Origin of the sequence: Mycolicibacter arupensis, from assembly GCF_002086515.1 — a bacterium.
Lineage (GTDB): Bacteria > Actinomycetota > Actinomycetes > Mycobacteriales > Mycobacteriaceae > Mycobacterium > Mycobacterium arupense.
Window position 1 is genome coordinate 57,344 of sequence record NZ_MVHH01000004.1, and the last position, 57,671, is coordinate 115,014.

Annotated in this window: 54 protein-coding genes (1 of these 54 cut by a window edge); 18 read left to right on the plus strand and 36 right to left on the minus strand. The window is 67.7% G+C overall.

Going from position 1 to position 57,671, the window contains the following annotated elements:
* The 5 genes in view from tal to BST15_RS03480 are tightly spaced (at most 59 nt apart) and all read left to right on the plus strand, a layout consistent with a single transcriptional unit that may run on beyond the window.
* A protein-coding gene (gene tal / locus BST15_RS03460) for a transaldolase (protein WP_046188059.1) crosses the window boundary here: on the plus strand, positions 1-794 show its 3' portion. The gene continues 319 nt to the left of window position 1, outside the view; only the last 794 of its 1,113 coding nucleotides appear in the window; its start codon lies beyond the left edge, outside the window; the stop codon is at positions 792-794.
* A 4-nt stretch (positions 795-798) separates the two neighbouring features.
* Positions 799-2,355, plus strand: coding sequence for a glucose-6-phosphate dehydrogenase (gene zwf, locus BST15_RS03465; RefSeq protein ID WP_046188058.1), 1,557 nt, complete (start codon positions 799-801; stop codon positions 2,353-2,355).
* 59 nt (positions 2,356-2,414) lie between these two features.
* Entirely contained in the window at positions 2,415-3,326 is a 912-nt protein-coding gene (gene opcA, locus BST15_RS03470; RefSeq protein ID WP_046188057.1) for a glucose-6-phosphate dehydrogenase assembly protein OpcA, read from the plus strand.
* A complete protein-coding gene (pgl, locus tag BST15_RS03475; RefSeq protein ID WP_046188056.1) occupies positions 3,323-4,066 on the plus strand; it encodes a 6-phosphogluconolactonase in 744 nt (247 codons plus the stop codon). Before opcA ends, pgl begins: the two co-directional genes overlap by 4 nt.
* Positions 4,066-4,464 (plus strand): ATPase, encoded by a 399-nt coding sequence (locus BST15_RS03480; RefSeq protein ID WP_046188055.1) that lies wholly within the window; start codon positions 4,066-4,068, stop codon positions 4,462-4,464. Before pgl ends, BST15_RS03480 begins: the two co-directional genes overlap by 1 nt.
* 59 nt (positions 4,465-4,523) lie before the next feature.
* Here BST15_RS03480 and secG read toward each other — a convergent pair whose 3' ends face one another.
* The 5 genes from secG to BST15_RS03505 all read right to left on the minus strand — a co-directional run bounded on the left by secG (position 4,524) and on the right by BST15_RS03505 (position 9,708).
* A complete protein-coding gene (secG, locus tag BST15_RS03485) occupies positions 4,524-4,757 on the minus strand; it encodes a preprotein translocase subunit SecG (protein ID WP_046188054.1) in 234 nt (77 codons plus the stop codon).
* 43 nt (positions 4,758-4,800) lie between these two features.
* Entirely contained in the window at positions 4,801-5,586 is a 786-nt protein-coding gene (tpiA, locus tag BST15_RS03490) for a triose-phosphate isomerase (RefSeq protein WP_046188053.1), read from the minus strand.
* Positions 5,583-6,821: a phosphoglycerate kinase gene (locus BST15_RS03495; protein WP_046188052.1), complete on the minus strand. Its 1,239-nt coding sequence runs from the start codon at positions 6,819-6,821 to the stop codon at positions 5,583-5,585. The genes tpiA and BST15_RS03495 overlap by 4 nt, the downstream gene beginning before the upstream one ends.
* Before the next feature lie 7 nt (positions 6,822-6,828).
* The gene (gene gap / locus BST15_RS03500; protein WP_046188051.1) at positions 6,829-7,851 is read right to left on the minus strand and encodes a type I glyceraldehyde-3-phosphate dehydrogenase; all 1,023 of its coding nucleotides are present in this window, start codon (positions 7,849-7,851) and stop codon (positions 6,829-6,831) included.
* A 105-nt stretch (positions 7,852-7,956) separates the two neighbouring features.
* The gene (locus tag BST15_RS03505) at positions 7,957-9,708 is read right to left on the minus strand and encodes a DUF3556 domain-containing protein (RefSeq protein WP_046188050.1); all 1,752 of its coding nucleotides are present in this window, start codon (positions 9,706-9,708) and stop codon (positions 7,957-7,959) included.
* Between the two features lie 139 nt (positions 9,709-9,847).
* Here BST15_RS03505 and BST15_RS03510 point away from each other — a divergent pair, with 139 nt between their 5' ends.
* Positions 9,848-10,177: a CDGP domain-containing protein gene (locus BST15_RS03510; RefSeq protein ID WP_052734900.1), complete on the plus strand. Its 330-nt coding sequence runs from the start codon at positions 9,848-9,850 to the stop codon at positions 10,175-10,177.
* Between the two features lie 63 nt (positions 10,178-10,240).
* Here the strand turns inward: BST15_RS03510 and whiA are convergent, their stop codons facing one another.
* The 8 genes from whiA to BST15_RS03550 form a co-directional block, all read right to left on the minus strand.
* Entirely contained in the window at positions 10,241-11,218 is a 978-nt protein-coding gene (gene whiA, locus BST15_RS03515) for a DNA-binding protein WhiA (protein ID WP_109370695.1), read from the minus strand.
* A complete protein-coding gene (locus tag BST15_RS03520) occupies positions 11,215-12,279 on the minus strand; it encodes a gluconeogenesis factor YvcK family protein (protein ID WP_109370693.1) in 1,065 nt (354 codons plus the stop codon). Before BST15_RS03520 ends, whiA begins: the two co-directional genes overlap by 4 nt.
* A 73-nt stretch (positions 12,280-12,352) precedes the next feature.
* The gene (rapZ, locus tag BST15_RS03525) at positions 12,353-13,288 is read right to left on the minus strand and encodes an RNase adapter RapZ (protein ID WP_046188047.1); all 936 of its coding nucleotides are present in this window, start codon (positions 13,286-13,288) and stop codon (positions 12,353-12,355) included.
* Positions 13,285-15,243: an excinuclease ABC subunit UvrC gene (gene uvrC / locus BST15_RS03530; RefSeq protein WP_046188046.1), complete on the minus strand. Its 1,959-nt coding sequence runs from the start codon at positions 15,241-15,243 to the stop codon at positions 13,285-13,287. Before uvrC ends, rapZ begins: the two co-directional genes overlap by 4 nt.
* Positions 15,244-15,306: 63 nt before the next feature.
* Positions 15,307-15,795 (minus strand): PH domain-containing protein, encoded by a 489-nt coding sequence (locus BST15_RS03535; RefSeq protein WP_109370692.1) that lies wholly within the window; start codon positions 15,793-15,795, stop codon positions 15,307-15,309.
* Positions 15,792-16,274, minus strand: a complete 483-nt coding sequence (gene ribH, locus BST15_RS03540; RefSeq protein WP_046188044.1) for a 6,7-dimethyl-8-ribityllumazine synthase — start codon at positions 16,272-16,274, stop codon at positions 15,792-15,794. The genes BST15_RS03535 and ribH overlap by 4 nt, the downstream gene beginning before the upstream one ends.
* Entirely contained in the window at positions 16,275-17,546 is a 1,272-nt protein-coding gene (locus BST15_RS03545) for a bifunctional 3,4-dihydroxy-2-butanone-4-phosphate synthase/GTP cyclohydrolase II (protein WP_046188043.1), read from the minus strand.
* A 95-nt stretch (positions 17,547-17,641) separates the two neighbouring features.
* Positions 17,642-18,259, minus strand: a complete 618-nt coding sequence (locus BST15_RS03550; RefSeq protein ID WP_046188042.1) for a riboflavin synthase — start codon at positions 18,257-18,259, stop codon at positions 17,642-17,644.
* 161 nt (positions 18,260-18,420) lie between these two features.
* On the opposite strand from BST15_RS03550, the gene BST15_RS03555 reads away from it, so the two are divergent.
* Entirely contained in the window at positions 18,421-19,110 is a 690-nt protein-coding gene (locus tag BST15_RS03555; RefSeq protein WP_046188041.1) for an LppX_LprAFG lipoprotein, read from the plus strand.
* A complete protein-coding gene (locus BST15_RS03560; protein WP_046188040.1) occupies positions 19,110-20,663 on the plus strand; it encodes an MFS transporter in 1,554 nt (517 codons plus the stop codon). The genes BST15_RS03555 and BST15_RS03560 overlap by 1 nt, the downstream gene beginning before the upstream one ends.
* A gap of 13 nt (positions 20,664-20,676) precedes the next feature.
* Here the strand turns inward: BST15_RS03560 and ribD are convergent, their stop codons facing one another.
* The 4 genes from ribD to fmt are packed head-to-tail and all read right to left on the minus strand — an operon-like array spanning position 20,677 to position 24,722.
* A complete protein-coding gene (gene ribD, locus BST15_RS03565; protein WP_409366516.1) occupies positions 20,677-21,708 on the minus strand; it encodes a bifunctional diaminohydroxyphosphoribosylaminopyrimidine deaminase/5-amino-6-(5-phosphoribosylamino)uracil reductase RibD in 1,032 nt (343 codons plus the stop codon).
* A complete protein-coding gene (gene rpe / locus BST15_RS03570) occupies positions 21,705-22,382 on the minus strand; it encodes a ribulose-phosphate 3-epimerase (RefSeq protein WP_046188039.1) in 678 nt (225 codons plus the stop codon). Before rpe ends, ribD begins: the two co-directional genes overlap by 4 nt.
* A gap of 4 nt (positions 22,383-22,386) precedes the next feature.
* On the minus strand, positions 22,387-23,784 hold the full coding sequence (locus BST15_RS03575; protein ID WP_046188038.1) for an RsmB/NOP family class I SAM-dependent RNA methyltransferase: 1,398 nt from the start codon (positions 23,782-23,784) through the stop codon (positions 22,387-22,389).
* Positions 23,781-24,722, minus strand: a complete 942-nt coding sequence (gene fmt, locus BST15_RS03580; RefSeq protein WP_046188037.1) for a methionyl-tRNA formyltransferase — start codon at positions 24,720-24,722, stop codon at positions 23,781-23,783. The genes BST15_RS03575 and fmt overlap by 4 nt, the downstream gene beginning before the upstream one ends.
* 209 nt (positions 24,723-24,931) lie before the next feature.
* Here fmt and BST15_RS03585 point away from each other — a divergent pair, with 209 nt between their 5' ends.
* Both BST15_RS03585 and BST15_RS03590 read left to right on the plus strand, forming a co-directional pair.
* Positions 24,932-25,768, plus strand: coding sequence for a class I SAM-dependent methyltransferase (locus BST15_RS03585; RefSeq protein WP_046188036.1), 837 nt, complete (start codon positions 24,932-24,934; stop codon positions 25,766-25,768).
* A 136-nt stretch (positions 25,769-25,904) separates the two neighbouring features.
* A complete protein-coding gene (locus BST15_RS03590; protein ID WP_046188035.1) occupies positions 25,905-26,390 on the plus strand; it encodes a MarR family winged helix-turn-helix transcriptional regulator in 486 nt (161 codons plus the stop codon).
* Positions 26,391-26,419: 29 nt separating this feature from the next.
* Here BST15_RS03590 and BST15_RS03595 read toward each other — a convergent pair whose 3' ends face one another.
* From BST15_RS03595 to BST15_RS03605, 3 genes are all read right to left on the minus strand, one after another.
* Positions 26,420-27,874 (minus strand): bifunctional aminoglycoside phosphotransferase/ATP-binding protein, encoded by a 1,455-nt coding sequence (locus BST15_RS03595; RefSeq protein WP_052751367.1) that lies wholly within the window; start codon positions 27,872-27,874, stop codon positions 26,420-26,422.
* A 71-nt stretch (positions 27,875-27,945) separates the two neighbouring features.
* A complete protein-coding gene (locus BST15_RS03600) occupies positions 27,946-28,830 on the minus strand; it encodes a universal stress protein (protein ID WP_046188034.1) in 885 nt (294 codons plus the stop codon).
* A gap of 143 nt (positions 28,831-28,973) precedes the next feature.
* Positions 28,974-31,016 (minus strand): erythromycin esterase family protein, encoded by a 2,043-nt coding sequence (locus BST15_RS03605; RefSeq protein WP_046188033.1) that lies wholly within the window; start codon positions 31,014-31,016, stop codon positions 28,974-28,976.
* Between the two features lie 602 nt (positions 31,017-31,618).
* Here BST15_RS03605 and BST15_RS03610 point away from each other — a divergent pair.
* The 3 genes from BST15_RS03610 (at position 31,619) to BST15_RS03620 (ending at position 34,395) form a co-directional block, all read left to right on the plus strand.
* A complete protein-coding gene (locus tag BST15_RS03610) occupies positions 31,619-32,407 on the plus strand; it encodes a DUF732 domain-containing protein (protein ID WP_234708198.1) in 789 nt (262 codons plus the stop codon).
* Between the two features lie 129 nt (positions 32,408-32,536).
* Positions 32,537-33,520, plus strand: coding sequence for an Acg family FMN-binding oxidoreductase (locus BST15_RS03615; RefSeq protein ID WP_046188032.1), 984 nt, complete (start codon positions 32,537-32,539; stop codon positions 33,518-33,520).
* 8 nt (positions 33,521-33,528) lie between these two features.
* Positions 33,529-34,395, plus strand: coding sequence for a universal stress protein (locus BST15_RS03620; RefSeq protein WP_046188031.1), 867 nt, complete (start codon positions 33,529-33,531; stop codon positions 34,393-34,395).
* Positions 34,396-34,416: 21 nt separating this feature from the next.
* Here the strand turns inward: BST15_RS03620 and BST15_RS03625 are convergent, their stop codons facing one another.
* Positions 34,417-36,360 (minus strand): primosomal protein N', encoded by a 1,944-nt coding sequence (locus BST15_RS03625; RefSeq protein ID WP_046188075.1) that lies wholly within the window; start codon positions 36,358-36,360, stop codon positions 34,417-34,419.
* A gap of 175 nt (positions 36,361-36,535) precedes the next feature.
* Here BST15_RS03625 and BST15_RS03630 point away from each other — a divergent pair, with 175 nt between their 5' ends.
* Positions 36,536-37,894, plus strand: coding sequence for an alpha/beta fold hydrolase (locus BST15_RS03630; RefSeq protein WP_046188030.1), 1,359 nt, complete (start codon positions 36,536-36,538; stop codon positions 37,892-37,894).
* Positions 37,895-37,908: 14 nt separating this feature from the next.
* Here the strand turns inward: BST15_RS03630 and BST15_RS03635 are convergent, their stop codons facing one another.
* On the minus strand, positions 37,909-38,631 hold the full coding sequence (locus BST15_RS03635) for a lysoplasmalogenase (RefSeq protein ID WP_046188074.1): 723 nt from the start codon (positions 38,629-38,631) through the stop codon (positions 37,909-37,911).
* On the opposite strand from BST15_RS03635, the gene BST15_RS03640 reads away from it, so the two are divergent.
* The 3 genes from BST15_RS03640 to BST15_RS03650 all read left to right on the plus strand — a co-directional run bounded on the left by BST15_RS03640 (position 38,630) and on the right by BST15_RS03650 (position 41,516).
* On the plus strand, positions 38,630-39,556 hold the full coding sequence (locus tag BST15_RS03640; protein WP_046188029.1) for an alpha/beta hydrolase: 927 nt from the start codon (positions 38,630-38,632) through the stop codon (positions 39,554-39,556). The two genes, BST15_RS03635 and BST15_RS03640, sit on opposite strands and share 2 nt — an antisense overlap.
* Positions 39,557-39,560: 4 nt before the next feature.
* Entirely contained in the window at positions 39,561-39,947 is a 387-nt protein-coding gene (locus tag BST15_RS03645) for a VOC family protein (protein ID WP_046188073.1), read from the plus strand.
* Positions 39,948-40,022: 75 nt separating this feature from the next.
* On the plus strand, positions 40,023-41,516 hold the full coding sequence (locus tag BST15_RS03650; RefSeq protein ID WP_046188072.1) for a flavin-containing monooxygenase: 1,494 nt from the start codon (positions 40,023-40,025) through the stop codon (positions 41,514-41,516).
* Between the two features lie 83 nt (positions 41,517-41,599).
* Here BST15_RS03650 and metK read toward each other — a convergent pair whose 3' ends face one another.
* From metK to mihF, 7 genes are all read right to left on the minus strand, one after another.
* Entirely contained in the window at positions 41,600-42,811 is a 1,212-nt protein-coding gene (gene metK, locus BST15_RS03655; RefSeq protein WP_046188028.1) for a methionine adenosyltransferase, read from the minus strand.
* 197 nt (positions 42,812-43,008) lie between these two features.
* Positions 43,009-43,623 (minus strand): TetR/AcrR family transcriptional regulator, encoded by a 615-nt coding sequence (locus BST15_RS03660; RefSeq protein WP_046188027.1) that lies wholly within the window; start codon positions 43,621-43,623, stop codon positions 43,009-43,011.
* Positions 43,620-44,978: a hydroxysqualene dehydroxylase HpnE gene (gene hpnE / locus BST15_RS03665; protein WP_046188026.1), complete on the minus strand. Its 1,359-nt coding sequence runs from the start codon at positions 44,976-44,978 to the stop codon at positions 43,620-43,622. Before hpnE ends, BST15_RS03660 begins: the two co-directional genes overlap by 4 nt.
* A 93-nt stretch (positions 44,979-45,071) precedes the next feature.
* On the minus strand, positions 45,072-46,319 hold the full coding sequence (coaBC, locus tag BST15_RS03670) for a bifunctional phosphopantothenoylcysteine decarboxylase/phosphopantothenate--cysteine ligase CoaBC (RefSeq protein ID WP_046188025.1): 1,248 nt from the start codon (positions 46,317-46,319) through the stop codon (positions 45,072-45,074).
* Between the two features lie 27 nt (positions 46,320-46,346).
* On the minus strand, positions 46,347-46,667 hold the full coding sequence (gene rpoZ, locus BST15_RS03675) for a DNA-directed RNA polymerase subunit omega (RefSeq protein ID WP_046188024.1): 321 nt from the start codon (positions 46,665-46,667) through the stop codon (positions 46,347-46,349).
* 68 nt (positions 46,668-46,735) lie between these two features.
* Entirely contained in the window at positions 46,736-47,338 is a 603-nt protein-coding gene (gene gmk / locus BST15_RS03680; protein ID WP_046188023.1) for a guanylate kinase, read from the minus strand.
* Between the two features lie 7 nt (positions 47,339-47,345).
* Positions 47,346-47,663 carry an integration host factor, actinobacterial type gene (gene mihF / locus BST15_RS03685; RefSeq protein ID WP_003932123.1) on the minus strand — a complete coding sequence of 106 codons (318 nt, stop codon included), beginning with the start codon at positions 47,661-47,663 and terminating at the stop codon, positions 47,346-47,348.
* A gap of 721 nt (positions 47,664-48,384) precedes the next feature.
* On the opposite strand from mihF, the gene BST15_RS03690 reads away from it, so the two are divergent.
* Entirely contained in the window at positions 48,385-48,918 is a 534-nt protein-coding gene (locus BST15_RS03690; RefSeq protein ID WP_131701172.1) for a hypothetical protein, read from the plus strand.
* Between the two features lie 87 nt (positions 48,919-49,005).
* On the opposite strand, the gene pyrF is transcribed toward BST15_RS03690, so the two are convergent.
* The 7 genes from pyrF to pyrR are packed head-to-tail and all read right to left on the minus strand — an operon-like array spanning position 49,006 to position 57,645.
* Positions 49,006-49,833 (minus strand): orotidine-5'-phosphate decarboxylase, encoded by an 828-nt coding sequence (gene pyrF / locus BST15_RS03695; protein WP_046188070.1) that lies wholly within the window; start codon positions 49,831-49,833, stop codon positions 49,006-49,008.
* A 2-nt stretch (positions 49,834-49,835) separates the two neighbouring features.
* On the minus strand, positions 49,836-53,177 hold the full coding sequence (gene carB, locus BST15_RS03700) for a carbamoyl-phosphate synthase large subunit (RefSeq protein WP_046188022.1): 3,342 nt from the start codon (positions 53,175-53,177) through the stop codon (positions 49,836-49,838).
* Positions 53,177-54,298, minus strand: coding sequence for a glutamine-hydrolyzing carbamoyl-phosphate synthase small subunit (gene carA, locus BST15_RS03705; protein WP_046188021.1), 1,122 nt, complete (start codon positions 54,296-54,298; stop codon positions 53,177-53,179). The genes carB and carA overlap by 1 nt, the downstream gene beginning before the upstream one ends.
* Entirely contained in the window at positions 54,295-54,813 is a 519-nt protein-coding gene (locus BST15_RS03710) for a PH-like domain-containing protein (protein WP_046188020.1), read from the minus strand. Before BST15_RS03710 ends, carA begins: the two co-directional genes overlap by 4 nt.
* On the minus strand, positions 54,810-56,102 hold the full coding sequence (locus BST15_RS03715; RefSeq protein WP_046188019.1) for a dihydroorotase: 1,293 nt from the start codon (positions 56,100-56,102) through the stop codon (positions 54,810-54,812). Before BST15_RS03715 ends, BST15_RS03710 begins: the two co-directional genes overlap by 4 nt.
* Positions 56,099-57,076 (minus strand): aspartate carbamoyltransferase catalytic subunit, encoded by a 978-nt coding sequence (locus tag BST15_RS03720; protein WP_046188018.1) that lies wholly within the window; start codon positions 57,074-57,076, stop codon positions 56,099-56,101. Before BST15_RS03720 ends, BST15_RS03715 begins: the two co-directional genes overlap by 4 nt.
* Positions 57,073-57,645 carry a bifunctional pyr operon transcriptional regulator/uracil phosphoribosyltransferase PyrR gene (gene pyrR / locus BST15_RS03725; RefSeq protein WP_046188017.1) on the minus strand — a complete coding sequence of 191 codons (573 nt, stop codon included), beginning with the start codon at positions 57,643-57,645 and terminating at the stop codon, positions 57,073-57,075. The genes BST15_RS03720 and pyrR overlap by 4 nt, the downstream gene beginning before the upstream one ends.
* Positions 57,646-57,671: the final 26 nt, after the last annotated feature.

Sequence of the window (57,671 nt, forward strand, 5' to 3'; positions counted from 1 at the left end):
GGGTCTCGATCGAGGTGGATCCGCGCCTTGCCCACGACACCGACAAGACCGTCGCCCAGGCCGTCGAGCTGTGGAAGATCGTCGACCGACCCAACCTGTTCATCAAGATTCCGGCCACCAAGGCGGGGCTGCCCGCGATCAGCGCGGTTCTGGCTGAGGGGATTTCGGTCAACGTCACCCTGATCTTCTCGGTCGAACGGCACCGCGAGGTGATGGACGCCTACCTGGCTGGCCTGGAAGCGGCCAGGACCGCCGGGCATGACCTGTCCACGATTCACTCGGTGGCCTCATTCTTCGTGTCCCGGGTGGACACCGAGATCGACGCCCGGCTGGAGAAGATCGGCTCGGCCGAGGCGCTGGCCCTGCGCGGCAAGGCCGGCCTCGCCAACGCCCGGTTGGCCTACGCCGCCTACGAAGAGGTCTTCACCGGTGAACGCTTCGCCGCGCTGGCCGCCGACGGCGCCCGGGTACAGCGCCCACTGTGGGCGTCCACCGGGGTCAAGAACCCGGACTATCCCGACACCCTGTATGTCACCGAACTGGTTGCGGCGCATACCGTCAACACCATGCCGGAGCCGACGCTGGATGCGGTGGCCGACCACGGTGAGGTCACCGGCGACACCATCACCGGGACCGCGGCGGCCTCTGAGCAGGTGTTCGAGAAACTCGAGGCGGTGGGGATCGATGTCACCGACGTCTTCATCGTGTTGGAATCCGAAGGCGTAGAGAAGTTCGAAGCGTCCTGGGGTGAGCTGCTGGAGGCCACCGCGGCGCAGCTCGACGGGGCCAAGTGATCTGATGGGCGGCGCCGGGGCAGCGCGCAACGCCGCAACGGAATGGCGCAATCCGTTGCGCGACAAGCGGGACAAACGCCTGCCCCGTATCGCTGGTCCCTGCGGCGTGGTGATCTTCGGGGTCACCGGAGACCTGGCCAGGCGCAAGCTGATGCCGGCGATCTACGACTTAGCAAACCGTGGGCTGCTGCCGCCCACGTTTGCCCTGGTCGGGTTCGCCCGCCGGGACTGGGCCGACGAAGACTTTGCCGACGTGGTCTACCAGGCCGTCAAGGAACATGCCCGGACCCCGTTTCGCCAGGTGGTGTGGGATCGGCTGGCGGCCGGATTCCGTTTTGTGACAGGCACCTTCGATGACGACGAGGCCTTCGCCCGGCTGGCCAAGACCCTCGAAGATCTCGACACCGAACGCGGTACCGGCGGCAATCATGCCTTTTACCTGTCGATTCCGCCCGGGGCCTTCCCGGTGGTGTGCGAGAAGCTGCACTCGACGGGGCTGGCCCGGCCGCGCGACGGCCGTTGGAGCCGGGTGGTGATCGAGAAGCCGTTCGGCCATGACCTGACCAGTGCTGTCGAGCTCAACTCCGTGGTCAACAGCGTTTTTCCGGAGGAGTCGGTGTTCCGGATCGACCACTACCTGGGCAAAGAGACCGTGCAGAACATCCTGGCCCTGCGCTTTGCCAATCAGCTGTTCGATCCGATCTGGAACGCCCACTACGTCGACCACGTACAGATCACCATGGCCGAGGACATCGGCCTGGGCGGGCGAGCCGGATATTACGACGGCATCGGGGCGGCCCGGGATGTGATCCAGAACCACCTGCTGCAGCTGCTGGCGCTCACCGCCATGGAGGAGCCGGTGAGCTTCTCCCCCGCCGAATTGCAGGCCGAGAAGATCAAGGTGCTCTCGGCCACCCGACTGGCCCAGCCGTTGGATGAGACCACCTCCCGCGGCCAATACGCCGCCGGATGGCAGGGTGGCCAGCACGTCGTGGGCCTGCTCGACGAGGACGGGTTCGCCCACGATTCGCGGACCGAGACGTTTGCGGCGATCACCTTGGAAGTCGACACCCGACGCTGGGCGGGTGTGCCGTTCTACCTGCGGACCGGCAAGCGCCTGGGGCGGCGGGTCACCGAAATCGCGCTGGTGTTCAAGCGGGCGCCGCACCTGCCGTTCGACGCCACCATGACCGACGAGCTGGGCAAGAACGCACTCGTCATCCGGGTCCAGCCCGACGAGGGAATCACGCTGCGGTTCGGATCCAAGGTGCCCGGTCACCTGATGGAGGTCCGCGACGTCAACATGGACTTCTCCTATGGATCGGCGTTCTCCGAGGATTCCCCGGAGGCCTACGAACGCTTGATCCTGGATGTGCTGCTGGGTGAGCCGTCACTGTTCCCGGTCAATGCCGAGGTCGAATTATCTTGGGAGATACTCGATCCGGTGCTCGAGAACTGGGCCGAGCACGGCCAGCCCGAGCCGTACGTGGCCGGGAGCTGGGGCCCGAAGTCGTCGTTCGAGATGCTCACGCGATCCGGTCGGGAATGGCGGAGGCCCTAGATGATCCGCGCCGCCGACGATGCAGAGCGAAGGATGAGCGATGAGGAGGAGCGGCGCTCATGATCATCGAGCTTCCCGACACCACTACCACCGCTATCAACAAGAAGCTCGACGCGATTCGCGAGCAGGTGGGTGCGGCGACGACGGGCCGGGTCCTGACCCTGATCATCGCGATCGGAAATGACGCGCTGCTCGACGAGTCCGTCGCCGCGGCCAATATCGCCAGCCAAGAACACCCGAGCCGGGTGATCGTGGTGGTCACCGGCGATACCGAGGCGCCACAGGCCCGCCTGGACGCCGAGCTGCGAATGTTCGGCGACGCCGGCGCCAGCGAGATCGTGGTGCTGCGGCTGCACGGCCCGCTGGCCGAACACGCCGACGCCGTCGTGGTGCCCTTCCTGCTTCCCGATATCCCGGTGGTCGCGTGGTGGCCCGACACCGCGCCGGCATCGCCGGCCACGGACCCGCTCGGAGCATTGGCGTTGCGGCGGATCACCGACGCCACCAACGCCCCCGATCCCCGGGCAGCGATCACCAGCCGCCGAAACGGCTACACCGCCGGCGACACCGACCTGTCGTGGAGCCGGGTCACCTACTGGCGGGCGTTGCTCGCCTCGGCACTGGATCAGCCGCCATTCGAGCCGATCCGTTCGGCGGTGGTGTCGGGCCTCGCGACCGAACCCGCCCTGGACATGCTGGCGGGCTGGCTGGCCAGCCGCATCGACGGTCCGGTCCGCCGCACGGTCGGCGACCTCAAGATCGAGCTGACTCGCGACAGCGAGACCGTGTCGTTGAGCCGCCCGCAAGAGGGTGTGACCGCCACCTTGCGCCGCACCGGCAAGCCCGAAGCCCTGGTCCCGCTACCCCGCCGGGTCACCGCCGAATGCCTGGCCGAAGACCTGCGCAGACTCGATCCCGACCTCATCTACGGCGCAGCGCTGGCCGGCCTCGAAGAAGTGGAGTACCTGTGATCGTTGCGCCCTACCCCGACGTGGACGCCCTGGTCGCCGCCGCCGGTGACCGGCTGGCGGACGCCGTCGAGTCGGCCATCGCGGCCCGAGGCCGTGCCCTGCTGGTGCTGACCGGCGGCGGAACCGGCATCGGGCTGCTGCGCAGACTCGGCGAACATGCCGCACGGATCGACTGGGAACGCGTACACGTCTACTTCGGCGACGACCGCTTCGTGCCTGGCGACGACGCTGAACGCAACGAGAAGCAGGCCCGAGAGGCGCTGTTGGACCACGTCGGTATCCCGGCGGGCAACATTTACGCGATGGCCGCCAGCGACGGCGCATTCGGCGATGATCTGGACGTGGCGGCGCTGGCCTACGAGCAGCTCCTGGCCGATCATGCCGAACCCGGTGAGCGCACGCCCGACTTCGACGTGCACCTGCTGGGCATGGGCGGCGAGGGCCATGTCAACTCGCTGTTCCCGGACACCCCGGCGGTCATCGAATCCGCACGGCTGGTGCTCCCGGTCCACGACTCGCCGAAGCCGCCCCCGCGCCGCATCACCCTGACACTGCCGGCGATTCAGCGCTCCCGCGAGGTGTGGCTGGTGGTGGCCGGGGAAGCCAAGGCCGAGGCGGTAGCGGCCGCGGTCGGAGGTGCCGACCCGGTGGCGGTGCCCGCCGCCGGAGCGATCGGGCGTGAGCAGACGGTCTGGTTGCTCGACGAAGCGGCGGCATCGCTGCTGCCCGCCACGTCATAATGAGCGCTATGGCAGACAGAAGCTCGGGATCCGGCACGGAACGTAAGCGACTCAAGACGCTGGCTCAGGCGGCCCTGAACGCCGACGTGACGGTCGGGCAGCTCGAAGATGTCCTTGATGGTCTGGGCGGCACCATGAACGAGCTCAACAGTTCACTGTCTCATCTCAACGCGACGATCGAACGCCTGGGCGGCGGCCTGGACCACCTTGAGGAGACCATGTCCAGCTTGGATGATCTCGCTCGTCGCCTGGTCACGCTGATCGAGCCGGTGGAGGCGATCGTCAGCCGGATCGACTACCTGGTCGAAGTCGGCGAGACGGCGATGGCGCCCCTGACGGCGACCGAGAACGCCGTGCGCGGCGTATTCAATGCCATGCGAAATCGGGTGGTGCGCTGACGTCTGGACGCTCGGACAGATCCGTCGGGCCGCGGCGCGCTGGCTGCCGCCCCCCGGACTCAGGCGTATTTGATGAGCAGGCCCACCGCGATGATCGAGGTCAGCCAGATCGCGATCACGAAGTAGGTCAGCCGGTCCAGGTTCTTCTCAACCACCGTCGAACCGGACAGGCTGGACTGCACACCGCCGCCGAACAGCGTCGACAGGCCGCCGCCCTTGGCGCGGTGCAGCAGCACCAGCAGAATCACCAGCAAGCTGGTGATCACCAAGAGAATCTGCAGCGTCAAGATCATTCCGCTACCCTACCGTTCGTCTCAGGCCGGCTCCGGCGCCGGGTCAAGGGAGGGGCCCGCCGGCGGCCAGCGCCGCCAGCATCGCGAACTGCTCACCATCGAGCGAGGCTCCGCCCACCAGACCACCGTCCACATCGGGCTGGCCGATGAGTTCGCCCACGTTCTTGGCATTCACCGAGCCGCCGTAGAGCACCCGGACGGTGTCGGCGATCTTGGGCGAGGCAAGCTTGCCCAGCTCGCTGCGCACCGCCGCGCAGACCTCCTGCGCGTCGGCCGCACCGGCCACCCGGCCGGTGCCGATGGCCCACACCGGTTCGTAGGCGATGACGCTCGCACCGATCTGCTCGGCGCTCAGCCCGGCCAGGGAACCGCGCAACTGCTCCAGGCAGTACTCGACGTGGTCGCCGGCCTCTCGGATCTGAAGGTGCTCACCGATGCAGATGATCGGGGTCAGGCCGTGCTTGAGGGCGGCGGCGGCCTTCGCGGCGACCAGCGCGTCGTCCTCACCGTGGTAGCTGCGACGCTCGGAGTGCCCGACGACCACAAAGGTGCAGCCCAGCTTGGCCAGGAACGCCCCGCTGACCTCGCCGGTGTAGGCGCCCGCGTCGTGCTGCGAGAGGTCCTGGGCACCGAACGTGAGCCTGAGCTTGTCGCCGTCGACCAGGGTCTGCACGCTGCGCAGGTCGGTGAACGGCGGCAAGACCGTGACGTCGACCTTGTCGAAGTACTTGTCCGGCAGCGCGAAAGCCACCTTCTGCACCAGAGCGATCGCCTCGAAATGGTTGAGGTTCATCTTCCAGTTGCCGGCGATCAACGGCTTGCGACTCATGACAGTCCTCCGTTTTCCAAGACCTGCAGGCCCGGGAGTGGTTTGCCCTCAAGGTATTCCAGCGAAGCACCTCCGCCGGTGGAGATGTGCGAGAAGCCGTCCTCCGGCAGACCCAGCGCCCGTACCGCCGCGGCGGAGTCGCCCCCGCCGACCACGCTGAACGCTCCCTTGGCGGTGGCTGCTGCGATAGCTTCGGCCACACCCCGGGTGCCGGCCTCGAAAGCCGGGAACTCGAAGACGCCCATCGGCCCGTTCCAGAAGATGGTTTTGGCGTTGCCCAGCAACGCGGCAAACCGATCCACCGAACCCGGGCCGACATCGAGGCCCATCTTGCCGTCCGGAATGGCCTCCGCGGCAACGACCTCGCCGGTGGCGGCGGCGTCGAACTTGTCGGCCACCACGATGTCCACCGGCAGGCGCAGCACATCTGCGTAGTCATCGAGCAGCTGCCGGCAGGTGTCCACCATGTCGGCCTCCAGCAATGAGGTGCCGACCTGCAGGCCCTGGGCGGCCAGGAAGGTGAAGCACATCCCGCCGCCGATCACGATCGAATCGGCCTTGGTGGCCAGCGACTTGATCACGCCCAGCTTGTCGCTGACCTTGGACCCGCCCAGCACCACGGCGTAGGGCCGCTCGGTGGACTCGGTCAGCTGCTGCAACACCGTGATCTCGGCGGCGACCAGGGTCCCGGCGTACGACGGCAACAGCGTGGCGATGTCATAGACGGACGCCTGCTTGCGATGCACCACACCGAATCCGTCGGAGACGAAGGCCCCCGGCGAACCGTCCGGCGCCGCGACCAGCTCAGCCAGCGCTCGGGCCAGCGCCAGGCGCTGGCCGTCGTCCTTGCTGGTCTCCCGCGCATCAAAACGGATGTTCTCCAGCAGCAGCACGTCACCGTCGGTCAGCCCCTCGGCGCGGGCCAGGGCGTCGGTGCCGACCACATCACCGGCCAGCTGGACGTGCCGACCCAACTGCTCGCTGAGCGCGGCCGCAACCGGCGCCAGCGACAGTTTGGGGTCCGGACCGTCCTTGGGGCGGCCCAGGTGGGCGGTCACCACGACCTTGGCGCCGGCATCGACCAGCGCGCGCAGGGTCGGCACCGAGGCGATGATCCGGCCCGCGTCGGTGATCGTGCCGTTCTCGTCGAGCGGAACGTTGAGGTCGGAGCGCACCAGCACGCCCCGCCCCGTTACGCCCTCGGCGATCAGGTCTTGGACTGACTTGACGGCCACGATCGCGTTACAGCGACTTGCCGACGAGGGCGATCAGGTCAACCAGACGGTTGGAGTAGCCCCACTCGTTGTCGTACCAGGAGACCACCTTGGCCTGGTTGTCGATCACCTTGGTGAGCCCCGAGTCGTACAGCGACGAGTGCGGGTCGGTGACGATGTCGCTCGACACGATCGGCGCGTCGTAGTACTTCAGGATGCCCTTCATCGGCCCCTCGGCGGCGGCCTTCATGGCGGCGTTGATGTCGTCGACCGAGGCCGACTTGCTCAGCTCGGCGGTCAGGTCGGTGACCGAGCCGGTGGGGATCGGCACCCGCAGCGCGTAGCCGTCCAGCTTGCCCTTGAGCTCGGGCAGCACCAGCCCGATCGCCTTGGCCGCACCGGTACCGGTGGGCACGATGTTGATGGCCGCGGCGCGGGCGCGACGCAGGTCGCTGTGCGGGCCGTCCTGCAGGTTCTGGTCCTGGGTGTAGGCGTGGATGGTGGTCATCAGGCCCTTGACGATGCCGAACTCGTCGTTGAGCACCTTGGCCAGCGGGCCCAGGCAGTTCGTGGTGCACGAGGCGTTGGAGATGATGTTCTGGCTGCCGTCGTACTTGTCGTCGTTGACGCCCAGCACGATGGTGATGTCCTCATCGGTGGCCGGAGCGGAGATGATGACCTTCTTGGCGCCGGCGTCCAGGTGCCCCTTGGCCTTGGCGGCGTTGGTGAAGATGCCGGTGGACTCGACGACGACGTCGACGCCCAAGTCGCCCCAGGGCAGGGCCGCCGGGCCTTCCTTGACCGCGAGGGCCTTGATCTTGGTGTTGCCCACGACGATGGTGTCGTCACCCTCGAGGCTGACGTCATACGGCAGGCGGCCCAGGATCGAGTCGAACTTCAGCAGGTGCGCCAGGCTGGCGTTGTCGGTGAGGTCATTGACCGCGACGATCTCGATGTCGGTGTTGTTGCCCAGGGCTTTCTGTGCATCCAATGCCCTGAAGAAGTTCCGACCGATGCGGCCGAAGCCGTTCACGCCTACCCGGACCGTCACTGGTCTCTCCTCGTGTTACGAAGTTGCTGGTTGTATTCGGCCGTCAGCCTAGCGGGGATTGCGGGCGCGGCGAAGCCGGGCGTAACAGATCCCGACACGACAAATCTAGTGCGTGACCGAGCCCACAGGCCCCTGGGTCCGGCGGACGGGAAGCTCATCGCCGGGTTCGGGCCACGGCTGGCGGCTCAGCAGGTCGGCCACGGACACGTATCCGGCTTCGATCAGCCCGGATTTGGCGTCGACAATCCGGTACGCCTGCTCTTTGCGGTGAATGGGTTGGCCTTCGAGCACGATCACCCGCAGATCACCTTCGGCGAAGTTGCAGCGTCGCTGCACGGCGGCGAGCAGCTGTTCATTGTGCAGGTGACCTTCGCCGAAGTTCCATCCGAGCAGCGGTCCCGCGATGATCTCGCCGTCACGGATGGTGTAGTCGGCCGGGTTGTCGAGCGCTCGGGGCAGCAGGCCGTTGAGGGCCCGCCCCTGCAGATGCATGGCCCGGAAGGCACCCGGCACTTTGTCGGCGACGAGGTCGGCGGTGGACTGGTCGTAGAACTTCGCCAATTGGTTGATCACCAGGGCCGAGCTCTTGACCACGTTGGTCTCCACCGTGTCCTCGGTTCCGGTGCGGAAGCACCAGAAGCTGGCGGCCCAGTTTCCGGCGTAGTAACGCATCGCCGGCAGGAAGGAAATCTGCTGCGGGAACATATTTCCTGCCACCGGGATGGCGACCAGCCCGACGAGCAAGATCGCGATCAGCAGCGGTGAACGCAGGTCGAAGACGCTGACCTCGGGGTGGTTCCCGAAAAGGAAGAACAGCGAGAAGAGAAAGAAGACATTCCATTCCAGCGGGACCCCCATGGGGAGGTTGGACAAGATGTTGAGGTGAAAGATCACCATGAAGGCGATCAGGAACCACCGCCACGGCTGATCGCCGGCGACGAGCACCAACAGCGCCGGCACGACGAATTCGGCGGTGGTGCCGCCGACGTGAGCCATCAACTGCGGGATCCGGGTGGGCCGAAGATCGTTCACGTGATCCCGGTACATCAGATGCTTGAGGCCGGTGAACACCTTTGCGCGCAGCAGTGCGTTGTTGCTCGTCATCACGGCCACCACATAAGGAAAGTGGTGGTTGAGCTTTGAGGTGGCCGCACCCCACCACAGCCCGAGGATGATGAGTTTGAAGGCGGCCATCTGATCGACGTAGGGAAAGAAGAAGACCAGCAGGGTCAGTCCGTAATGCTCGGCGCGGGCGGCCAGGAAGATCGTCTTGTCCCGCAGGCCCAGAAGACCCAGGGCGACGATCATCGGCACCACCAACACCGGGTCGAGCAGGCCCACGGGGCCAGGCTCACCCTGCCCGGGCGACAGCAGCACCCAGACACCGGAGGCCAACACGGCGCCGTAGAGCGCGATGTCGATCAGGGTGCGGGTATCGCCGCGGGTCAGCGGGACTTTTCCGGGCCAGGGCGGTAAGCGAATCGTGTTGGGCCGCAACCAGTAAAGGACGCCACCGATGGGCGGCCAGAATCGGGCCGTCAGTGGACCCGAACCGCAGCCCAGGCCCAGGATCTCGAACAACAGGCTGAACACGACGAGCTTCTGATAGACGATCGGCTGTGTCCACCAGTCGGCGATGTGGCCAAGACCGCCCAGCCCTGGAGTCAACGCGATGACTGCGGCGGCGCCGACGGCATAGGCCGCGATCTTGAGCAGATAGATCAGGTAGACCCCCGATGGGGTCCCGAAGCCCTCTTCGGCCCAGTGCCGGCTGCAGACCTGGATCCGGGTAGCCCACGGCGTGGCCCGCCACGTTTCGGGGTCGGCATCGGGAACCGTCGGTTTGATGAACCCCATGCTGTCCTCACTCCTTGCCGTGTGCCCGTTCTGTTATAGCGGTAGGAGCAGGCGTACGACGGCCATTCGGATAGGTCGGTACGGCCGTGGTGCATCATGACCTGATCCACACGTCACAACCACAGGGAGAACGGCGCGAATGAGGCATCGCATCATCGGGATCGTCTCCGCCATGGCCGCCTCCGCTGCGGCCATCTCCGCGGTGTCCACGGCACCGGCCGCTCTCGCCTACCCCGGCGACCCCAAGCCCGGATGCGAATCAGGCGGCTTTTTGAACGCCACGCTGTTCTGTGACGGACCGATCCGCCCTGACGGAACCTGGCAACGTTGCTGGTCGTGGCAGGCGAACTACACCGGCGGCTTCGACGGTAATCCCGGCTTCTACTCTCCGGCCGGGCAGATGTGCGCAGTGATCAGCGAAGACAATTTTCAACCCGCCATCAGCCCGCATTATCACATCGGCGATTGATCACTGCAGCACGTTAATCGCTGCGCCCCAACGGTTCTGCAGGTCTAGCCCGCAAATCGCCCGTCAGGCGTCTTCCAGCAGTTCCGGGGTGACCGCGGACTCGGTGTCGGGAATACCGTCCTGCTTGGCCTTGCGGTCAGCCATGGACAGCAGCCGCCGAATCCGGCCCGCCACAGCGTCCTTGGTCATCGGGGGGTCAGCCAGCCGGCCCAGCTCCTCGAGCGAAGCCTGCCGGTGTTCGACGCGCAGCTTGCCTGCCGTGGCCAGGTGATCGGGCACAGTATCGCCAAGGATCGCCAGCGCGCGTTCCACCCGAGCCGCCGCCGCGACGGCCGCACGCGCGGATCGGCGCAGGTTGGCGTCGTCGAAGTTGGCCAGCCGGTTGGCGGTCGCCCGAACCTCGCGACGGATCCGGCGCTCCTCCCAGACCAGCCGGGTGTCCTGGGCGCCCATTCGGGTCAGCAGCGCGCCGATCGCCTCCCCGTCGCGCACCACCACCCGATCCGCGCCACGGACCTCGCGTGCCTTGGCGCTGACGCCGAGCCGGCGCGCCGCACCGACGAGCGCCAGGGCCGCCTCCGGCCCGGGGCAGCCGACTTCCAGTGCTGATGAGCGACCCGGCTCGGTCAGGGAGCCGTGCGCCAGGAACGCTCCACGCCAGGCGGCTTCGGCGTCACCGACACTGCCGCCCACAACCTGGGCGGGCAGGCCGCGCACCGGACGCCCGCGCAGGTCCAACAACCCGGTCTGTCGGGCCAGCGCCTCACCGTCCTTGGTGACCCGCAGCACGTAGCGGGTGCTCTTGCGCATGCCGCTGGCCGTCAGCACGTGCACGATCGCGTTGTAGCCGTACAGATCGAAGATGTCCTTGCGCAACCGCCGGGCGATCACGCCCAGGTCCACCTCCGCCTCGACCACCACGCGGCCGGCCACAATGTGCAGCCCGCCGGCGAACCGCAACAGCGCCGCCACCTCGGCACGGCGTGCACTCACCGAACTGACCACGAGACGGCTCAGCTCATCCTTGACTTCGGCCGTCATCGCCACGCCTTGTCACCTCCCGGCCCGAGAGCACTCGGTCCACTCACGCCGGATTGCCGGCCCCCGCCCTGAGCCTGCGTCGCGACCGGAGTCGGAACGGTCAACGTCGATGCGTCGATGCTCCGAACCCCGTCCAGCGCCGCCGCCAACTTTCCTGGGTCATGTAAAGGTGTACCAGGTCTGGCCACGTCGACGAATTGAACCTCGGCCCCGAACAGTGTGGCGGCACGCCGCAGCTGGTCGCGCTCACGCTCGCTGGGCACCCGGCCCGCGTCGATGATGATGTGGTCGACCGTGAAGCCGGGTGCATGCTGCGCCAGCACATGCAGGTGCCGCTCCACCGAAAACCCAGCGGTCTCCCCCGGTTCGGCCACCAGGTTGAGCACCAGGGCACGGCGGGCGGTGGTCTTCTGCAGCGCTGAGGCCAGTCCGGGCACCAGCACGTGCGGGATCACACTGGTGAACCACGAACCCGGCCCGAGCACCACCAGGTCAGCGGACATGATCGCGTCCACCGCCTGGCGCGTGGCCGGCGGGTTACCGGGCAGCAGCCGCACCCGTCGCACCTTGCCCGGGGTGGTCGCGATCGCCACCTGGCCGCGGATCAACCGGAACAGTCGGGGGTCGGCGTCCAGACCCGAGACGTCGGCCTCGATCTGCAGCGCGATCGGACACATCGGCAGCACCCGGCCCTTGACGCCCAGCATCCGGCCGAGTTCGTCGAGCGCCGCGACGGGGTCGGCGAGCACCTCATTGAGGCCGGCCAGGAGCAGGTTGCCGATCGGATGGCCGGCAAGCGCACCGGTGCCACCGAATCGGTGCTGCAGGATGGTCGCCCACAACTGACCGTTCGGGGTGTCGGAGGCCAGCGCCGCCAAGGCCATCCGGAGATCGCCGGGGGGCACCACGTCCAACTCGCCGCGGAGCCTGCCGGAGGAGCCGCCGTCGTCGGCGACGGTGACCACCGCCGTGACGTGCGGAGTGAGTCGGCGAGCAGCCGACAACGTCGCGTACAGGCCGTGCCCACCTCCGAGTGCGACGATGCTCGGATTTCCCTGCACGGGCTCAACGCTCACTGGCGCAGCCCCTCCTCATCGCTCCGCAAGCTCCGTTCTGCATCGTCGCCGGCGCAACTCATTCGCGGCCCAGATCCCGATGCAGCACCCGTACCGACAGCTCGTCGTTGTCGTCCTCGGTGTCCAGCAGACGCGCCAGGGCTTCGGCGATGGCGACGCTGCGATGTTTGCCGCCGGTGCACCCGATGGCCAGGGTCATGTATCGCTTTCCCTCTCGTCGATAGCCGCCGACCACCAGGGTCAAAAGCCGGTGGTAGCTCGCGAGGAACTCATCGGCCCCCGGCTGGTTCAACACGTAGTCGCGGACGGCCGGATGCTGGCCGGTGTGCGGCCGCAGTTCGTCTACCCAGTGCGGGTTGGGCAGGAATCGCACGTCCATGACCATGTCGGCGTCCATCGGCAGGCCGTACTTGAATCCGAACGACTCCACCGTGATCGATGTCGGGGCGCTTACGGCGTCGCCGCCGAACATCTCCTCGATACTCTCCCGCAACTCACGCACGCTGAGCACCGAGGTGTCGATGACGAGGTCGGCGACCGCGCGCACCGGCGCCAACATGATCCGTTCGGCCGCAATGCCCTCGGTGAGGGTCTGCTGGCCCTGCAGGGGGTGACTGCGTCGATTGTGCTCGTAGCGGCGGATCAATACGTCGTCGCCCGCCTCCATGAAGAGCACCCGGGGATTGATGCCGCGGGTGGCCAGTTCGGTGCGCACCGAGTCCAGATCCCCGGTGAAACCGGCCGAGCGGACATCCATCACGACCGCCAACTGGGTGATCCGCGACCCCGCCGCAAGGCCCAGGTCCACCATGCGGGTGATCAGGTCCGGCGGCAGGTTGTCGGCGACGTACCAGCCCAGGTCCTCCAGCACCTTCGCCGCGGTTCCGCGTCCCGCTCCGGACAGTCCGGTCACGAGCACGACGTCGATGCCGGCGCCGTCTCCAGCCCCGACGACGGCGCGCCGGCGCACATCTTTCGGTGATTCCGTGGTCATCCCGACATCCGTTGGTGTTCAGCGGCGCCCGCCGCGCCGTCGGCTCCCAGCGCCTCGAGTACGGCGGCGGCGGTGGCCGCGCCGATTCCCGGGATCGAGGTGAGCTCTTCGACGGTAGCCCGTTTAAGGCGCGCCACCGAACCGAAATGCGAGATCAACACCTTGCGCCGATGGTCACCAAGGCCGGGCACAGCGTCCAGCACCGACTCCGTCATCCGCCTGGACCGCTTACTGCGGTGGTAGGTGATGGCAAACCGGTGCGCCTCGTCGCGAATCCGCTGCAAGAGGTAGAGCCCTTCGCTCTGCCTGGGCAAGATGATCGGGTCGGGTTCGGAGGGCACCCACACCTCCTCCAACCGTTTGGCCAGACCGATGGTTGCGACGTCGGTGATGCCCAGTTCCGCCAGCACGGCCGCCGCAGCATTGACCTGAGGGGCACCGCCATCGACCACATAGAGGTTGGGCGGATAGGCGAACTTTCGTGATCGTCCCTCGGGGGCGAGAGTCTCCGAGTCCAACTGCCTGCGGAACCTGCGGCGGGTCACTTCGGCGATCGACGCCACGTCATCGGAGCGGCCCTGCCCGGCAGCCTCCCGGATCGCGAAATGGCGGTAGTCCGACTTGCGCGGCAACCCGTCCTCGAACACCACCAGCGAGCCGACGACATCTGTGCCCTGCACATGGCTGATGTCGACACACTCGATGCGCAGTGGGGCATCGGCCAGTCCCAGCGAGTCCTGAATATTCTGCAGCGCAGAAGATCTGGCGGTGAAGTCTCCCGCACGCTTCATCTTGTGTTGCTGCAGAGCATCTTTGGCGTTGCGCTCGACCGTCTCGGCCAGGACTCGCTTGTCACCACGCAGGGGCACCCGTAACGACACCCGTGACCCCCGCAGCCCCGACAGCCAGCTGGTCAGCTCCTCAGCGTTGACGGGCAGGCACGGCACCAGAACCTCACGCGGCACGGGATTGGTCGGCTCGTCTGCTGCGCTGTCCAATTCGGCTTGGTCGCCATAGAACTGGGTGACGAACTGCTCGACCAGCGCTTCCAGCGAGCTCTCGGCATCGCCGGGGTCCCCGGGCTTCTCGACAATCCATCCGCGCTGGCCACGCACGCGTCCGCCGCGGACGTGGAACACCTGAACGGCCGCTTCCAGCTCATCTTCGGCGAAGGCCACGACGTCGGCGTCGGTGCCGTCGCCGAGCACCACGGATTGCTTTTCCAACGCTCGCCTCAGCGCTGCGACATCGTCGCGCAGCCGGGCGGCCCGCTCGAAGTCCAGTTCGTCAGAGGCGGCCAGCATCTGCTGCTCGAGGGTGCGGACCAATCGGTCGGTTTTGCCGGCGAGGAAGTCGCAGAAGTCGTCCACGATGCGTCGGTGCTCTTGGGCACTGACCTGACCGACGCACGGTGCCGAGCACTTACCGATGTAGCCGAGCAAGCAGGGCCGGCCGATCTGCTGGTGGCGCTTGAACACACCGTTGGAGCAGGTGCGCGCCGGAAAGACGCGCAACAGCAGGTCCAGCGTCTCGCGGATGGCCCAGGCGTGCGAGTAGGGCCCGAAGTAGCGCACCCCCTTGCGGCGCGGCCCGCGGTAGACCATCAGCCGCGGATATTCCTCGTTCAACGTGACGGCCAGGACCGGGTAGGTCTTGTCATCCCGGTAGCGGACGTTGAACCGCGGGTCGAACTCTTTGATCCAGTTGTATTCCAGCTGGAGTGCCTCGACCTCGGTGTTGACCACCGTCCACTCGACCTTGGCGGCGGTGGTCACCATCTGGCGGGTTCGCGGATGAAGGCCGGCGATATCGGCGAAGTACGACGTCAGACGGGACCGCAGGCTTTTCGCTTTGCCCACGTAGATGACTCGACCGTGCGGGTCGACGAATCGGTAGACGCCAGGCCCGACGGGGATGGACCCGGGCGCCGGACGGTAGGTCGCGGGGTCTGCCACGGTTTCTAGGCTAGCGTGCGGCTTCTCCCCGGTGAGCAGACGCAGAATCGCACTCGAGGGGCCTCAAGGGCGCGATTCTGTGTCTGCCGGCGGGGATGACGGGCGGTAGCGCGAGAGCAGCGCGCGCAGCTCCCGCATGGCCTGTACGGCGTATTCCTTGTCGGCGGACTGGATGGCCACCAGCGGAATGTACTCGTCGTCGGGGAGCTCCAGACGGGCCCAGCGCTTGCCCGGCGGGAAGGTGACCCCGACAATCTGAGACCAGGGAACCAACCGGTCTGCCAGCGCATTACGGACCGAGATCCCGGCCTCACCCGCCCGCACCCGGGCCCTGGTCAGGAGCAGCAGCGCGCCGGCGACGATGAAGCCCAGAACCACGACGGCCACCTGGTCGTAGGCGCGAAAGATCACCCCGCTGGAGCGGATCGTGAGCAGCAGGCTCACCACGACGTGGATGGTGACGATCAGGGTCGCGACGATCCACAGGCCGTAGCGCATCATGCGCGGGCGTACCTGCAGTTCCCAGTGGGAGGATCCGGACGACGAAGTCACGGTGTGGCGCGAAGCTCGCGCAGGGTCAGCGCCGTACTGAGGGCCGCGGCTGCCGCCTGCGCGCCCTTGTCCTCGGTCGACTCCGGCAGTCCAGCACGGTCGAGCGCCTGCGCCTCGTCGTTGACGGTCAGCACACCGTTAGCCACCGGGGTGGCCGCGTCCAGCGACACCCGGGTCAGGCCTTGGGTGACCGCATCACACACATAGTCGAAATGCGGTGTGGCACCGCGGATCACGACGCCGAGGGCGACCACGGCATCGTGGTTGCGGGCTACTTCCTGCGCCACGACCGGGATCTCGATCGCCCCGAGCACCCGCACCACCGTCGGTTCGGCAATGCCGGCATCGGTGGCTACCTTGCGGGCCCCTGCCAACAGGGCGTCACAGATACGGGTGTGCCAGGTGCTGGCCACGATCGCCAGGCGCACATCGGAAGCGCTCAGTGCCGGCATGTCCGGCACTCCTGCGGCGGGACTCATCTACAGTGCCCCACCGAATTCGTTCGGCGAGACGTCGTCGAAGTCTTCCAGCCCGGTCAGGTCGTGCCCCATCCGGTCACGCTTGGTCAACAGGTAGCGGATGTTCTCGGAGTTGGCCCGTACCGGCAGTGGGACCCGCTCGATGATGTGCAGGCCGTAGCCGTCCAGTCCGACACGCTTGGCCGGGTTGTTGGTCAGCAACCGCATCGAGCGAACGCCGAGGTCGCCGAGGATCTGAGCCCCGATCCCGTAGTCGCGCGCGTCGGCGGGCAAGCCGAGTTTCAGGTTGGCGTCGACGGTGTCGTCACCGGCATCCTGCAGCTGGTAGGCCTGCAGCTTGTGCAGCAGTCCGATACCGCGGCCCTCGTGACCGCGCATGTACAGCACGACGCCGCGCCCCTCCTGCGCGACCATCGCCAGCGCGGCGTCCAGCTGCGGACCGCAGTCACAGCGCCGCGACCCGAACACGTCACCGGTCAGGCACTCCGAGTGCACCCGAACGAGCACGTCGTCGCCGTCGTTGTGCGGCCCGGCGATCTCACCGCGAACGAGCGCGACATGCTCGACGTCTTCGTAGATGCTTCGGTAGCCCACCGCCCGGAACTCCCCGTGACGGGTCGGGATGCGGGCCTCGGCGACCCGCTCGATGTGCCTCTCATGCTTGCGGCGCCACTCGATCATGTCGGCGATGGAGATCAGCGCCAGGCCGTGCTCATCGGCGAAGACCCGCAGCTCGTCGGTCTGGGCCATCGCGCCCTCGTCCTTCTGGCTGACGATCTCGCAGATCGCACCGGCCGGCTGCAGGCCTGCCATCCGGGCCAGGTCGACCGCCGCCTCGGTGTGCCCGGGACGCCGCAGGACCCCACCGTCCTTGGCCCGCAGCGGCACCACGTGGCCGGGGCGGGTGAAGTCATCGGAAGCGCTGGTCGGGTCTGCCAGCAGCCGCATGGTGGTGGCCCGGTCGGAGGCCGAGATGCCGGTCCCGACGTTGTTCTTCGCGTCAACGGTGACGGTGTAGGCGGTGCCGTGCTTGTCCTGGTTCAGGGCGTACATCGGCAGCAGCCCGAGCCGGTCACAGATCGCGCCGTCCAGCGGAACACACAGGTAACCCGAGGTGTAGCGCACCATGAACGCCACCAGCTCGGGCGTGGCCTTCTCCGCGGCGAAGATCAGATCGCCTTCGTTCTCGCGGTCTTCGTCGTCGATGACAACCACGGCCTTGCCCGCCGCAATGTCGGCAACCGCCCGCTCGACGGTGTCCAACTTCGTCATCTGTGCCACCTTGATTTCGCCATCGGAAAGCGCCCGGTCGGCGCAACCCGCCCGTCCAGTATGAACCACCCCGGACCCACGGTTCGCCCCGTGACTCATTCCGTGGCTTTTGTCACCAGTCGCTCGACATATTTGGCGATCACGTCCACCTCCAGATTGACCAGTGTCCCGACCGCTGCGCGGCCCAGCGTGGTCAGTTCCAGGGTGGTAGGAATCAGCGAGACTTCAAAGTAGTCATCGGGGTCTTCGGGGCTTGAGCCCACCGCAGAGACGGTCAGCGACGTGCCGTCGACGGTGATCGAGCCCTTCTCCACCACGTAGCGCGCCAGTGATGCCGGCAGCCCGATCCGCACCACCTCCCAGTGCTGTCCCGGGGTACGGGCCAGCACCCGTCCGGTGCCGTCGACATGGCCCTGCACGATGTGCCCGCCCAGCCGGCTGCCGAGGGCGGCCGCACGCTCCAGGTTGACCGGACTGCCGACGTCAAGCGACCCCAGGCTGGACCGCTCCAGGGTCTCCCGCATGACATCAGCGCTGAACCGGCCGCCGGGCTGCACGTCGACGACCGTGAGGCACACGCCGTTGACGGCGATCGAGTCGCCGTGACGGGCATCGCAGGTGACGGTGGGGCCCTCGATGAGCAGGCGCGCAGCGTCGGTGAGGTCCTCGCGGCCGACCAGCGCTCCCAGTTCCTCGACGATTCCGGTGAACATCACATCAGGCTAGCGACGATCACCAGCGCGACGAAGTCGGGCGCAGTGGATCGTCGCCCGTCGGCACAGACGATCACCAGCGCGACGAAGTCGGGCGCAGTGGATCGTGTTGGTGGAACAAAGTCCCTGCTGCCCTACCTCGACCAGGCGGCCTCTATACGATGTCCCCCATGCGCAGACTTCTCATCGCCCTGGCCACCGCGACCACTGCCGCCGCATTGCTCGCCGGCTGTTCCTCGAAGGACACCGGCGGCCCACTGCCGGAAGCATCACCGCTGGTCAAGGAATCGGCCACCACCACCGCCAACCTGAAGAGCGCGCACCTGGCGCTGTCGGTGACCGGCCAGATCAAGAACCTGCCGGTTAAGACCCTTGAGGGCGACCTCACGAATGAGCCGACCACCGCGGCCAAGGGCAGCGCGACCATCACGATGCTGGGTTCGGATGTCGACGCGAAGTTCATCGTGATCGACGGCGACCTCTACGCCGCGATCACCGGCGACGACTACGACAACTTCGGCTCCGCAGCCAACATCTACGACGTGGCCGCGATCCTGAGCCCGGACAAGGGCCTGGCCAACCTGCTGGCCAATCTGAACGACGCCAAGGCCGAGGGCCGCGACACCATCAACGGCCAGAAGGCCGTCCGGGTCACCGGCACTGTGCCCGCCGACGCGGTGAACGCGATCGCGCCGCAACTGAAGGCCACGGCCTCGACGCCCGCCACGGTGTGGATCGACGAGGACGGTGACCACCAGCTGGCACAGGCTCAGCTGTCCCCCAGCTCGAGCACCACCATCCAGATGACCCTGTCGAACTGGAACGCTCCGGTCACCGTAGAGAAGCCCTGATGCGGGTCAACCGCAGGCTGGCGATCAGCGCGGGTAGCCTCGCCGTACTGCTCGGTGCCCTCGACACCTATGTCGTGGTCACGATCATGCGCGACATCATGGCTCCGCAGCCCGCGGGTGTCGGGATTCCGATCAATAAGATCCAGCAGCTGACCCCGATCATCACCTGCTATCTGCTGGGCTACATCGCAGCCATGCCGCTGCTGGGCCGGGCCTCGGACCGTTTCGGCCGTAAGTTGCTGCTGCAGGTCAGTCTGATCACCTTTGCCATCGGCTCGGTGGTCACTGCGCTGTCGACCGACCTCACGACCTTGGTGGTCGGCCGCACGATCCAGGGCGTCGCCAGTGGTGCGCTGTTGCCGGTGACGCTGGCGCTGGGCGCCGATCTGTGGTCGCAACGCAACCGGGCCGGTGTGCTCGGCGGGATCGGCGCCGCTCAGGAGCTCGGCAGCGTGCTGGGCCCCCTGTACGGCATCTTCATCGTCTGGGCACTGCGTGACTGGCGCGATGTGTTCTGGATCAATATCCCGCTGACCGCACTGGCGATGGTGATGATCCACTTCAGCCTGCCGTCGCGTTCTGAGACCGACCAAGACGGTGCACCGGCCGAACGCATCGACGTCGTCGGTGGCCTGCTGCTGGCGATAGCGCTGGGTCTGGCGGTCTTCGGTCTGTACAACCCCGAACCCACCGCCAAGCAGGCTCTGCCGGACTGGGGTGTGCCGGTGTTGGCGGGGGCGCTGGTGGCCACGGTGGCGTTCGCGGTGTGGGAGAAGTTCGCCCGCACCAAGCTGATCGACCCGACCGGTGCCCGATTCGGCCCCTTCCTGGCGGCGCTCGGCTCCTCGGTCTGCGCCGGAGCGGCGTTGATGGTGACGCTGGTCAATGTCGAACTGTTCGGCCAGGGCGTACTGGGCATGACCCAGAACGAGGCGGCCGGGTTGTTGCTGCGGTTCCTGATCGCGCTGCCCATCGGCGCTCTGGTGGGTGGCTGGATCGCCACCCGGGTGGGTGATCGCGTCGTGGCGTTCTTCGGCCTGCTCATTGCCGCCAGCGGGTACACGCTGATCTCGAAATGGCCGGTCGATCTGCTGAGCTACCGGCACGACGTGTTCGGGTTGTTCTCGCTGCCCGCCCTGGACACCGATCAGATGCTGGCCGGCTTCGGGCTGGGCTTGGTGATCGGGCCGCTGACTTCGGCCGTGATGCGGGCCGTTCCGCCACGCGAGCACGGCATCGCCGCCGCGGGTGTGGTGGTGGCGCGGATGACCGGGATGCTGGTCGGGATGGCGGCATTGTCGGCGTGGGGCCTGTACCGCTTCAACCAGATCTTGGCGGCTCAGCCAAAGGCGGTCGGTGAGACGCTGGCGGAGAAGATGGTCAGCAAGGCCGCTAACTCCAAGGTGGCGTTCGCCATGATGTACGGCGAGATCTTCTGGATCACCGCTCTGGTCTGTATTGCCGGCGCGGTACTCGGGCTGTTGATCGGCAGCAACAGCATCTCCGCGGAGGACCCGCAGGACTCTGCTCCCGAGCCGGCTATCGCGCGCTGAACGGTACCGTCCGCTAGTGCGGCACCAGGCTCAGCAGCAGATCGGGCCCGATCTGCTCTGTGGTGTCGAAGCGCCACCGCAGGGCGCGGGCGATGTTGGGTACACCGACGTCGTCGACTGCGGTGATCGGTCCGCCCAGCAGAATCGGCGCGACGTAGGCCAGGATGCGGTCGATCGCGCCGGCACGCAGGAATGCTCCGGCCAGCGTGGGGCCACCTTCGATCAGGACGTCGGTGCGGTCCGAGAGAGCCCTGAGCACCTCGGCCGGGTCGTGGGTGCGGATCACCATGGTGCGCGAGTCGTCGTTGAGCACGCGCGCGTCCGCGGAGATCTCGCGCTGCCCCACCACCACCCGTAGCGGCTGACGCTCGGCGAGGGTGCCGTCGGGCAGCCGGGCGGTCAATGTCGGGTCATCGATCAACACGGTGCCCGTGCCCACCACGATGGCGTCGGCCGCGGCTCGGCGGCGGTGCAGGTCGGCCCGGGCCGCCTCGCTGGTGATCCATTGGCTGGAGCCGTCGGCGGCCGCGCTGCGCCCGTCGATACTGGTCGCGTATTTCCAGGTGACGTGTGGCCTCCCGGTGCGCTGCTTGTGCAGCCACTCCCGCAACGGCCCGGTGGTGACCGCCTCGGCCTGCACGCCGGAGAGCACCTGCACGCCCGCATCGGCCAGTCGACCGGCCCCGCCGCCCGCGGCCGGGTTGGGATCTTCGACGGCGTAGACCACCCGCGCCACCCCGGCGGTCAGCAGTGCGTCCACACACGGCGGGGTCTTGCCGTGGTGATTGCACGGTTCCAGGGTCACGACAGCCGTTCCGCCGACGCTCAAGTCGCCGGCCCGGCGCAACGCCACCACTTCGGCGTGCGCCTCACCGGCCGGACGGGTTCCCCCGACGCCCGCCACCCGGCCGTCGCGGTCCAGGATGACCGCGCCCACCGGCGGGTTGGGATAGGTGTTGCCCTTGACCCGCTGCGCCTGGGCGACCGCCAGCAGCATCGCGGCGTCGAGGTCCATGACGTGCTCGGCGGCCGGCTTGGCGCTCATGCGCGCAGATGCGGTGACGCAGCCAGTGCCTGGCGGCGCAGCGATTCGACGGCGACAGCCGGGTCAGCGGCGCTGTAGACGGCCGATCCGGCGACGAAGCAGTCGACGCCGGCCTCCGCGGCCTGTTCGACGGTGTCGGCGTTGATACCGCCGTCGATCTCCACCAGGATGCTCAACTCCCCGGCATCGACGAGTTTGCGCACCGCGCGGACTTTGCTCAACACCTCGGGGATGAAGGACTGACCGCCGAATCCGGGCTCCACCGACATGACCAGCAGGGTGTCGAAGTCCCGCAGAATCTCCAGGTAGGGCTCCAACGCGGTACCGGGTTTGATGCTGAGCCCAGCTTTGGCGCCGGCGGCGCGGATGTCGCGGGCGACCGCGACGGGATTGTCGGTGGCCTCGGCGTGGAAAGTCACGTTGTAGGCGCCGGCCTCGGCATACGGCGGCGCCCAGCGACCCGGGTCCTCGATCATCAGGTGGCAGTCCATCGGGATGTCGGTGGCCGCCAACAGGCTCTGCACCACCGGCAGGCCCAGGGTCAGGTTCGGCACGAAATGGGCGTCCATCACATCGACGTGCAGCCAGTCCGCGCCCTTGACGGCGGCGACCTCATCGGCGAGGCGTGCGAAATCGGCCGAGAGGATCGACGGCGCGATCATGGGTCGTGACATGCGCTCAGATTACTTGGAGCGCTGCGGCGAACATGGCGTCGGTGCCGTGCCGGTGCGGCCACAGTTGTACGTACGGACCGTCCCCGAGCATGTCGGCCGGCGCGAACAGCTCTCGGGTGTCCAACGCGCGCACGGGCTGTCGGCGCAGGGCGTCAGCCACCACGCCCACCGTTTCGGCCAGATGCGGGGAACAGGTGGCGTAGAGCACCACTCCCCCCGGCCGGGTCAATCCGATCGCCGCGGCCAGCAGCTCACGTTGCAGTTTCGCCAGTACCGGAATGTCGCCGGGTTGCCTGCGCCACCGCGCCTCGGGCCTGCGACGCAAGGCGCCGAGCCCGGTGCAGGGCACGTCGACCAGCACCCGGTCGAACCCGGGCTGCAGGCCCGAATCGCGGCCGTCAGCGGTCAACACCTCGACGTTCAGGCCGGCGGTGTTCTCGGCAACCATGGCGGCTCGATGCGGCGCCTGCTCGACTGCGGTGACCCGCGCCCCGACCTGCCCGCCCAGGGCGGCCAGCAGGGCGGTCTTACCGCCCGGACCGGCGCACAGGTCCAGCCAGCGGCCGTTGTCTCCCTCAACCGGGGCCAGGGTCAGCGCGCGCGCCACCAGCTGGCTGCCCTCATCCTGAACCAGGGCCTGACCGGAGCGCACGGCGTCGAGCTGGCCCGGGTCACCGCCGGGCAGGTAGACCGCGTAGGGCGAATATCTGCCGACATCGCCGTCGACCGCCGCAGCCAGATCGGCCGCGGTCAGGACGCCGGGTCGGGCGGCCAGGTGCACCCGCGGCCGCTCGTCATCCCCGGCCAGCACCGCGTCGAGCTCGCCGGCGGCCGCACCCAACGCGTCCGCGAACGCCTGCGCGATCCACCGCGGATGGGCTCGGACGAAGGCGGCATGGCCGATCGGGTCGCTGTCGGCGTTCGGCGCCAACTCCGCGGTCCAGGAGTGTTCATCGCGGCCGCTGATGGTGCGCAGCACCCCGTTGACGAATCCCGCACGCGCGGAATCGAACTCGATCGCGGCTTGATCGACGGTGGTGGACACCGCGGCATGAGGCTCCACCCGGGTGCGCAACAGCTGATAGCTGCCCAGCCGCAGCAGATCCAGCAACACCGGGTCGATGGTGTCGGTCGAACGCTGCGCGGCTGCGCCGATGATCGCGTCGAGGAGCCCACGGACCCGACAGGTGCCGTAGGTCAGTTCGGTGGCGAAGGCGGCGTCGCGCCCGGTGATCCGGCGTTCGGCCAACAGGGCCGGCAGCGCCAGATTCGCGTAGGCGTCCCGTTCGGAAACCGCTCGCAGCACATCGAATGCGGCCCTGCGCGCGGGATCCAGGGGCTTGCGGTGGGTCTTTCGCGGGCCAGCCTGGCCGCGCTGGGGACGCCTTGTCGGGCCGGTCATGACGCGATCACCTCAGCAGAGATCCGGGCGCCCCGAGCCCAATCGGCGGCGTCCATGAGTTTCTTTCCGGGCGGCTGGATCTGCCCCAACCGCAACGGGTCTGATCCGGTCCCGACCCACAGATCGCGCCGGCCTACCTGTATCTGCCCGGGCGCCAATTCGCTGGGGCCGCCATCGGCAGCCTTGGCGAGGGTGACCGGTCCGATCTTCACCCGTAGGTCGCCGATAACCGTCCAGGCGCCGGGATTGGGTGTGACGGCGCGGATCCGGCGCTCGATCACCGCGGCCGGCAGATCCCAGCGCACCCGGGCATCGTCCACGCCGATTTTGGGCGCGTAGCTGACTCCGTCGCGGGGCTGAGGTACCGGGGTGAGCGCACCGTCGGCGATGCCGTCGAGGGTGGCGGCCAACAGTTCGGCACCCGAGACGGCCAAACGCGCCAGCAGTTCGCCCGCGGTGTCATCGGCACGGATCGTCTCGGTCGTCACGCCGTAGACCGGGCCGGAGTCCAATTCCCGCTCGATCGCAAAGGTGGTCGCCCCGGTCACCTGGTCACCGGCGGCGATGGCCGCCTGAACTGGAGCGGCACCCCGCCACGCCGGCAGCAGCGAGAAGTGCAGATTGACCCAGCCGTGCGTCGGCACCCCCAACAATGCGTCCCGCAACAGTGCCCCATACGCGACCACCGGGCAGCACTCCGGCGCCAGGTCGGCCAGCGCGGCGACCGACTCCGGGGCATTGGGCTGCGACGGCCGCAGCACCGGAATGCCGTGGTCGAGGGCCACCCGGGCCACCGGGGACGGCTGCGGGCTACCCCGCCGTCCCGAGGAGGCGTCGGGTCGGGTGAGCACCGCGACCACCTCGTGACGCGGTGAGTCGATCAGCCGTTGCAACGACGGCAACGCGGTGTCCGGGGTGCCGGCGAAGACGATGCGCACCGGGACAGTTTAGGGATGCCGGGAACCGCCATTGGTCGACGCTCACGTACAGCGACCCCACAGAATACTGGCAATCAAACACTATTGCGGACTGCAACTATCGAGGACTACCACTGGAGGCAAGCGGTACAGATCTCATGCGAGCACGACGGGCCGCCCGACAACGCAGTCCCCTACGCCACGCTCGCATCCCTGCCCAGGAGGCCCCGATGACCGTCGACTACACCGCGACCGGCTACACCCCGTCCGGCGACACCCTGACATCCCTGCACCGCAACATGTGGGCGATGGGCGACTACGCGTTGATGGCCGAGCAGGTGATGGCTCCGATCGGCCCGATCCTGGTCGGTGCCAGTGGAATCAGAGCCGGCGATCGGGTCCTCGACGTGGCCGCCGGGTCCGGCAACATCTCGATTCCGGCCGCGATGACCGGCGCCACCGTCGTTTCCAGCGACCTGACCCCCGAGCTGCTGCAGCGATCGCAATTGCGCGCGATCGAGCACAAGGTGCCGCTGCAATGGCACGAGGCCGACGCGCAGGCACTACCGTTCGCCGACGACGAGTTCGATGCGGTCCTTTCCGGGATCGGGGTGATGTTCGCCCCCGACCATCAAAGGGCCGCCGACGAGCTGATCCGGGTCTGTCGCCCCGGCGGCACCGTCGCCCTGGCGAGTTGGACACCCGAGGGGTTCTTCGGCCGAATGCTCACCGCGATCCGCCCGTATCGGTCGACCCAGACGCCGGGCGTGCCCCCGGCGGCGTTGTGGGGCCGCGATGACTACGTCGCAAACCTGTTCGGCGGCAAGGCCGAAATCATCGAAGCCCGGCGTTGCATGTTGGTGGTGGACCGCTTCGCCGACGCCCATGAGGCGCACGACTATTTCAAGGCGCACTACGGTCCGACGATCGACGCCTACCGCACCATCAGCGGCAATCGCGCGCTGGTCGCCGCCCTGGATGCCGAGCTCCTCGAACTCGCCCAACGACACATGCACCACGGCCTCATGGGCTGGCAGTACTTACTGCTGACCGCCCGCAGGATCTAGGCACACCGCCTGCACTCGGGGCCACCGCAGCCGGCGCCCAGGCCGGATCGCGCAAATCATGCGTATGGCAACAGTAGCTCTGTGTAACACTAGATGAGCGACGCCCCGCTGAGCAGCCTGAACCGAGGTGACACCGATGTCCGCCGCAGATGTGACGGCAACCGACGAGTCAGTCGATGCGATCACCGATGCACTGCTATCGGCTTCGCGGCTCTTGGTGGCCATCTCAGCGCACTCGATAGCCCAGGTAGACGAGAGCATCACTATCCCCCAGTTCCGGACGTTGGTGATCCTCGACCGCCATGGCGCGATGAATCTGGCGACCCTGGCGGGCCTGCTCGGTGTCCAGCCTTCGACTACCGGACGGATGGTCGACCGACTCGTCGGCGTCGGACTGATCGATCGGCTGCCCCACCCCACATCCCGACGTGAACTGGTGGCAGACCTGACGCCGCGCGGGCGCAGCGTGGTGCGCCGGGTCACCGACCAGCGACGGGCGGCGATCGCCCGCATCGTGGAGACATTGCCCGCGACCGAACGTCACGGACTGGTCAGCGCGCTTAGCGCATTCACCGTGGCAGGCGGGGAACCGGTCGGCCACGGTGAAGACTTCGACATCTGACCAGCGGGCCGGGCGCGGTGACAGCGTCGTCACCGATGCGAAATCACATCGCGCCACAGTTCTTGTGCTGCTCGAACGCACTCCAGGAGCGGCATCGCGGTATCGATACGCTGCGCGGTGTCCCAGTCGAAGCCCTCAGCAGTCAAAGCGGCGGCCAGCTGTGGCGTCGCGTCGGAATTGCCCGGCGCCCGGCTTCTGATGCGCTCCGCGGCAACGCCATCCGCTACGACGCAATGGATCTCGGCGATCGGAGCCAGTCGGTCGGCAGCCAGCCTGCGCGCCTCGGCACGCGCCTTCGCATCACGCCACGTACCGTCCAGAATCACTGACTGCCCATTGCCCAGGAACAGTCCCGCTCGCCGCAGGACCTCGCGATAGACGGCCGCGACGTTGGCCGCTGAATACAATCCTGTTCCCAGCGCACCTGGCTCCCCGCTCAGATGGCCGGAGCCAAGCAGTTCCTTGCGCACATCGTCGGTCGAAATCACCACTGCACCCACCTGTTCGGCGAGCGCGAGGGCAAGGGTCGACTTTCCGGATCCGGGACCACCACCGACAAGCGCCAGCCGCACCGCTCCGGCCTCAAGATGACTGACGGCAATGGACAGGTGGCGAGCCGCTGCCGCGGCGGCCCCCGGCTTTCCCTGGGTCAGCTGCACACAGTCGACTTTGGCCCGCACCGTCGCGCGGTAGGCGATATAGAAGTCGCGCAGCGATGACGGCGCGTTGTCACGCGAATACGCCACGTAGCGGTTCAGGAAATAGTCACTCAGGTCGGTGCGGCCGAGGAACTCCAGATCCATCGCAAGAAACGCGGCATCATCGATGCGGTCCAGGAAGCGAAGCTCATCGGTGAATTCCAGGCAGTCGAGCAACACCGGGTGGTTGTCCACCCAGAAGATGTCGTCGGCGAGCAGGTCGGCATGGCCATCGACGATGCAGCCTTCTTCGACACGCCCTGCGAACAACGGTGCCCGGCCAGCCAGATACTCGGCGGCAAGGCTTTCCACCCGCCGCACGGATTCGGCCGGCACGGCCGCGCCGATATGACGGTGCAAGGTCGGAAAGTTGTCGGTCCACCGTTGGTGTATCGCGTAGGGCTTGCCCAGCATGCTGATCCGCCGGCTACGTTCAGCTCGGTCATGGAAGTCGGCCAGCACCTCGGCGATCCTGTCGAGCACGGGTTCGACGTTTTCGCCGCGCGTCACCAATGAGGCAAGCCGATCATCGTCGTGGTAGCGCCGCATCACAACAATGGGTTCGGGAGCTGCGCCGGAGTCGCCGCTGAAATGACCGACCCCGAAATAGCTGTCGGGCGCAAGTCGACTGTTAAGGGCGACTTCTCGCGCGCACGCCTCCTCACGCTGCTCGGCAGTCCGGAAGTCGAGGAAGTCGGTCTGTACCGGCTTCTTGGCTTTATAGGCCCGATCGCCGGCCAAGATCACCACCCCGGAGTGCGTTTCATAGGCCGCGACGTAAGGCATGGTGGACGCCATGCCCTCTGGTGGTACCGGGTCGGGGAACTGCGAACCGACCACCGGTTTTTCCGGCACTGTCAGCTCGGGTCCGGGCGGACAACGATCACTGGAGTTCTCGCACCGTGCACGACGGCCGAACTGACCGAACCCAGCAATTGGCCGGCGAAACCACCACGGCCATGGCTGCCGACAACCACGAGCTGCGCGCTCTCGGCAGCCTCGATCAACCAGCGCGCAGGCTGCTCGCACACCACCCGCCGCTCGACCGTCACGTCCGGATACTGCTCCTGGTAGCCGGCGAGCCTCTCGGCGAGCAACTCGTGCCCCTGGACTTCATAGCCGGACCGGTCCATGTTGAGGATCGGCATGACGCCCACATCGCTCCAGGCGTGCAGTGCCACCAACGGCGCTGCGCGACGCGAGGCTTCATCAAATGCCAGTGCCGTTGCCCGCTCCGAAACCGGGGAACCGTCGATACCGACGACCACCGGCGCGCCCTTCGTGCCGGCGCGGTCAGCGCCAACCACCGCGATCCGGCCATATCCATGGTGAATCAGGCTTGTGCTCACCGAGCCCAACAACAGACGGCCGATCGAGCCGAGGCCCGTCGAGCCGGTGACCGTCATCCAGCTGCGCTTGGTGGCGTCAATCAACGTCGAGGTCACCTGTGCGTAGGCCATCTCGGTGTGGACCTCGGGCGACACGCCCTCCCCCCGGCTGGACTCGACTACCGCACGTGACTGGGCGAGGACCCTCGTCGCCTCGTCGGCCTGCCACACCGGAATTCCCTCACGCACCGGCCCGGGCGGCCATCCGGTCTCCAAGGGTGTCACCACATGCAGCAACGTGATCGGCATGTGGCGCATGATCGCCTCGTGCGTGGCCCATGCCACCGCTGCGTCAGACTCAGCCGACCCGTCAACCGCCACTACGATTCCGCGTGCCGTGCCCGCAGGTGACATCGTGCGGCCCTCCCATCATCTCGGCCGGCCGAGAGGTCAGTCGGCTCAACTGCGAAGTTACTGCGAACTCCGATGATTCGCAGGAGTCATTGGGCCTCAACACCGGTGCCATTGGCCCCTGCGGCACGGATCGATCGTCGCCGCTAGAGACCGGTCGGGTAGGTCTCCGGCGTCTGCCCGGCGAGCCACAGGCTGGTCACGTCCAGCGGTTCCACCGCCCGGGTCTGATCGATATGGATGATCGCATCGAAGAGGTCGGCCGGCCGGATGTGGAAGTAGTGGCTGTGTCTTTCGGTCGCGGGCCGATAGATCACACCGACGGCCCGGCTCAACCGCACCTGGTCCAACGGACTGCTGGACGGTGAACCGGTGGGCATCGTCACCAGGAACGCATCCCTGCCGGTGGCATGCAAGAGATCCTCGAGACTGCCCTCGAGGGCGGGGCGGACACTCTTGCGTTGAGTTGGACCACCCCATTCGCTGGCCGCGGTGACGGTACCGGCGTAGGTGCTGAACCCAATGAGACGCGCCTGGGCGCCATGGCTCTCGCGAACAAGCTGACCGAGGGTCAGCTGACCGTCGCCGGACATCTCCGTCGCCCTACCATCACCGACGTGTGAGTTGTGTGCCCACACCACAATTCGCGCCGGCGCGGCTGGATCACGTCCCCGGTCCAGCTGGATCAGCAGCGCATCGAGAGTCTGCGCCATATGCCTGTCACGCAGGTTCCACGAGGTGACCCGCCCGCTGAACATGGTGCGGTAGTACTCCTCTGCACTGCGCACGGTTTGGGCGTTCTGCACTGCGTCGAACAGCTCGTCCTGGGCCACCGTCCCGTCCTGCTGGGCATAGCTCAAAGCGTTGCGCTGCAGGTCCACCAATTGCGAGATCGCTTCACGCTCGCACGACGGACCCGCTCCGAATGCGGCACCGTATCCGTAGGCCTGACCGTCGTCGGCCGAGGCGTGATCGAAGCACGCGTAACGAGTGCGGGCCCGTTCGGCCGCGGCCGGATCAACAGTATCGAGGTAGGCGACCACTTCGTGCATAGAGCGATGGAGGCTGTACAGGTCAAGGCCATAGAAGCCGGTGTGGCGCTGGCCCGCTGAACTGCACTCTTGGTTATGGGCGTAGAGCCAGTCGACGAAGTCACGAACCACCACATTGCTCCACATCCACGCCGGGAACCGCTCGAATCCGCTCAGGGCCTCATCGGCAACCTGGTCGTCGCCAAGACCTCGGACATAGCGGTTGACCCGGTAGGCGTCCGGCCAGTCTGCCTCCGCAGCAACCGCGCAGAAGCCCTTCTCCCCTATCAGCCACTTCGTGATCTCGGCCCGCGCCGCGTAGAACTCGTGGGTGCCGTGCGAGCTTTCGCCGATCAACACAATGCGGGCGTCGCCGATCAACTCTTCCAGCGCATCCGGTGGCGGTACGCCGGCTGGGGCGCGAACCGCTGATCGACCGATGACGTCCTCGGCAGCCGGCAGTGACTGGCTGCGGGCCGGCGCCACGGCGGTCGGGGTGTTCAGGTATCGGCGGACCTCGTCATCGGTGACCTGACTGAAGTCCCAAAAAGATTCCCCGACAGCGTGAAACGGTGTTGGCATAGTCGCACACACCATGTTGTCGACGAGGCCCGCAAACTCTCTACAGGTGGACTCGGGAGCCGCTGGCACCGCGAGCACCAGGTGTGCCGGCTCGGCATCCCGCAGGGCCTGCACCGCCGCGAGCATGCTGGCACCGGTGGCCAGTCCGTCGTCCACCACGATGACGGTTCGGCCGGCCACCTCCAAGGGTGGGCGGCCACCGCGATAGGCCGCCTCCCGGCGGACCAATTCCTTGCTTTCCCGTTCGGCCACGTCGCGCAGTTGTTGCGGGGTAATCCGAAGGTCGCGCACCAGATCGTCATTGACGACGATGCGGCCACCGCTGGCCAATGCTCCCATTGCCAGCTCTTCGTGGCCGGGAGCGCCCAGTTTGCGCACGATGAATGCGTCCAACGGAGCCCGGAGCGCTGAAGCGACTTCCCAGGCGACGGGTATCCCGCCGCGCGCCAAGCCGAGTACCAACACGTCGTCACGATCGCGATAGGCCGTGAGCAGGCCGGCTAAGACCTGACCCGCCTCACTGCGGTCACGAAAAATCCGTCGCGGCGGCTCGCTGACCTCGGCCGCGCCGGCCATCACGGTTCCCTCATGATGTCGTCTCCCTGTGATCGACGACGAGATAATCATCCATTCCACCCCCGGATGCCCCATAGCGAAAGAGGGCGGAAGTCCCGAATCTTGGGGACGTCCGTCGCCTCGCGTTGCCGGAACGCGATGCCGGCCTATCGGCACCGATATCTCCCCATCCGCCCGAAAGAGGCCGCCCCAGAGAATGCCGTCCGCAAACTCTTGCGGCGGGGCCAAATCCGGTGGTGCAATAGCCTTATCACTTCGGATACGGCAGCTGCCGAGTCGACAGCCACCGCCCCTTCCACGGAGGCACAGCACATGTCATATCGCAGCAAGCACCCTTGACGTCGGTCAGGCACCGGAGAGCACTCGCACAGCAAAGAAACAGTCTGGTGGAGACGCAGCGCTGTTCAAACCACCCTTAACCACCGGGCAATTGTCGAGGCGAGCACAAGGTGGCGGCAGCCTTCCTCGTCGTTGGTCGGCGGTGGGCATGGCCCATAGAGAACGGAGACCCGTTCATGATTATCTCCAGGGTGATCCACCCCGGAATTACGGTAGCCGCGACTATAGCGGCGAGCATTTCACTGCAGCAGTTCAACATTGCCATGGCAGATCCGAATCAGGACGATCAATTTCTGGCCGTCCTACAAAGTAAACAGATCCCCGCCCTTGAGAACGTCGCGACTGTCGTTGCCGCCGGCCACACCGTCTGCCGCGAACTCGATGACGGAATGCCCGCCGCCAACATATTGGATGGCCTGAAGAATGACGCGTACCACATGGATCCACTCCTGCAGAACCAGCCGGCGCGCGTCTCGGCGACCATGAGCCGTTTCATCGCGGCTGCGGTCGAGGTCTACTGCCCAGGCGATAACAACAAGATCGCTTCGCTGATGTCGATGTCGGCCGGACCCCCACCCAGACCAGCGCAGTTGTTCGCCGTGGCGGGCTACCGCACCATGACCGCGCCGGGCCCTGGCTCAGGGCGCGCTGCGGGCACAGCAGCCGGATTGTCGCTCGGCACAGCGGCCACCGGCGACCTGTCCCAACCCCAGCCCCCGGTTGTTCCGTCGCCCAAGGCGCCGAAGGCGAAAATTCCGCATACTCCCCGGGCGGTCACAAAACGCCCGGTGCCACAGCGGCCACCTTCGCCCCCGCGAGTCCAACCTCCACCACCGCAGCAGCCGCCACCTGTACCGCAGGCCGAACCTCCCGACACCGGGCCGCAACCGGGCGGGGCCGCCGAGGGCGGCGGCCCCGGCGGCGGTCGCGGAGGTGACGGCCCGCCCGAGCCACCTCAGGTCCTGCCGCCTGAGCCACCGCAGGTCCTGCCGCCCGAGCCACCACCGAGTGGGCCGCGGCCACCGGGAATGATCCAGCTCGTTCCCTGGTGAGCTGTCAGATCCACTACCCACGCCGCTGATCGCCGCCCTCGGTCGCGCCCAGGCCGAGGACCTACGGCCCTATCGCCGGACTCGGGTTGACACCACGATGTACGACAGGGAGAGACCGGAGGCCGACAAATGGCTGCCTCGTTTGTAGAAACCACAACGATCCGGGATGCGGTCTGGACCGCCTCCCGCGCCCCGTCGATACACAACATCCAACCGTGGCGCTGGGTGCTGGACACCGATGAACTCCAGCTGTATCTGGACCGCAACCGCGTGCTGCCGTCCGATCGTGCCGGCCGGGAGGCCGTCATAGGCTGCGGCGCGACGCTGGATCACCTGCGCGTCGCACTGGCCGCGGACGGTCTGGCGTGCAACGTCGAGCGATTCCCCAACCCCAACGATCCCGACCATCTCGCGTCGATCCAGTTCTCGCCGATGAGCTATGTCACCGACGGCCACCGCCGTCGCGCCGAAGCGATCTGGGCACGTCGCAGTGACAGGTTGCCGCTGAATCCGCCCCCGGACTGGGATTCGTTCGAGCCCGTACTGCGCAGCCGTGTCAGAGAGTACGGGGCCCGGCTCGACGTGCTGCCCGAGAGCACCCGCCCTCGACTGGCGCAGGCGTCGCGGTTCTCCGAGTCTCTGCGCCTCTACGACTCCGCATACCATGCCGAATTGCACCGGTGGGCAGTGCCATTCGCGTCCTCTGACGGTATTCCCTACGACGCGTTGGCTTCGGCCGCCGAAGACGAGCGCGTGGCTGTCGGTCGCCGCTTTCCCACGCCGCATCACCCCGAGCGCCGCACCCAGATCGGCGAGGACATGGCGACGGTCGTGGTGGTGTCCACCACGACCGATGACCGCGCCGACGCGTTGGCTGCCGGCGAGGAGCTCTCTGCGGTATTGCTGGAGTCCACCATGGCGGGTTTGGCGTCCTGCCCGCTGACACATCTCACCGAAGTGCAGGTGGCCCGCGACATTGTCGAAACGCTGGTCAACAGCAACGCCATTCCCCAGGTTCTCGTGCGGATCGGTCAGGCGCCCGCCTCCGACGAGCAGCAGAGGCGTACCGCGCGGCGTCCGCTCGATGACGTACTGACCATCCGCGGCAGATAGGACCGGCCATGGTCGGGTCGCGCTGCTCACCCCCTCGTGTAGTCGTCGGTCTCGACGCTTCCCGCGCGGCGTTGCAGGCCGCGATGTGGGCCGTCGACGAGGCCGTGCACCATCAGATTCCGCTGCGCCTGCTGTATGCGATCGACGAACACAGCCCCGGGTCCAGCGATCAGGAGGCGGACTTCGCCGCCGCCGAAAGGGCAGTGGCCAAGGCGATTTCGCTGATACAAGACCTGGAATCACCCATCCAGGTGGAGACCGAGATCGTGCGGTGCCGCGCGGTCACGGCATTGCTGGAAGCCTCCCGGTCGGCGGCCATGGTGTGCGTGGGCTCCATCGGAATCCGTCACATCGCGCGCGGTCGCATCGGTACCACCTGGTCAGCGCTGCTGGCTTCATCGCCTTGCCCGGTAGCGGTCGTGCCCCGGACTCGCCATCCCAGCACTCGTGGAATCGAACCGGTATTGGCGGTGGTGGATAACTCTTCAGCCGCCGACGCAGTGCTGGAGCTCGGTGTCACCGAGGCATGCCTTCGCAGTGCGCCCCTGCACGTCTTCATCTTGCGGAACCTCCACCGTCGCACGTCCGGATATGCGACCGCACCACTGGACCCGCACACCGTCGCGGACATCGAACGCCGCATAGACCACTGGCAAGCCACAGAGCCCGGGCTCGACATCGAGGTCGTCAGCGGCCATCACGACCTGCTCAACTACCTTGAGCAGCTACAACGCCATGCGACGCCCCTCCAACTGATCGTCGTCGACCCGCGACGACCCGGCCCCCTGGACGAACTGCTGGGTGTCGCTGCGCGTGCATCGCTGGAGGCTGCCGGTTGTACCGTGCTGACCTGCGAGCGGCGCGAATGGTTGTGATCGCCGGGGACCCAGCAACCGTCAGCCGATGTGGAGCGGATCGATCTGGACCCGCACCGGGTGGTGAGTTCCCCGCGCGCTGAGTACCCCGATGCTGTGGCGAAGCGCGGCCGCCAGCGCCAGACCGTGCTCGCGAGTCACCCGAACCAGCATCCGGATCACGTCCAGCTGTTCGGGCACACCGGCTGGCCGCCGCACCCCCGGAGGCAGCGGCACCGGGCCGAGCACATCTGCACCGGCCGGCAACCGCGCCTGTTCCAGCAGCGTCGTCACGGACTCGGAGTCACCGTCGAGGGCCGCAATGTGCACCGCCGGCGGTAGTCCCACCTCAGTTCGGGTGTCCAGTTCGGCTTCGGCGTGGCCGACCGGGTCCCAGCGGATGAGGGCCTGCACCGTCGGGATCGACGATTCGGCGACCACCGTCACCAGACCGCCCGATTCGCGGTTGCGCACCAGGGCCGCCGCGGCCATCCAGCGACGGAGGGTGTCCTCGGCCGCTCGCAGATCCTGGCGACCCAACAATGCCCAACTGTCCAGCAACAGCGCCGCACCGTATCCCTGCGGAGCGTCGGGTTCGGCACCGGGTGTGGCGATGACCAAAGCCGGGCCGTCCTGGATACGGTCCACGATGGTGTCTCCCGCGGAGGTGACCACCGGGACGCCCGAGAAGGCTCGGCCGAGCTCCTCGGCGGTACGCCGAGCGCCGATCACCACCGCCCGCACCGCATCGGACCCGCAACGCGCACACCGCAGGGCGGGATCGGCCCGACCGCACCAGCGACAGACCGCCGAACGACCCCGCTCCGGCAACGACAGCGGCCCGGTGCAATGGCGGCAGCGAGCGATGGTGCGGCACCGCCCACATGCCAGGGAAGGGACATAACCCCGCCGGGGCACCTGCACCAGCACCGGAGCACCGGCGGCAAGGGCACTGCGCGCACTCTGCATGGCGATCGTCGGCAACCGGGCGCTGCGTGCCGCGGCGTCGCGCTGCTCGGCATATCCGGTGTCGTCGAGGGCCATCACGCGGGGAGCGGCACCGCGCAGCACTGCCCTGGGCGCCACCACATCGTGTGCCCAACCACTGCGTACCAGGGCGTGCGCCTCCGCGGTGCGGGCATATCCGCCGATCAGTGCCGCACAGCCCGCCAGGTGCGCCCGCAGCATCGCGACCTCGCGCGCATGCGGGTAGGGCGCGCGCGGTTCGGCCAGCGAATCGTCCCCGTCGTCCCAGACCATCACCAGACCCAGATCGGCCAGCGGGGCGAACACCGCGCTGCGCGTTCCAATGACCATCCGTGCTCCACCACGCAGCACCGCCAGCCAGCGCCGGTATCGCATGGCCGGCCCCAGGCCCGCCGACAATGCGACGACCGCTTCCTCGTCGATCCGGGCCGTCACCGCCCGCCACAGCGCGTCGACGTCACGCTGGTCGGGCACGATGGCCAGCGCTGTGCGTCCAGCGCGGATCGTCTGGGCCGCTGCGTCGACGAACCTCTCGGTCCACGAATCACCCGGGGCCACCTGCCACACGGCACGAGCGGCCCGACCTTCGCCGAGCGCAGCCAACCATGCCGCGCCCGCCCCGTACTGTCGCCACCCCGATGGGTCGACGGGCGCAATGACCGGCAGGGCGGGGCTTGCGGTCACTTCGCGCTCCACCCGCGCATGCCGCGGCGGTACCGCCAATCGCAGCACGTCGGGCCGGGTTCCCGCATACCGCGCTGCCACCGCCTCCACCAGCCGACGTACCTCATCGGTCAGTACCGGCTCTGCCGAGACCACCCGTTCCAGCCGGCCCAGCCGGCCCACGTGGTCGGTGTCGGCGCGCCGCTCCAGCACGAAAGCATCGACCAGTCGGCCGTGGAAGCGCACCCGCACCCGCGTTCCGGGCCGGGCGTCCTCGGACTGCTCGGGTGTCACCAGATAGTCGAATTCGCGGTCCAGGTGCGGTACCGACAGCATCGGCAGCACCCGCGCCACCGGGTCATCGGGGCCAAGGGCCGGTTCCCGATTCCCCTCTCCGCCGTCGACGCTCACCACGCAGGTCTAGCAGACGCCGCCGTCCGGGTCATCCGGCGGACCACAGCTGTGTATCGGCGCAGACGCGCCTCACCTGACTGATCTAGCTTGCAGCGGTATGCGCGAACAGCACGGGGCAGCCGCGCTCGCAGCACTGGGCGGGGAAGCCGACCTGGCCGCGCGGCTACAGCTGTCGGCGAGATCCGATCTCGTGCTTGCCGCCGCGATACGCGAATCCGCCGAGGTCGTCCGCTCCGGCGGTCGACGGCTCGAGGACATCCATGCCCAGATCCGTGACGCGCTGGATCGTCGACGACCACTCGGGTGGGACACCCCGACCGCTGCCCGTCAAGCGCAGATCTTTATGGCCGCCAAGGCCCGCGAGAGCTACCGGGTGATCGCTGACGCCGTCGCCGACAGCCGGCGCCAGGCGACCCTGCTGCGATCGGTTCGCGGCGGCTACGCACTGTCGGCCCGGATGCGCGACCGGCTCAACCGGCAGGCGCTGGCTGACGATCTACGTCGCGTCGAGTGCGCCACGTCGGCGATCAGCACCGACGAGATGGTGCGCTACCGCAACGCGCTGCAGGTCCGTGACGGCCTGGCCGCCAACGGCTCCGACGACGCGGAGCCGGTGCTGCTACTCACCTACGAGCCGGCCGCCTTCGAGGGCCGTGGCCGGGCCGCGATCGCCATCGGGGACCCCGACACCGCCGACAACACCACGTTTCTGGTTCCCGGTGTGCGCAGCAGCGTCCGAGGGGGCTATCTCGCGTCCCCCGATGGCCGCAACATCTACCGCGAGGTGGTTCAGGCCGACCCCGACCGCACCAATTCGGTCATTGTGTGGATGGGTTACCGCACCCCCGACAGCCTGGTCGATCCCGCGGTGGCGCAGCCGGCCGCTGCGCGGGCCGGCGGCCGGCTTCTGGCCGCGGATGTCACCGCTGTGGCCATGTCGCACATCGGCCCCACCCACGTCACCGTGATCGGCCACTCATACGGCTCGACGACGGTGGCGGACGCGGCGGCGTCGGCGGGGATGCGCGCCGACGACGTGGTGCTGGTCGGATCGCCGGGGACCGATCTGGCGCACAACGCCAGCGACTTTCACCTTCCGTCCGGAGGGCACGTGTACGTCGGGGCCGCGTCGGCGGATCCGATCACCGGCTTCGGCGGGCAACCACAACTGCCGGTACCCGGGACGTCGGCGACGGTCGGGCTCGGTGCCGATCCCGCCACCGACGGCTACGGGTCCACCCGATTCAAAGCGGAATCGCCCGGGGTGGCGTTGCCGATGACCGGCCACAGCTCCTACTTCGATCCCGCCGGCGAATCCCTCTTCAGCATCGGCGACATCGCCTCGGGGCACGGCGATGCGCTGGCCAGACACCACATGACCGCACCGCACCGCCTGCGCCTGCCCGCCTTCGATCCCGAAAGGTTGCGCCCCGGGACCGGCGGTCACCGACACTGAGCGTGCCGCGAACCTCAGTCCTGCTGCGCCGCTTCAGCACTGCGCGACCGGCCGAAGAAGAAGCCGGCCGTGATCAGCATCACCGCTGCCGCGTAGGTCCACCAGACCGGCACCGCGAGCATCTCGTTGCCCAATACGAACTTGCTGATCGCGATCATCGAGTCCGACACCGCAAAGCACACCGCACCGACCGCGGTCCAGGGCGTGGGCAGCTTCGCCAGCAGTGCCGCGCACACCATCGCTGCAAGCACCGCGACATACACCGCCACGGGCACAGTCATCCCTTCACGGGCCATTCCGGGCCAGAGCCAGGCCAGCATGGCCAAGCAGCTGACGCAGACCACGCCCACTCCGACGAGCCCGCCACGCGTCACCGCGGCCAGCGGGAGCAGTGCGCCGAGAAAACACAGATGCGCCAACAGGAAAGCCGTCAGACCCGCGACGAAGGAGGGCTCCCACCACGGGATCGCCAGCAACCAGTCACCCGTTGCCGACAGGATCAGTGCCGGGATCAGCCAGCGGGCCTCCCGCAGGATTGGATGTGCGGCCGCGGCGAACGCCAGCAGCACGGCCATGGCCGCCTTGAACGCCGGCTGACCGATCCACTGCCCCGTCAGCTCCGCTCCTGGCCCCGAACGCAACGCCACCACCGTCAAGAAGAGGCCGTAGGCCACTCCCAGCCATCCCGCAGCCGCCCAGGCGATAAAGACACGCCGGGTTGCGTACGGTGTTTCTATGCCAGCAATCGATCCCATAGTGCTGAAGGTACTGGACGCCATCCCGTTCCGATTGACACTGGATAACGGTGCCGAGGCGGCGCGGCGCACGATGCGCGACCTGCCGCGGCGGCCGGTACACCCGGAGCTGCCCAGCGAAGACAGGGTGATCGACGGCCCCGGTGGTGACCTGGCCATCCGCATCTACCGCCCGGCAGGCACCGACTCCGGGGCCGCGCCGGTCGTGGTCTTCTTCCACGGCGGCGGCTTCGTCGCCGGTGACCTCGACACCCACGACGGCACGGCCCGGATGCATGCCGGCGACGTGGGAGCGGTGGTGGTGTCGGTGGACTACCGGCTGGCCCCTGAGCACCCCTTCCCCGCCGCCGTCGAGGACGCGTTGGCGGCCACCGAGTGGGTGGCCGCGCACGCCGCCGAGCTGGGCGTCGATCCGAACAGGCTGGCGGTGGCCGGGGACTCGGCCGGCGGAAACCTGGCCGCAGTGGTTTCCCAGCTGGCTCGCGACGCCGGTGGGCCCTCGATCGCGTTCCAGCTGCTGTGGTACCCGGCGACCACCTACGACGGCAGCTTGGCGTCGTTCACCGAGAACGCCCACGCGCCGATCATCGACAGCGACGCGATCGCCGCGTTGACGCTGGCCTACGCCGGGCACCTCGATCTCAGCGATCCGCCTGCGACGCTGGCCCCCGCTCGCGCGGCAAACCTGGCCGACCTGCCTCCGGCCTATATCGCGGTGGCCGGCCATGACCCGCTGCGCGATGACGGCATCCGCTACGGCGAGCTGCTGGCCGCCGCCGGAGTGCCGGTGCAGGTGCACAATGCCGAGACCCTCGTTCACGGGTATCTGGGCTACGCCGGGGTGATCCCGGCAGCCACCGAGGCCGCCGACTTGGGACTGGCCGCCCTGCGCGATGCTCTGGGCTGATGCGATGCGGCTGAACCAGATCACCATCGGCAGCACCGACCTGGACCGCGCCGAACGGTTCTACTGGCTGCTGGGTCTGCGGTTGATCGTCAAGACGGATGACTATCTACGGTTCGAATGCCCTTCCGGCGACAGCACCTTCTCGGTGGAGCGCGTCAGCGACGTCCCGGCCGGTGAGCAGGTGACGATCTACTTCGAAGCCGACGATCTGGACCAGCAGTACCAGCGGCTGCGGGATGCCGTGGAATTCACCCAGTCCCCCACCGACATGCCCTGGCTGTGGCGGGAGGCCCGGCTGCGTGATCCCGATGGCCACCGGCTGTGCCTGTTTCGGGCGGGTACGGCCCGCCGCACTCCACCGTGGCGTCTGCCGACCCAGGATTTGCCCTAACAGCACCCCGATCCGCCGGTGGTCGCGCTAGCGTCGACCTCGATCGACGGCGGCGGCGGCGGTGAGGAGCAGAGCGTGACCGAGGGACCCGACCACGAGATTCTGATCATCGGGGCCGGATTCTCCGGGATAGGGGCGGCGATCGCCCTCGACCGGGCCGCCATGACGGACTATCTCATCATCGAAGCCGGGGACGGCGTCGGCGGTACCTGGCACTGGAACACCTATCCGGGTATCGCCGTGGACATTCCGTCGTTTTCCTACCAGTTCTCCTTTGAGCAGAGCCCGAACTGGTCGCGCACCTATGCGCCCGGCCGGGAACTGAAGGCCTATGCCGAACACTGTGTCGACAAGTACGGGCTGCGCTCGCGAATCCGGTTCGGCACCACAGTGCTGTCGACACGGTTCGACGAAGAGCACGGCTGGTGGCGGGTGCTGACGGAGTGCCACGATGAGCGCCGCGAGGTCAGTGCGCGATTCGTGATCAACGCCAGCGGGGTGCTGACCACCCCGAATCTGCCCGACATCGCCGGGGTGGAGACGTTCGCCGGAGTGACGATTCACACCGCCCGGTGGGACCATGCGCAGGACCTGACCGGCAAGCGCGTGGCGGTGATCGGCACCGGAGCCTCCGCCGTTCAAGTCATCCCGGAGATCGCACCAAAGGTGTCCTCGCTCAAAGTCTTTCAGCGGACCCCCATCTGGTGCTTCCCGAAGCTCGACCTACCGCTGGCGGCACCGATGCGCTGGGCCATGCGCCTTCCCGGCGGCAAGGCACTGCAGCGCCTGGCCAGCCAGGCCTACGTCGAGGCGACCTTCCCCATTGCGGCGCAGTACTTCACGGTTTTTCCGCTGGCCAAGCAGATGGAAAAGGCGGGACGGTCGTATCTGCGCCGGCAGGTGCACGACCCCGACCTGCGCGAGAAACTCACGCCGCGCTACGCCGTCGGATGCAAGCGTCCCGGCTTCCACAACACCTACCTGTCGACGTTCAACCGCGATAACGTGCACCTGGTGGTCGACCCGATCGACCGGATCACCCCCAACGGGGTGGTCACCGCCGACGGAACGGCCCACGATGTCGACGTGCTGATTCTGGCGACCGGATTCAAGGTGATGGACAGCGACAACCTGCCGACATTCCGGGTCACGGGGGTCGGCGGCCAGACGCTGCACCAGTTCTGGGACGAACACCGGCTGCAGGCCTATGAGGGTGTCAGCATCCCCGGATTCCCCAATATGTTCAGCGTGTTCGGCCCCTACGGCTACGTAGGGTCGTCGTATTTCGCGCTGGTCGAAGCGCAGACCCACCACATCGTCCGCTGCCTCAAGCGGGCCCGCGGCCGTGGGGCGACCCGCGTGGAGATCTCCGAAGCCGCCAACGCCCGCTACTTCGCCGAGATGATGAGCAAGCGGCACCGGCAGGTGTTTTGGCAGGACAGTTGCACGCTGGCCAACAGCTACTACTTCGACAAGAACGGCGACGTCCCGTTGCGGCCCACCACCACGGTGGAGGCGTTTTGGCGCAGCCGACGCTTTGATCTTGACGACTACCGGTTCAGCGCCTGAGTTTCTCGCGCGGGCGTGAAGCTGGGTTCACGCCCGGCGCCGAGCGTGAAGCTGCCTTCACGCTCGGCGGCGGCCGGTCGGAGTTAGATGGCGCGCTTGAGGTCGTCGACCTTGTCGAGCTGCTCCCACGGCAGCTCGATGTCGGTGCGGCCGAAGTGACCGTACGCCGCGGTTGGTGCGTAGATGGGCCGCAGCAGGTCCAGGTCACGCACGATCGCGCCGGGGCGCAGGTCGAAGACCTCGGGCACGATCTTCTCGATCTTGACCGGGTCGACGGTGGCGGTGCCGAAGGTCTCGATGAACAGGCCGACAGGGGCTGCCTTGCCGATGGCGTAGGCCACCTGCACCTCGACGCGCTGCGCCAGGCCCGCGGCGACGATGTTCTTGGCGACCCAGCGCATCGCGTAGGCGGCCGAGCGGTCCACCTTCGACGGGTCCTTACCGGAGAAGGCGCCGCCGCCGTGGCGAGCCCAGCCGCCGTAGGTGTCGACGATGATCTTTCGGCCGGTCAGGCCGGCGTCGCCCATCGGGCCGCCGACTACGAACTTGCCGGTCGGGTTGATCAGCACGCGGGTGGACGAGGAGTCCAGGGTCTCGTGCGCAAGCTCAGCGAGCACCGTGGAGATGACGTGCTCGCGCAGGTCGGGGTCCAGGGTGTTGACCAGGTCGATCCCGTCGGCGTGCTGGGTGGAGATCACCACGGTGTCCAGCCGGGTCGGAACGTCGTCTTCGTACTCGATGGTGACCTGGGTCTTGCCGTCCGGGCGCAGGTAATCCAGCGTGCCGTTCTTGCGGACCTCGGTCAGCTTCCGCGACAGCCGGTGGGCCAGCGCGATGGGCAGCGGCATCAATTCCGGGGTGTCCGCGATCGCGTAGCCGAACATCAGGCCCTGGTCGCCGGCGCCCTGGGAGTCCAGCGGGTCGGCCGCGCCCTCGACGCGGGCCTCGTGGGCGGTGTCGACACCCTGGGCGATGTCGGGTGACTGGGCCCCGATGCCGATGTTGACACCGCAGGTCTCACCGTCGAAACCCTTGTCCGACGAGTCGTAGCCGATCTCGAGGATCCGCTCGCGGACGGTGTTGGTGATGTTGGCGAACGCCTCGCGGGCGCTGGTCGTGACCTCACCGACTACGTGAACCTGGCCGGTGGTGACCAAGGTCTCCACCGCAACCCGGGAGCGGGGGTCATCGGCAAGCAGTGCGTCGAGCACCGAGTCGCTGATGGCGTCACAGATCTTGTCGGGGTGGCCCTCGGTCACCGACTCACTGGTGAACAGCCGTCCCTTTTCGCTCACAATGTCGCCTTCCGGGTAATCGATCCAAAGTTGGCTCGGGCAAATATAGCGATGCGGTCTTCGGGAGAGCCTGGCAGCCCGGTGCCCACCCCCGTGCCACGGGCCGGGTGCTGGCTGTGCTGCCCCGCGCCCAGGAGATTCTCGACAACTTCCCCCACGAGAGAAACCTGGACGACTCGGCCCTGCGAGCGCCTACTCTACCGTCCCGCCCCAGCTGACGCCGTCTCGACCCGGAGCGCCCAGCCCACGAGCGAGCGCAGATAACTCAACACCAGCTCGTCGGGATGGGCACTCGGATCGGTGAGATGCAGCAGGGCCAGTTCTTCCACGGCGGACAGCAGCAAGCGCATCGTCACGCCGTCGGCCTCGATCGGGTGACCCGCCAGCCGCGAAAGCCGCCCCGCGGCGATGTTCCGGGCATAGCGACGGCCCATTTCCGTGCGGGCGCGCAGTTGCGGCGGCGCTCCGGCGGGTGGGCTCAATATGATTCGCCAGCTGGTCGGCGCCGCGTGCAAATAGGCCAGAATGCCCCGGCCGATCGCATCGGGGTCTTCGGCGGGCGGGCCCTCGACGCTGCGCATTCCCGCGAAGGCGATCCCCGATTCACGGTCCAGCAAGGCCGACATCAGGCCGGCCAGATCGCCGAAATTCTGATAGACGACAGGGCGTGTGACCTGCGCGGCACGCGCCACCCTGTCGATGGTCACCGCCGCAAAGCCGTCGGCTGCGACGATGTCGCGGGCGTGGTCGAGCAGCTGTTCCCGCCGTTCGTGCGCCGACATCCGGCGCTTCGGCTCTGCTTGGGTGTTCATGTGGACGCCGGCAGGTTGAGCAGTAGCTCGACCGCGCGAGCCGCACTCTGCGCGGCGCTCTCCATGGTCGCCGACCAGTCAGTACGGGTCCAGTCGCCGGCGAGCACCAGGCTCGGCACCGAGGTGCGCTGGTCGGGGCGAAGCCCATCGGTGCCCACCACCTGGGAGAACGTGGCCTTGGGCATCTTGACCACCTGCGCGGCCACCACGGTGGCCTCGGCAGCGGCCGGGTAGTAGCGACGCAGCATCTCCATCTGCTCGGCCACGATCTGCTCATTGGACCGGTGGATCTGCTCGTAGGCGCCACTGGTGGTCAAGCAGTACAGCCAGGCGCCGTCGGGGTCTCGGCCCTGCATCCGCTGCCGGTCGAATACCTCATCGATGACGCCCGTGCCGCCGATCACCGATTCCATCGCCGCCTCGGTACCCAATGGCCGGTCCAGGTACAGATTGGTGCTCACGATGGGCGTGTAGTGCAGTTTTTCGGCGGCAGCGTAGATCTCGGCATGCTCGGGCAGATCGTCCAGCAGACCTGAGATGTTCGAGTTCGGCACCGCACACACCACGGCGTCGGCCGCCACCTCGGTGCCGTCCGCCAACTGCACTGCACAAACGGCGTTGTCTTTCACAATGATTCGCCGGGCCACCGTGCGGTAGCGGACGTCGACGCCCAGCCGGTCGAACACCTCGAGGGCACCGGAGATGTAGAGCGTGTCCAGGTCGGTGGTGGGATAGCCGATCGTCACCGCACTGCGGTGACGCAGGCCGAGCCGGATCCCGGTGGCAAGGACATCGGCAAAGACCTTCGCCGAACCCCGATCCACCGGTTCGGCGGCGATTCCGAGCGCGAGCCAGTCCCACACCGCCTCGCGGGCTCGGGCGGGCATACCGACGCGGCGCAGCCACTGATCCGTGCTGAGATCGCGCAGATCAGCGGGCTGAAACAACGCCTCACCGGTCAGACGTAATGTGGCCGCCGCGGTCCGCAGCCGGTCGAGCAGGCCGGCGTCGGGGTGCGGGCCGAACAGCGTCCGCAGCGCACCCAATCCGCGGGTCACCATCCGGGTGCTGGCGCCGCCGGGCCAGCGCAATGTGCCGCCGGTCGGGAACTCCACCATCGAGCGGGTGCCGACACTGGTCAGGTACCGGAAGAGGTGGTCATAGCCGCTGGCGACCACATGCTGGCCGTTGTCGGCGACGTCGGCAATCCCGGGGACCTGCATCGCCTGGGTGCGTCCCCCAAGCCGTCCGCGCCGCTCCAGCAGGGTCACCCGCTTGCCCGCCTCGGCCAACCAGACCGCCGAGGCCAGCCCCGCCAGGCCACCGCCGATCACCACATACCGTCGGTCGTCCACACCCGGCCCCTCTCGGCTAACTTACGATCTGAAAGTTAGCCCAGCCAGCGCGACCGGTCAACGATCCCGTGATGCTGCAATGGTGGGGCCGCGTCAGCCGCGGGCGCCGTCAAGGAAAGCCGCGATCGCGTCCACGATGCGGCTGGCCATCAACGTCTTGGAGCCCGACTCCAGGGCGGACTCGGTTCCGTCGGCAGCCAGCAGCCACCCGTCGTTGTGGTCGACCTCGAACGCCCGCCCATCCCCGACGGCATTGACCACCAACAGGTCACACCCCTTGCGGCGCAGCTTCGCGCGGGCGTGGAACAACACGTCGCCGTTCTCATCACCGGTCTCTGCCGCGAAGCCCACGATCGCCCGCATATTGGGCAGCTGCCCGTCCGTGCGGGCCCGCACCGCACCGGCCAGGACGTCCTCGTTGCGGACCAGGTCGATGGTCGGCGCCTGCTCATCGCCCGGGTTCTTCTTGATCTTGGCCTGCGCCACGCGCACCGGGCGGAAGTCGGCGACCGCGGCAGCCATCACCAGAACGTGGGCCTCCGGGGCGTGCTTGACCACCGCGTCATGCAATTGCTGGGCAGAGCTGACGTTGACCACGTGAACGCCGGCCGGATCGATCAGCCCCGCCGTGTGCGCGGCGATCAGGGTCACCTCGGCGCCACGCTGGGCCGCCACCCGGGCCACGGCATACCCCTGCTTGCCAGAACTGCGGTTGCCGATGAATCGGACCGGGTCGATGGGCTCACGCGTACCGCCCGCGGTCACCAGGACCTTCTGCCCGGCCAGGTCATGCGGCAGCGCGTCGGCCCGCTCCAGCAGAAGTGCCGCGAAGGTATTGATCTCCTCGGCTTCGGGCAGCCGGCCGGCGCCGGTGTCGGCCCCGGTCAAACGGCCGGACGCGGGTTCGAGCACGACCGCGCCGCGCTGGCGCAACATCGCGACATTGGCGACCGTCGCCGGATGCTGCCACATCTCGGTGTGCATCGCCGGAGCGAACAGCACCGGACAGCGGGCAGTCAGCAGCGTGGCGGTCAGCAGGTCGTCAGCACGCCCGGACACCGCACGGGCCAACAGATCGGCGGTGGCCGGTGCCACCACCACCAGGTCGGCCTGTTGGCCCAGCGCGACATGGGGCACGCCGGGCACGTCCTCAAAGACGCCGGTGTGCACCGGCTGGCCTGATAACGCCTCGAAGGTGGCCGCGCCGACGAACCGCAGCGCGGACTCGGTGGGAACCACACGTACCGAGTGACCGGCCTCGGCCAGCTGCCGGACCACGGTGCACGCCTTGTAAGCGGCGATGCCTCCGGCGACACCGACGACGACCCGCTTCTGGCCCACCGGTATGCCCCGTCCTGCCCGGCTCGGCTACTCGCCTTCGGTGTATTCGAGCAGGTCGCCGTGGATCTCACGCAGTGCGATCGACAGCGGCTTCTCCTGCAGGCCGGGCTCGACCAGCGGCCCGACGTACTCGAGGATGCCCTCCCCGAGCTGGTTGTAGTAGTCGTTGATCTGCCGCGCTCGCTTGGCTGCGTAGATCACCAGGGCGTACTTGCTCGACGCACGCTGGAGCAGCTCGTCGATGGGCGGGTTGGTGATGCCGAGTGGCGTGTCGTAGCCGCCGATCGACGCCGGGTCGAAATCGTCGGCGTCGGTCGCCACGGCCGAGTCGATCTGCGAGGTACTCACGTAGGACAATCTCCTAAAAGCTCATCTGGCGGGGCGGGTCACGCCTGTTATGTGTTCATCCGGGTAAATCAGACCGCGCCCGGTGCGGTATCCACCAGCAAGGATACCAATTCTGAGCAGGCGGTTTCCAATCGACTGTTCACCACGACGGTGTCGAAGTCTCCCTGTGCCGCCAATTCGGTCCGTGCGGTGGCCAGGCGACGCTGCATGACCTCTTCGGTTTCGGTGCCACGACCGGCCAGCCTGGCCTCCAGCGTCTCCCAGTCCGGCGGGGCCAAAAACACCGTGAGGGCCTCCGGCAGCGCCTTCTTGATGGCCCTGGCGCCGGCCAGATCAACCTCTATCAGAACGGGCCGACCAGCGCGGGTGGCCTCTGCGACCGGCTCCGCGGGGGTGCCTGAGCGCTGCAGCCCGCCATGGATGTCGGCCCACTCCAGCAGCGCATCGTCGGCGATCAGCCGATCGAATTCCGCCGGGGTGACAAAGCGGTAGTCGACGCCGTCCACCTCCCCGGGCCGGGGTGCCCGGGTGGTGGCCGACACACTGAAATACAGGTCCGGTACCCGCTCTCGCAGGCACCGGACCACACTCGACTTACCGACCGCGGATGGACCGGACAGCACCACAACGCGTCCCGCGTGCCCGCTGCCCGGTCCTCCACCGGTTCTCACTGCCGGGTCAGGAGAAGTCGAACTTCTCCAGCAGCGCCTTGCGCTGCCGGTCGCCCAGGCCGCGCAACCGGCGGGTGGGGGCGATCTCCAGCTCGGTCATGATCTCCTGCGCCTTGACCTTGCCGACCTTGGGCAACGCCTCCAGCAGAGCAGACACCTTCATCTTGCCCAGGACCTCATCGGTCTCGGCGTCCTTGAGCACCTGCTTGAGGTTGGTGCCGCCACGCTTGAGCCGGTCCTTGAGCTCCGCTCGGGCCCGACGTGCGGCCGCTGCCTTCTCCAACGCGGCGGCGCGCTGTTCGTCGGTCAACTGGGGAAGGGCCACGATTCCTCCGTCTCGTCATCATCGACAACGTCGATGTTTTCCTTGTCCCGGCCAGGTACTTCGGCCAGAGACGACGACCGTACCCACGCCGTCTGACGAAATCTAACCCCACCCCCCCGTTTACGGCTACAAATGCCCAGCGTATGGGGTCGCGACGCGGCACGCTCCGACCCGTGCCCGCCGCGTTCAATCTGCGCCGCCCGGCGAGCCGCAGGCTCTCGTGCGCTGCCCGAAAAGCCGTCCTGAACTAGCCTTTTGATCGATTTTGCCGGGCCTGACGCAACCTCGCGCCGAGGACGCCACGGCGGCTGCCGACAGGCGACCGAATGCTGCTGCCATCGACTTCGCTCCGCGTGGCGTGTCGGGCGTGTCGAGGCGTTTCGGGCAACCCGGGACCCCTCCGTTTGCCCGCATTCATCGTTGCCCGCCGACGGCTCCGGCAGGGGCGCAACACCGAAAGCCCCAGGCAGATCCACCGCGCCAAGAGCGGGCGGTGTCGCCAGAAACACTGAGTTATGACTCCGACGGGATTGAGCTGGTGAATCTCAGATCCCGGACTTACAGCAATTATTCAGCCAGTTTCTACATTTGCGCGACCGAAGTCGTAGATTAGCCGCCTAATGTCGCGACCGGGTGGACAGTCCACCCGGGGGTGTTTATGGGGGGGTACGACTATGAGCATTTCCGCTGAATACCGTTTCGGTAGAGAAAGTGGGAATTCATGACAAACGCGACAGTGGTACGCGCTGGCCGGTGGGCAGTGACGGCAGCGGCTTTGGTGGCCTTCGGCGCGTTCGGGATGGGCGCGGCCAGCGCCGAGCCCAATGATGGAATCACCGGTGGCGCGGGCAACAACGGCGGGGTCAACGTCAACATGGGCCCCGTCGGTGGCGGATTCAATAGCGGCAGGGGCGGCGGCTTCAACTTCGGCCCGAACGGAATCGGCGCTGGCGGCGGACAGAACAACAGTGCCAACGTCAATATGGGGCCGTTCGGCGGCGGCATGAATGTCGGCAGGAATGGCGGCTTCGACTTCGGCCCGAACGGAATCGGCGCAGGCGGCGGACAGAACCACGGCGCCAACGTCAACATGGGCCCCTTCGGTGGCGGCTATAACGCCAACACCGGTGGCGGTGCCAACGTCGGCCCGAACGGCGTCGGCGGCGGCCAAAGCAACGGCGCCAATGTCAACATGGGCCCCTTGGGTGGCGGCTACAACTCCAACACCGGCGGTGGCATCAACTTCGGTCGCTGACCGGCCAGACAGGGCCTGCGTGGGCGCCCCAATGGGGCCCCCGCAGGCCCTGTTGCGTTGCAAAGAACTGAAACGGGACCGTGACGGCTATTCCGCAGCGGCCAGATACGCCACGGTGTCACGCAGCCGTTCAGCCGCGGCTCGCAACGCCTCGACGTTCGGTCCGGCCCGCAACACCTCGCGCGAGACCGCCGGCAACACGGCAGCTGAGGGCGCCCCACCGAGACAGGCCAGCGCCTCGGGCCGACCGCCCTGGGCCCCAATGCCCGGAACCAGCACCGGCCCGCCCAGGGCACTCAAATCGGGGACCTCGGTGAGGGTCGCGCCCACCACCACCCCGATCGACCCCGGTCCCGGCGATGTCCTGTTGACTTCGGCAGCGGCGTCGACGATGGACTGCGCCACGGTACGCCCGTCGGCGTCCCGGGCGCGCTGCACGCTCGCGCCTTCCGGGTTTGAGGTGGCTGCCAGCACGAACACGCCCCGCCCGTACCGCTCAGCGGTCTCCAGCAGCGGCTGCAGAGATCCAAAACCCAGGTAGGGCGAGGCCGTGACCGCATCGGCGGCCAACGGCGATTCACCGGCCCACGCCGCCGCATAGGCGGCCATGGTCGAGCCGATGTCGCCGCGCTTGGCGTCGGCCAGCACCAGCACGCCCGCCTCGCGCAGCGCATCGATGGTGCGCTCCAACACCGCGAAACCTGCCGAGCCGTACGCCTCGAAGAACGCCACCTGCGGCTTGACGACAGCGAACCCGGCGAACGCCGCCACGCAGGTCTCGCTGAACGCCGCCACGCCGTCCGCGGACGCGGGCAGGCCCCAGGAGGCCAGCAGTTCGGGGTGCGGGTCAATACCCAGGCACAGCGGTCCGCGGGCCGCGGTCGCCTCGGCGAGGCGTGTGCCAAACCCCGGTATCACTACTGCCCGCCGAGGGTGCTGTGCAGCTCCTGGAGGGAACGCACGCCGATGTCGCCCCGGATGCCGGCCTCGATCCCCTGTACCGCCGCCGCCGCACCCTGGACGGTGGTGATGCACGGGATGTTCACGCTGACCGCGGCCGAACGGATCTCGTAGCCGTCCACCCGCGGGCCGGAATTGCCATAGGGGGTGTTGATCACCAGGTCCACCTCACCGGCCCGGATCGCGTCGACCGCGGTCAGGGCCGGACGGTCAGGGCTGGGTTCTTCGAAGTTCTTGCGCACCACATCACAGGGAATGCCGTTGCGGCGCAACATCTCGGCGGTGCCCTCGGTCGCCAGAACCCGGAAACCCAAGTCCGCGAGACGCTTGACCGGGAACACGAGCGAGCGCTTGTCGTGGTTGGCCACCGACACGAACACCGTGCCCTGTGCCGGCAGCGACCCGTAGGCGGCGGTCTGACTCTTGGCGAATGCGGTGCCGAAGTCGCGATCGATGCCCATCACCTCGCCGGTGGACTTCATCTCCGGGCCCAGCAGGGAGTCGATCCCGGAGCCATCGGCGCGGCGGAACCGGTGGAATGGCAGCACGGCCTCCTTGACCGCGATCGGGGCCTGCGGGCCCACGGTGGCCCCGTCCCCGTTCGCCGACAGCAGGCCCTCGGAGCGCAGTTCGGCGATGCTGGCGCCCAGCATGACGCGTGCGCACGCCTTGGCCAGTGGCACTGCGGTGGCTTTGGACACGAACGGCACCGTGCGGCTGGCCCGCGGATTGGCCTCCAGGACGTAGAGCACGTCGTCCTTGAGGGCGAATTGGACGTTGAGCAGCCCCACCACTCCAACTCCGTGGGCGATGGACTCGGTCGCCCGGCGCACCTTCTCGATGTCGCTGCGGCCCAAGGTCACCGGAGGCAAGGCGCACGCCGAGTCGCCGGAGTGAATTCCGGCCTCTTCGATGTGCTCCATGATGCCGCCGATGTACACCTCGGTGCCGTCGCACAACGCATCGACGTCGATCTCGATGGCGTCTTCCAGGAACCGGTCCACCAGCACCGGATGCTCCGGCGACAACTGCGTGGCCCGGGTGATGTAGCCGCGCAAGGTCTCCTCGTCGTAGACGATCTCCATGCCTCGACCGCCCAGCACGTACGACGGGCGCACCAGTACCGGGTAGCCGATGTCGGCCGCGATCCGCTTGGCCTGCTCGAAGGTCGTCGCGGTGCCGTAGCGCGGCGCCGGCAGCCCGGCGGTGGTGAGCACGTCACCGAACGCGCCGCGGTCCTCCGCCAGATCGATGGCCTCCGGGCTGGTGCCCACGATCGGTACCCCGGCGTCAGCCAGGCGCTGGGCCAGCCGCAGCGGGGTCTGCCCGCCCAGCTGGACGATCACGCCGACCACTCCGGGGCCGCCCCGGCCCGATTCCTGCTCGGCGTAATACACCTCCAACACGTCCTCGAACGTCAGCGGTTCGAAGTAGAGCCGGTCGGCCGTGTCGTAGTCGGTGGACACCGTCTCGGGGTTGCAGTTGATCATCACCGTCTCGAACCCGGCTTGGCTCAACGTGATCGCGGCGTGCACGCAGCTGTAGTCGAACTCGATGCCCTGGCCGATCCGGTTGGGCCCAGAACCCAGGATCAGCACCTTGGGTTTGACGTCTTGAGCCGCCACCTCGGTCTCCGCGGCGGGGTCGAGCTCGAAAGTGCTGTAGTGGTATGGCGTCTTGGATTCGAACTCCGCGGCGCACGTGTCGACGGTCTTGAAGACCGGGTGAATTCCCAGTCGGGACCGCAGCAACCGCACCCCGTCCTCGCCGGCCAGTTCCGGTCGCAGCACCGCGATCTGATGATCGGACAGACCGCTGTACTTGCAGCGGCGCAGCAGATCCGCGTCCAGCACCGGGGTGTCGACCACCTCCGCACGCAGCGCCACCAGACCGTTGATCTGCTCGACGAACCAGGGGTCCACCCCGGAGGCCTCGGCGACCTGTTCCACGGTGGCACCCAGCCGCAGCGCCAGCTCGATGTCGTACAGCCGGCCCTCGACGGGAACTCGCAGGCGCTCGAGGGCCTCCTCGGCGGTCCCTTCGGGATCGGGCTTGGTCCAGAACCCGGTCCGGTCGGTCTCCAGAGAGCGCATCACCTTGCCGAGCGATTCGATGAAGTTGCGGCCCAGCGACATCGCCTCGCCCACCGATTTCATGGTGGTGGTCAGCCGCGGGTCGGCGCCGGGGAACTTCTCGAACGCGAAGCGCGGCGCCTTGACCACGACGTAGTCCAGCGCCGGCTCGAAGCAGGCGGGGGTTTCCTTGGTGATGTCGTTGATGATCTCGTCGAGGGTGTAGCCGATAGCGAGCTTGGCGGCGATCTTGGCGATCGGGAAGCCGGTCGCCTTGGACGCCAGCGCACTGGATCGCGACACGCGCGGGTTCATCTCGATCACGATCAGTCGGCCGTCTTTGGGATCGACGGCGAACTGGATGTTGCAGCCGCCGGTGTCCACTCCGACCTCGCGCAGGATCGCGATTCCCAGATCACGCATCCGCTGGTATTCGCGGTCGGTGAGCGTCATCGCCGGTGCGACGGTCACCGAGTCGCCGGTGTGCACTCCCATCGGGTCGACGTTCTCGATCGAACAGACCACGACGACGTTGTCGTTGCCGTCACGCATCAGCTCGAGTTCGTATTCCTTCCATCCGTAGATGGACTCCTCGATCAGAACGTTGGCCGTCGGCGAAGCGGCCAAGCCGTCACCGGCCATCCGGGAGACCTCGTCGAGGCTGGCCGCCAATCCCGATCCCAGGCCACCCATCGTGAATGAGGGGCGGACGACGACGGGTAACCCGAGTTCGGCGACGGTCTCCTCAACCTCGGCCATGGTGTAGCAGACCCGGGAGCGGGCCGACTCGCCGCCGACCTTGGCGACGATGTCCTTGAACTGCTGCCGATCCTCGCCTCGCTGGATCGCCTGGAAGTCGGCGCCGATGAGCTCCACCCCGTAGCGCTCCAGCACACCGTGCTCGTGCAGGGCCACCGCGGTGTTCAGCGCGGTCTGCCCGCCCAGGGTGGCCAGCAGCGCGTCGACCTTGTTGCCGCGCTCGGCCTGCTGAGCGAGCACCTTCTCGACGAACTCCCACGTGATCGGTTCGACGTAGGTGTTGTCGGCGTACTCCGGGTCGGTCATGATCGTGGCCGGATTGGAGTTGACCAGGCTCACCTGCAGGCCCTCGGCCTTGAGCACCCGGCACGCCTGCGTTCCCGAGTAGTCGAATTCGCAGGCCTGGCCAATCACGATCGGCCCGGAGCCGATCACGAGAACGTGGCGCAGATCGGTACGGCGTGGCATTACTTCTCCCCTGCCATCAGGTCGACGAACTGGTCGAACAGGTATTCCGCGTCATGCGGTCCGGCGGCGGCCTCCGGGTGGTACTGCACCGAGAAAGCCCGGCCGTCGGCGAGCTTGACCCCTTCGACCACTCCGTCGTTGGCACAGGTGTGGCTGACCACCGCGGGGCCGAAGTCGGTGTCGAAGCGCTGGCCGGCTTCGCCCTCGAGTGCGAAGCCGTGATTCTGCGCGGTCACCGCCACCCGGCCGGTGGCGTGGTCGATCACCGGAATGTTGATGCCGCGGTGACCGAAGGTCATCTTGTAGGTCTTGAGCCCCAGCGCCCGGCCCAGGATCTGATTGCCGAAACAGATTCCGAACAGCGGGATTCCGGCGCCGAGTACCTCACGGGTCAAGGCGACCATCGCCTCGGCCGTAGCCGGGTCCCCGGGCCCGTTGGACAGGAATACCCCGTCGGGCTTGAGGTCGGCGATCTGGGTGAAGTCCACCGAGGACGGCAGCACGTGGCTGCGGATCCCGCGCCGCGCGAAGTTTCGGGGCGTGTTGGTCTTGATGCCCAGGTCGAGGGCGGCGATGGTGAACCGATGTGCGCCCTCGGGTTCGACCACGTACCCCGCGTCCGTACTGACCTGGCCGGCGAGATCGGCCCCGAGCATCGACGGCTGTTCGCGAACCCTGGTCACCAACTCCTCCGGCGCGGCCAGGGCATCGCCGGAGAACACCCCGGCCTTCATCGAGCCGTGACTGCGCAGGTGGCGCACCAGGGTGCGGGTGTCGACGCCGGCGATCCCGACGATCCCCTGGCGTACCAGCTCCTCGTCGAGGGTTCCGGTGGCCCGCCAGTTCGACGCTCGCGGCGAGGGGTCGCGAACCACGTAGCCGGCAACCCAGATCTTGTCGTCGCGGCTCTCGCCGTCTTCCCGGTTCCAGCCGGTGTTGCCGATCTGTGGGGCGGTGGCCACCACGATCTGCCGGTGGTAACTGGGGTCGGTCAGCGTCTCCTGGTAGCCCGACATTCCGGTGGAGAACACCGCTTCACCCAGGGTCTGTCCCAGCGCCCCGAACGGTGTGCCGGTGAACGTCCGGCCGTCTTCGAGAACCAGCACCGCTCGCGCGTTCATCCTTGTTGTTCCTCTTCTTCTAGCCAACGGCCGTGCTCGGTGCGGTCGTCCGCCCGAAAGCCGGTGTCGATCTCGGTGCCCGACGGCAGCCGCCAGCGAATCGCCAGCACTCCGTCGTGGTTTCGGGTAGGAATCGTGCGGCCGGCTATGCCACGTTCGGCGCGCACCGCGATCACCGCGTCCGCTGGGATCCAGATGGGCCGGGCGCCGCTGCGCTGCACCATGATCCCCTCGGGGTACCGGGTCAGCACCGCCTTGGTCCGATAGCCCAGGTCGCCGACCACCACCCGGTCATTCCACTTTGGAGCCAGGGTGCACCCCAGATACTGGCCACGGGTGGCCGCGACGGTGGGCGCGCCCACCGTGTCGGGCACCGTCGGCAACGTCCCGATCAGGGCGTCCTGCAGCTGGCCGCGGCGGCGCCAACCTCGCATCATCAGCCGGATCACCACGCCGATCAGCACCACCAGCACAAACGCGAAGACCAGCGAGCCGATCAACGTGGGGGTGTTCATGCCGGACTCTTCCCGTCCCGGGCGGTGATGCGGCCGCGCAACAGGGTTGCGGTGACGGTCGCGGGCAACGTCATCTCCTCATACGGAGTGTTGTCCGAGCGGCTGGCCAGCTGCGCCCCGGTGACTACCCAGGTCGTGTCCGGATCGACCACCGTCAGGTTGGCCGGCTCGCCCACCTCCAGGGGGCGGCCCTGGTCGGGCAGGCCGACGATCTGCGCCGGGCGCTCACTCATCACCCGGGCTACGTCGCGCCAGGTCAACAGGCCGGTCTGCACCATGGTCGCCACCACCACCGACAGCGCGGTCTGCAGTCCGAGCATCCCGGGCCGGGCCGCGGCGAATTCGCAGCACTTCTCCTGCTCGGCGTGCGGGGCGTGGTCCGTGGCCACACAGTCGATGACGCCCTCGGCCAAGGCCTGGCGCAGCGCCTGGGTATCGGAGGCCTCACGTAGCGGCGGGTTGACCCGGTCGCGGCCGTCGTAGTCGACAAGCCGGCTGTCGTCGAGCATCAGATGATGCGGGGTGACTTCGGCCGTCACTGCGATGCCTTGCGCCTTAGCCCATTTCAGAAGCTCAACCGTTCCGGCGGTGGACGCATGGCAGATGTGCAGCCGCGCCCCGGCGTCACGCGCCAGCAGGACGTCTCGGGCCACGATCGACTCCTCGGCGACGCGTGGCCAGCCGGCCAGCCCCAGCCGGGCGGCATTGGGGCCCTCGTGCGCCACCGCGCCGACCGTCAGTCGAGGCTCCTCGGCGTGCTGGGCGATCAGCACCCCCAGACCGGTCGCGTACTCCAGCGCCCGGCGCATCACCAGCGGGTGGTCCACACAGACGCCGTCGTCGGAGAACATCCGCACGCCCGCGGCACCGGCGGCCATCATGCCCATCTCGGTCAGCTGCTTGCCGGCCAGGCCGACGGTCACCGCACCCACCGGGTGCACATCGACCAGGCCGACCTGTTGGCCGCGCTGCCAGACATGATCTGTCACCACCGGGGAGTCGGCGACGGGGTCGGTGTTGGCCATCGCGAACACCGCGGTGTAGCCACCCAGAGCCGCTGCCGCCGAGCCGGTTTCGATGTCCTCGGCATACTCGCGGCCCGGCTCGCGCAGATGGGTGTGCAGGTCGACGAAGCCGGGCAAGAGGACCTGGCCTGGTGCCTCGATGACCTCGCAGTCTTCCGCTACGGGCAAGCCCACACCGATCTGGGCGATCTGGCCGTCAGCGACCAGCACGTCAACCTGGTCACCTTCGCCATAACACCGCACGCCGCGGATCAGCACGCTCACAGTTCCCCCTCCCCAGCCGACGCCGCCGACCCCGCGGATTCGCTACCCACCAGCAGATGGAACAGCACCGCCATGCGCACATGGACACCATTGGAAACCTGTTGCAGCACCGCGGACTGCGACGAGTCGGCCACCGACGAGGAGATCTCCATGCCCCGCAGCATCGGACCGGGGTGCAAAACGGTCGCATGCTCCGGCAGCATCGCCCGACGCTTCTCACTCAACCCGTAGCGCACCGAGTACTCGCGGGTGGACGGGAAGAACCCGCCGGTCATCCGTTCGGCCTGCACCCGCAGCATCAGCACGGCGTCGGCGGCCGGCAACTCGGCGTCGAAGTCGTGGCTCACCGTCACCGGCCAGTCGTTCACCCCGAACGGCAGCAGGGTCGGCGGTGCCACCACCACCACCTCGGCGCCCAGCGTGGACAGCAGGCTCACGTTGGAGCGTGCGACCCGGCTGTGCACGATGTCGCCGACGATCACGACGCGGCGCCCCTCGATGCCACCGAGACGCTGCCGCAGCGTGAGCGCATCCAGCAACGCCTGGGTCGGGTGCTCGTGGGTGCCGTCGCCGGCGTTGATCACCGCCGGTCCGCCGTCTTCGGCGGCTCCGGTCCACTCGGCGAGCAGGTGTGCCGCACCCGAGGCCGGGTGACGGATGATCAGCGCATCGGCCCCGGCAGCCCGCAGGGTGAAAGCGGTGTCGCGCAGCGACTCCCCTTTGTTCACCGAGGATCCCGACGCAGACACGTTGATCACATCGGCGCTCATCCACTTACCGGCCACCTCGAACGAGACGCGGGTACGGGTGGAGTTCTCGTAGAACATGGTGATCACGGTGCGACCACGCAGGGTGGGCAGCTTCTTGACCTCGCGGCCGACCAAGGCCTGGGCGAAGCGGTCGGCGTCGTCGAGGATGGCGGTGGCCTCGTCTCGACTCAGATCGCCGGCTGCCAGGAGGTGCCTGGTACTCATCGGGTGATCACCACCTGGTCACGTCCATCGTGTTCGGCCAACAGCACGTGCACGCTTTCGCCGCGGGCCGTCGGTACGTTCTTGCCGACGTAGTCAGCGCGCACCGGCAGTTCGCGGTGCCCACGGTCGACCAGCACCGCCAGCTGCACCATCCGGGGCCGCCCCACGTCGCGCAGGGCATCGAGGGCGGCCCGCACCGAACGGCCCGCGAACAGCACGTCGTCCACCAGGATCACGCAGGCGTCATCGATGCCGCCCGCCGGAATCGAGGTGGGTTCCAGCGGGCGCGGCGGCTGACGCATGAGGTCGTCGCGGTACAAGGTGATGTCCAGGGCGCCGTGCGCGACGTCTACGCCGCAGAATTCGCTGATCTTGGCGGCCAGCCGCTGGGCCAGGGTGACGCCGCGGGTGGGAATGCCCAACAGCACGACGCGCGGGGAGTTAGCTCTGTCGGGGTCGTCTAAAGCAGTCTTCTCGATGATCTGATGTGCGATCCGAGAAACAGTGCGACCCACATCCGCCGAGGACATCAATTCCCGGTCGGTGCTGGAATTACCGGCAGCGCCCATGCGAAACCGCAGGACCTCCTTCTCCG

What these genes read in the sequence shown, in the direction of transcription:
- zwf (WP_046188058.1), top strand. Translation starts at nt 799, where the DNA reads ATGGGCGGCGCCGGGGCAGCGCGCAACGCCGCAACGGAATGGCGCAAT.
- opcA (WP_046188057.1), top strand. Translation starts at nt 2,415, where the DNA reads ATGATCATCGAGCTTCCCGACACCACTACCACCGCTATCAACAAGAAG.
- BST15_RS03480 (WP_046188055.1), top strand. Translation starts at nt 4,066, where the DNA reads ATGAGCGCTATGGCAGACAGAAGCTCGGGATCCGGCACGGAACGTAAG.
- secG (WP_046188054.1), bottom strand. Translation starts at nt 4,757, where the DNA reads ATGATCTTGACGCTGCAGATTCTCTTGGTGATCACCAGCTTGCTGGTG.
- tpiA (WP_046188053.1), bottom strand. Translation starts at nt 5,586, where the DNA reads ATGAGTCGCAAGCCGTTGATCGCCGGCAACTGGAAGATGAACCTCAAC.
- BST15_RS03505 (WP_046188050.1), bottom strand. Translation starts at nt 9,708, where the DNA reads ATGGGGTTCATCAAACCGACGGTTCCCGATGCCGACCCCGAAACGTGG.
- BST15_RS03510 (WP_052734900.1), top strand. Translation starts at nt 9,848, where the DNA reads ATGAGGCATCGCATCATCGGGATCGTCTCCGCCATGGCCGCCTCCGCT.
- whiA (WP_109370695.1), bottom strand. Translation starts at nt 11,218, where the DNA reads ATGACGGCCGAAGTCAAGGATGAGCTGAGCCGTCTCGTGGTCAGTTCG.
- rapZ (WP_046188047.1), bottom strand. Translation starts at nt 13,288, where the DNA reads ATGACCACGGAATCACCGAAAGATGTGCGCCGGCGCGCCGTCGTCGGG.
- ribH (WP_046188044.1), bottom strand. Translation starts at nt 16,274, where the DNA reads ATGAGTCCCGCCGCAGGAGTGCCGGACATGCCGGCACTGAGCGCTTCC.
- BST15_RS03545 (WP_046188043.1), bottom strand. Translation starts at nt 17,546, where the DNA reads ATGACGAAGTTGGACACCGTCGAGCGGGCGGTTGCCGACATTGCGGCG.
- BST15_RS03550 (WP_046188042.1), bottom strand. Translation starts at nt 18,259, where the DNA reads ATGTTCACCGGAATCGTCGAGGAACTGGGAGCGCTGGTCGGCCGCGAG.
- BST15_RS03555 (WP_046188041.1), top strand. Translation starts at nt 18,421, where the DNA reads ATGTCCCCCATGCGCAGACTTCTCATCGCCCTGGCCACCGCGACCACT.
- BST15_RS03560 (WP_046188040.1), top strand. Translation starts at nt 19,110, where the DNA reads ATGCGGGTCAACCGCAGGCTGGCGATCAGCGCGGGTAGCCTCGCCGTA.
- ribD (WP_409366516.1), bottom strand. Translation starts at nt 21,708, where the DNA reads ATGAGCGCCAAGCCGGCCGCCGAGCACGTCATGGACCTCGACGCCGCG.
- rpe (WP_046188039.1), bottom strand. Translation starts at nt 22,382, where the DNA reads ATGTCACGACCCATGATCGCGCCGTCGATCCTCTCGGCCGATTTCGCA.
- BST15_RS03575 (WP_046188038.1), bottom strand. Translation starts at nt 23,784, where the DNA reads ATGACCGGCCCGACAAGGCGTCCCCAGCGCGGCCAGGCTGGCCCGCGA.
- BST15_RS03585 (WP_046188036.1), top strand. Translation starts at nt 24,932, where the DNA reads ATGACCGTCGACTACACCGCGACCGGCTACACCCCGTCCGGCGACACC.
- BST15_RS03590 (WP_046188035.1), top strand. Translation starts at nt 25,905, where the DNA reads ATGTCCGCCGCAGATGTGACGGCAACCGACGAGTCAGTCGATGCGATC.
- BST15_RS03595 (WP_052751367.1), bottom strand. Translation starts at nt 27,874, where the DNA reads ATGCCTTACGTCGCGGCCTATGAAACGCACTCCGGGGTGGTGATCTTG.
- BST15_RS03600 (WP_046188034.1), bottom strand. Translation starts at nt 28,830, where the DNA reads ATGTCACCTGCGGGCACGGCACGCGGAATCGTAGTGGCGGTTGACGGG.
- BST15_RS03605 (WP_046188033.1), bottom strand. Translation starts at nt 31,016, where the DNA reads ATGGCCGGCGCGGCCGAGGTCAGCGAGCCGCCGCGACGGATTTTTCGT.
- BST15_RS03610 (WP_234708198.1), top strand. Translation starts at nt 31,619, where the DNA reads ATGGCAGATCCGAATCAGGACGATCAATTTCTGGCCGTCCTACAAAGT.
- BST15_RS03615 (WP_046188032.1), top strand. Translation starts at nt 32,537, where the DNA reads ATGGCTGCCTCGTTTGTAGAAACCACAACGATCCGGGATGCGGTCTGG.
- BST15_RS03620 (WP_046188031.1), top strand. Translation starts at nt 33,529, where the DNA reads ATGGTCGGGTCGCGCTGCTCACCCCCTCGTGTAGTCGTCGGTCTCGAC.
- BST15_RS03625 (WP_046188075.1), bottom strand. Translation starts at nt 36,360, where the DNA reads ATGCTGTCGGTACCGCACCTGGACCGCGAATTCGACTATCTGGTGACA.
- BST15_RS03630 (WP_046188030.1), top strand. Translation starts at nt 36,536, where the DNA reads ATGCGCGAACAGCACGGGGCAGCCGCGCTCGCAGCACTGGGCGGGGAA.
- BST15_RS03640 (WP_046188029.1), top strand. Translation starts at nt 38,630, where the DNA reads ATGCCAGCAATCGATCCCATAGTGCTGAAGGTACTGGACGCCATCCCG.
- BST15_RS03645 (WP_046188073.1), top strand. Translation starts at nt 39,561, where the DNA reads ATGCGGCTGAACCAGATCACCATCGGCAGCACCGACCTGGACCGCGCC.
- BST15_RS03660 (WP_046188027.1), bottom strand. Translation starts at nt 43,623, where the DNA reads ATGAACACCCAAGCAGAGCCGAAGCGCCGGATGTCGGCGCACGAACGG.
- BST15_RS03690 (WP_131701172.1), top strand. Translation starts at nt 48,385, where the DNA reads ATGACAAACGCGACAGTGGTACGCGCTGGCCGGTGGGCAGTGACGGCA.
- carB (WP_046188022.1), bottom strand. Translation starts at nt 53,177, where the DNA reads ATGCCACGCCGTACCGATCTGCGCCACGTTCTCGTGATCGGCTCCGGG.
- carA (WP_046188021.1), bottom strand. Translation starts at nt 54,298, where the DNA reads ATGAACGCGCGAGCGGTGCTGGTTCTCGAAGACGGCCGGACGTTCACC.
- BST15_RS03710 (WP_046188020.1), bottom strand. Translation starts at nt 54,813, where the DNA reads ATGAACACCCCCACGTTGATCGGCTCGCTGGTCTTCGCGTTTGTGCTG.
- BST15_RS03720 (WP_046188018.1), bottom strand. Translation starts at nt 57,076, where the DNA reads ATGAGTACCAGGCACCTCCTGGCAGCCGGCGATCTGAGTCGAGACGAG.
- pyrR (WP_046188017.1), bottom strand. Translation starts at nt 57,645, where the DNA reads ATGGGCGCTGCCGGTAATTCCAGCACCGACCGGGAATTGATGTCCTCG.